The sequence below is a fragment of the Streptomyces lycii genome (assembly GCF_009735685.1).
In the GTDB taxonomy this organism is placed as follows: Bacteria; Actinomycetota; Actinomycetes; order Streptomycetales; family Streptomycetaceae; genus Streptomyces; species Streptomyces lycii.
Map to the genome: position 1 here is coordinate 1 of NZ_WHPN01000354.1, position 57,426 is coordinate 57,426.

At 73.6% G+C, this 57,426-nt stretch carries 46 protein-coding genes, 1 tRNA gene and 3 pseudogenes (1 of these 50 only partly in view); 29 read left to right on the forward strand and 21 right to left on the reverse strand.

Features of this window, described 5'->3' with window-relative positions; all coding sequences use genetic code 11:
• A partial coding sequence (locus tag GCU69_RS23455; protein WP_156207098.1) for a sensor histidine kinase occupies positions 1-1,391 on the forward strand: 1,391 nt, incomplete at its 5' end.
• 511 nt (positions 1,392-1,902) lie between these two features.
• Here GCU69_RS23455 and GCU69_RS23460 read toward each other — a convergent pair.
• Positions 1,903-3,735: a bifunctional metallophosphatase/5'-nucleotidase gene (locus GCU69_RS23460; RefSeq protein ID WP_156207099.1), complete on the reverse strand. Its 1,833-nt coding sequence runs from the start codon at positions 3,733-3,735 to the stop codon at positions 1,903-1,905.
• A 132-nt stretch (positions 3,736-3,867) separates the two neighbouring features.
• Between GCU69_RS23460 and mshD the strand changes: the two genes are divergently transcribed.
• The gene (gene mshD / locus GCU69_RS23465; protein ID WP_156207100.1) at positions 3,868-4,794 is read left to right on the forward strand and encodes a mycothiol synthase; all 927 of its coding nucleotides are present in this window, start codon (positions 3,868-3,870) and stop codon (positions 4,792-4,794) included.
• Positions 4,795-4,822: 28 nt separating this feature from the next.
• On the opposite strand, the gene GCU69_RS23470 is transcribed toward mshD, so the two are convergent.
• On the reverse strand, positions 4,823-8,239 hold the full coding sequence (locus tag GCU69_RS23470) for an NACHT domain-containing protein (protein WP_156207101.1): 3,417 nt from the start codon (positions 8,237-8,239) through the stop codon (positions 4,823-4,825).
• Positions 8,240-8,740: 501 nt separating this feature from the next.
• On the opposite strand from GCU69_RS23470, the gene GCU69_RS23475 reads away from it, so the two are divergent.
• Positions 8,741-9,550 carry an SAM-dependent methyltransferase gene (locus GCU69_RS23475; RefSeq protein WP_098753107.1) on the forward strand — a complete coding sequence of 270 codons (810 nt, stop codon included), beginning with the start codon at positions 8,741-8,743 and terminating at the stop codon, positions 9,548-9,550.
• 513 nt (positions 9,551-10,063) lie between these two features.
• Here GCU69_RS23475 and GCU69_RS23480 read toward each other — a convergent pair.
• Together GCU69_RS23480 and GCU69_RS23485 are read right to left on the reverse strand one after the other, a co-directional pair.
• Positions 10,064-11,185, reverse strand: coding sequence for a CHAD domain-containing protein (locus GCU69_RS23480; protein ID WP_235978659.1), 1,122 nt, complete (start codon positions 11,183-11,185; stop codon positions 10,064-10,066).
• 172 nt (positions 11,186-11,357) lie between these two features.
• Positions 11,358-13,700 (reverse strand): RNA degradosome polyphosphate kinase, encoded by a 2,343-nt coding sequence (locus GCU69_RS23485; RefSeq protein WP_235978660.1) that lies wholly within the window; start codon positions 13,698-13,700, stop codon positions 11,358-11,360.
• 685 nt (positions 13,701-14,385) lie between these two features.
• On the opposite strand from GCU69_RS23485, the gene mshA reads away from it, so the two are divergent.
• Together mshA and GCU69_RS23495 are read left to right on the forward strand one after the other, a co-directional pair.
• Positions 14,386-15,666, forward strand: a complete 1,281-nt coding sequence (mshA, locus tag GCU69_RS23490) for a D-inositol-3-phosphate glycosyltransferase (RefSeq protein ID WP_098753109.1) — start codon at positions 14,386-14,388, stop codon at positions 15,664-15,666.
• Positions 15,659-16,180 (forward strand): type III secretion system chaperone family protein, encoded by a 522-nt coding sequence (locus GCU69_RS23495; RefSeq protein ID WP_098753110.1) that lies wholly within the window; start codon positions 15,659-15,661, stop codon positions 16,178-16,180. The genes mshA and GCU69_RS23495 overlap by 8 nt, the downstream gene beginning before the upstream one ends.
• Before the next feature lie 148 nt (positions 16,181-16,328).
• Here the strand turns inward: GCU69_RS23495 and GCU69_RS23500 are convergent, their stop codons facing one another.
• On the reverse strand, positions 16,329-17,798 hold the full coding sequence (locus tag GCU69_RS23500) for an MFS transporter (protein ID WP_156207102.1): 1,470 nt from the start codon (positions 17,796-17,798) through the stop codon (positions 16,329-16,331).
• A 290-nt stretch (positions 17,799-18,088) separates the two neighbouring features.
• Between GCU69_RS23500 and GCU69_RS23505 the strand changes: the two genes are divergently transcribed.
• The gene (locus GCU69_RS23505) at positions 18,089-18,847 is read left to right on the forward strand and encodes a phosphoglyceromutase (RefSeq protein WP_098755132.1); all 759 of its coding nucleotides are present in this window, start codon (positions 18,089-18,091) and stop codon (positions 18,845-18,847) included.
• A 1,003-nt stretch (positions 18,848-19,850) separates the two neighbouring features.
• On the opposite strand, the gene GCU69_RS32785 is transcribed toward GCU69_RS23505, so the two are convergent.
• The gene (locus tag GCU69_RS32785; protein WP_170315917.1) at positions 19,851-20,003 is read right to left on the reverse strand and encodes a hypothetical protein; all 153 of its coding nucleotides are present in this window, start codon (positions 20,001-20,003) and stop codon (positions 19,851-19,853) included.
• Between the two features lie 294 nt (positions 20,004-20,297).
• The gene (phoU, locus tag GCU69_RS23510; protein WP_098755133.1) at positions 20,298-20,975 is read right to left on the reverse strand and encodes a phosphate signaling complex protein PhoU; all 678 of its coding nucleotides are present in this window, start codon (positions 20,973-20,975) and stop codon (positions 20,298-20,300) included.
• Positions 20,976-21,180: 205 nt separating this feature from the next.
• Here phoU and GCU69_RS23515 point away from each other — a divergent pair, with 205 nt between their 5' ends.
• Entirely contained in the window at positions 21,181-22,467 is a 1,287-nt protein-coding gene (locus GCU69_RS23515) for a sensor histidine kinase (RefSeq protein ID WP_098755134.1), read from the forward strand.
• Positions 22,468-22,531: 64 nt separating this feature from the next.
• Complete coding sequence (locus GCU69_RS23520; RefSeq protein WP_098755135.1) at positions 22,532-23,212, forward strand: response regulator transcription factor; 681 nt, start codon at positions 22,532-22,534, stop codon at positions 23,210-23,212.
• A gap of 146 nt (positions 23,213-23,358) precedes the next feature.
• Here the strand turns inward: GCU69_RS23520 and GCU69_RS23525 are convergent, their stop codons facing one another.
• The gene (locus tag GCU69_RS23525; protein ID WP_098755136.1) at positions 23,359-24,063 is read right to left on the reverse strand and encodes a copper chaperone PCu(A)C; all 705 of its coding nucleotides are present in this window, start codon (positions 24,061-24,063) and stop codon (positions 23,359-23,361) included.
• An 818-nt stretch (positions 24,064-24,881) separates the two neighbouring features.
• Between GCU69_RS23525 and GCU69_RS23535 the strand changes: the two genes are divergently transcribed.
• The 11 genes and pseudogenes from GCU69_RS23535 (at position 24,882) to GCU69_RS23585 (ending at position 39,197) form a co-directional block, all read left to right on the forward strand.
• Positions 24,882-25,364 carry a CarD family transcriptional regulator gene (locus GCU69_RS23535; protein WP_003953493.1) on the forward strand — a complete coding sequence of 161 codons (483 nt, stop codon included), beginning with the start codon at positions 24,882-24,884 and terminating at the stop codon, positions 25,362-25,364.
• Between the two features lie 326 nt (positions 25,365-25,690).
• Positions 25,691-26,467: a 2-C-methyl-D-erythritol 4-phosphate cytidylyltransferase gene (gene ispD / locus GCU69_RS23540; RefSeq protein ID WP_098755138.1), complete on the forward strand. Its 777-nt coding sequence runs from the start codon at positions 25,691-25,693 to the stop codon at positions 26,465-26,467.
• Positions 26,457-26,984: a 2-C-methyl-D-erythritol 2,4-cyclodiphosphate synthase gene (ispF, locus tag GCU69_RS23545; RefSeq protein ID WP_098755139.1), complete on the forward strand. Its 528-nt coding sequence runs from the start codon at positions 26,457-26,459 to the stop codon at positions 26,982-26,984. Before ispD ends, ispF begins: the two co-directional genes overlap by 11 nt.
• Before the next feature lie 230 nt (positions 26,985-27,214).
• Positions 27,215-27,802: pseudogene (locus tag GCU69_RS23550) on the forward strand (GNAT family N-acetyltransferase); the annotation flags it as partial.
• Between the two features lie 189 nt (positions 27,803-27,991).
• Positions 27,992-29,515, forward strand: a complete 1,524-nt coding sequence (locus tag GCU69_RS23555) for an ABC transporter substrate-binding protein (RefSeq protein ID WP_098755141.1) — start codon at positions 27,992-27,994, stop codon at positions 29,513-29,515.
• Positions 29,516-30,127: 612 nt separating this feature from the next.
• Positions 30,128-32,071, forward strand: coding sequence for an ABC transporter permease subunit (locus GCU69_RS23560; protein WP_156207118.1), 1,944 nt, complete (start codon positions 30,128-30,130; stop codon positions 32,069-32,071).
• Between the two features lie 614 nt (positions 32,072-32,685).
• Positions 32,686-34,125: pseudogene (locus GCU69_RS34010) on the forward strand (MFS transporter); the annotation flags it as partial.
• 87 nt (positions 34,126-34,212) lie between these two features.
• A complete protein-coding gene (locus GCU69_RS23570) occupies positions 34,213-34,617 on the forward strand; it encodes a PPOX class F420-dependent oxidoreductase (RefSeq protein WP_156207119.1) in 405 nt (134 codons plus the stop codon).
• A gap of 220 nt (positions 34,618-34,837) precedes the next feature.
• Positions 34,838-36,235, forward strand: coding sequence for a cysteine--tRNA ligase (gene cysS, locus GCU69_RS23575; RefSeq protein ID WP_098753112.1), 1,398 nt, complete (start codon positions 34,838-34,840; stop codon positions 36,233-36,235).
• A gap of 134 nt (positions 36,236-36,369) precedes the next feature.
• The gene (gene rlmB / locus GCU69_RS23580) at positions 36,370-37,317 is read left to right on the forward strand and encodes a 23S rRNA (guanosine(2251)-2'-O)-methyltransferase RlmB (protein WP_156207103.1); all 948 of its coding nucleotides are present in this window, start codon (positions 36,370-36,372) and stop codon (positions 37,315-37,317) included.
• A 143-nt stretch (positions 37,318-37,460) separates the two neighbouring features.
• Entirely contained in the window at positions 37,461-39,197 is a 1,737-nt protein-coding gene (locus GCU69_RS23585; RefSeq protein WP_156207104.1) for a DoxX family protein, read from the forward strand.
• 502 nt (positions 39,198-39,699) lie between these two features.
• Here GCU69_RS23585 and GCU69_RS23590 read toward each other — a convergent pair.
• The 4 genes from GCU69_RS23590 to GCU69_RS23605 form a co-directional block, all read right to left on the reverse strand.
• On the reverse strand, positions 39,700-40,440 hold the full coding sequence (locus GCU69_RS23590) for a nucleotidyltransferase family protein (protein ID WP_176604634.1): 741 nt from the start codon (positions 40,438-40,440) through the stop codon (positions 39,700-39,702).
• A 78-nt stretch (positions 40,441-40,518) separates the two neighbouring features.
• Positions 40,519-40,935, reverse strand: a complete 417-nt coding sequence (locus GCU69_RS23595; protein ID WP_098753116.1) for a hypothetical protein — start codon at positions 40,933-40,935, stop codon at positions 40,519-40,521.
• A 111-nt stretch (positions 40,936-41,046) separates the two neighbouring features.
• Positions 41,047-41,220 carry a hypothetical protein gene (locus GCU69_RS33075; protein WP_176604635.1) on the reverse strand — a complete coding sequence of 58 codons (174 nt, stop codon included), beginning with the start codon at positions 41,218-41,220 and terminating at the stop codon, positions 41,047-41,049.
• Positions 41,221-41,305: 85 nt separating this feature from the next.
• A complete protein-coding gene (locus GCU69_RS23605) occupies positions 41,306-42,442 on the reverse strand; it encodes an ABC transporter ATP-binding protein (protein WP_098753117.1) in 1,137 nt (378 codons plus the stop codon).
• A 198-nt stretch (positions 42,443-42,640) separates the two neighbouring features.
• Here GCU69_RS23605 and GCU69_RS23610 point away from each other — a divergent pair.
• Positions 42,641-42,713 (forward strand) — tRNA-Thr (locus tag GCU69_RS23610).
• A gap of 103 nt (positions 42,714-42,816) precedes the next feature.
• On the opposite strand, the gene GCU69_RS23615 is transcribed toward GCU69_RS23610, so the two are convergent.
• The 3 genes from GCU69_RS23615 to GCU69_RS23625 form a co-directional block, all read right to left on the reverse strand.
• Positions 42,817-42,981, reverse strand: a complete 165-nt coding sequence (locus GCU69_RS23615) for a hypothetical protein (protein WP_156207107.1) — start codon at positions 42,979-42,981, stop codon at positions 42,817-42,819.
• Positions 42,982-43,022: 41 nt separating this feature from the next.
• Positions 43,023-43,532, reverse strand: a complete 510-nt coding sequence (locus tag GCU69_RS23620) for a glycine-rich domain-containing protein (protein ID WP_156207108.1) — start codon at positions 43,530-43,532, stop codon at positions 43,023-43,025.
• A gap of 356 nt (positions 43,533-43,888) precedes the next feature.
• Positions 43,889-44,335 carry an ATP-binding protein gene (locus GCU69_RS23625; protein WP_156207109.1) on the reverse strand — a complete coding sequence of 149 codons (447 nt, stop codon included), beginning with the start codon at positions 44,333-44,335 and terminating at the stop codon, positions 43,889-43,891.
• A gap of 235 nt (positions 44,336-44,570) precedes the next feature.
• On the opposite strand from GCU69_RS23625, the gene GCU69_RS23630 reads away from it, so the two are divergent.
• From GCU69_RS23630 to GCU69_RS23640, 3 genes and pseudogenes are all read left to right on the forward strand, one after another.
• Entirely contained in the window at positions 44,571-45,857 is a 1,287-nt protein-coding gene (locus tag GCU69_RS23630; protein ID WP_408055841.1) for an XRE family transcriptional regulator, read from the forward strand.
• Positions 45,854-46,381: pseudogene (locus GCU69_RS23635) on the forward strand (N-acetyltransferase family protein); the annotation flags it as partial. The gene GCU69_RS23630 and the pseudogene GCU69_RS23635, both read left to right, overlap by 4 nt.
• 688 nt (positions 46,382-47,069) lie before the next feature.
• The gene (locus GCU69_RS23640) at positions 47,070-47,276 is read left to right on the forward strand and encodes a hypothetical protein (RefSeq protein ID WP_156207111.1); all 207 of its coding nucleotides are present in this window, start codon (positions 47,070-47,072) and stop codon (positions 47,274-47,276) included.
• 75 nt (positions 47,277-47,351) lie between these two features.
• Here the strand turns inward: GCU69_RS23640 and GCU69_RS23645 are convergent, their stop codons facing one another.
• Positions 47,352-47,867, reverse strand: coding sequence for a hypothetical protein (locus tag GCU69_RS23645; RefSeq protein WP_156207112.1), 516 nt, complete (start codon positions 47,865-47,867; stop codon positions 47,352-47,354).
• A gap of 716 nt (positions 47,868-48,583) precedes the next feature.
• Positions 48,584-49,075, reverse strand: coding sequence for a hypothetical protein (locus GCU69_RS23650; RefSeq protein WP_098753459.1), 492 nt, complete (start codon positions 49,073-49,075; stop codon positions 48,584-48,586).
• A gap of 371 nt (positions 49,076-49,446) precedes the next feature.
• On the opposite strand from GCU69_RS23650, the gene GCU69_RS23655 reads away from it, so the two are divergent.
• Entirely contained in the window at positions 49,447-49,839 is a 393-nt protein-coding gene (locus tag GCU69_RS23655; protein WP_098753460.1) for a MerR family transcriptional regulator, read from the forward strand.
• A gap of 2 nt (positions 49,840-49,841) precedes the next feature.
• Positions 49,842-50,174 carry a thioredoxin family protein gene (locus GCU69_RS23660; protein WP_098753461.1) on the forward strand — a complete coding sequence of 111 codons (333 nt, stop codon included), beginning with the start codon at positions 49,842-49,844 and terminating at the stop codon, positions 50,172-50,174.
• A 186-nt stretch (positions 50,175-50,360) separates the two neighbouring features.
• On the opposite strand, the gene GCU69_RS23665 is transcribed toward GCU69_RS23660, so the two are convergent.
• Together GCU69_RS23665 and GCU69_RS23670 are read right to left on the reverse strand one after the other, a co-directional pair.
• Entirely contained in the window at positions 50,361-50,654 is a 294-nt protein-coding gene (locus GCU69_RS23665) for a DUF3817 domain-containing protein (RefSeq protein WP_098753462.1), read from the reverse strand.
• Between the two features lie 4 nt (positions 50,655-50,658).
• Positions 50,659-51,333, reverse strand: coding sequence for a hypothetical protein (locus tag GCU69_RS23670; RefSeq protein WP_156207113.1), 675 nt, complete (start codon positions 51,331-51,333; stop codon positions 50,659-50,661).
• A 91-nt stretch (positions 51,334-51,424) separates the two neighbouring features.
• Between GCU69_RS23670 and GCU69_RS23675 the strand changes: the two genes are divergently transcribed.
• The 4 genes from GCU69_RS23675 to GCU69_RS23690 all read left to right on the forward strand — a co-directional run bounded on the left by GCU69_RS23675 (position 51,425) and on the right by GCU69_RS23690 (position 54,972).
• Positions 51,425-51,766: a PadR family transcriptional regulator gene (locus tag GCU69_RS23675; protein ID WP_176604636.1), complete on the forward strand. Its 342-nt coding sequence runs from the start codon at positions 51,425-51,427 to the stop codon at positions 51,764-51,766.
• Positions 51,763-52,656, forward strand: coding sequence for a permease prefix domain 1-containing protein (locus GCU69_RS23680; RefSeq protein WP_218037970.1), 894 nt, complete (start codon positions 51,763-51,765; stop codon positions 52,654-52,656). Before GCU69_RS23675 ends, GCU69_RS23680 begins: the two co-directional genes overlap by 4 nt.
• Before the next feature lie 344 nt (positions 52,657-53,000).
• A complete protein-coding gene (locus tag GCU69_RS23685; protein ID WP_235978661.1) occupies positions 53,001-53,813 on the forward strand; it encodes an intradiol ring-cleavage dioxygenase in 813 nt (270 codons plus the stop codon).
• Between the two features lie 634 nt (positions 53,814-54,447).
• Positions 54,448-54,972 (forward strand): GNAT family N-acetyltransferase, encoded by a 525-nt coding sequence (locus GCU69_RS23690; protein WP_098755466.1) that lies wholly within the window; start codon positions 54,448-54,450, stop codon positions 54,970-54,972.
• A 293-nt stretch (positions 54,973-55,265) separates the two neighbouring features.
• On the opposite strand, the gene GCU69_RS23695 is transcribed toward GCU69_RS23690, so the two are convergent.
• Both GCU69_RS23695 and GCU69_RS23700 read right to left on the reverse strand, forming a co-directional pair.
• Positions 55,266-56,246 carry a zinc-binding dehydrogenase gene (locus GCU69_RS23695; RefSeq protein ID WP_098755468.1) on the reverse strand — a complete coding sequence of 327 codons (981 nt, stop codon included), beginning with the start codon at positions 56,244-56,246 and terminating at the stop codon, positions 55,266-55,268.
• Between the two features lie 146 nt (positions 56,247-56,392).
• A protein-coding gene (locus tag GCU69_RS23700) for an NAD(P)-binding protein (RefSeq protein WP_156207115.1) crosses the window boundary here: on the reverse strand, positions 56,393-57,426 show its 3' portion. 121 nt of this gene lie beyond the right edge of the window; the window shows 1,034 of its 1,155 coding nt (coding positions 122-1,155); its start codon lies beyond the right edge, outside the window; it ends in the stop codon at positions 56,393-56,395.

The window sequence follows — 57,426 nt, forward strand, 5'->3', positions numbered from 1 at the left end:
TGCGCACCCGGCTCACCCTGCTGACCGCCGTCGCGGTGGCCGTGGCCGTCGCCGTGTCGGCCTTCGCCTGCTGGTTCCTGACCCGGGACCAGCTGCGGGACGAGCTGGACAACACCCTGCGCACCATCAGCATCCCGCCCGGCTACGTCACCGGCACGATCCGCAACTGCCGTGCGGGCGACCCGACGACCGACGAGGACGTGCTGCCCGGGATCGCCAGCGGCCAGGTCGTCGGTGCGGACGGCAGGCGCTGCGTCGCGCCCAACTCGCAGCCCGTGAAGGTACGGGAGGCCGACACCGAGGTGGCCTCCGGCGCCGCCGACGAGGTGCTGCGGGACGGCGTCACGGACAGCGGCGAGCCCGTACGGGTGCTGACCAAGCGGGTCGCCGAGGGCCCGGACATCCCCGGTTACGCGGTCTCCGTCTCCCGCCCGCTGAGCGAGATCGACGGCGCGCTGGACACGCTCGCGCTGCTGCTCGCGGCGGTCGCCGGGGTCGGTGTGCTCGGCGCCGCCACGGCCGGGCTCTGGATCGCCCGGACCGGTCTGCGGCCGGTGGACCGGCTGACGGGAGCCGTCGAACACGTGGCGCGCACGGAGGACCTGGCGATCCGTATCCCGGTGGAGGGGGAGGACGAGATCGCCCGGCTGTCGCGCTCGTTCAACGCGATGACGGCCGGGCTCGCCTCCTCCCGCGACCGGCAGCAGCAGCTGATCGCGGACGCGGGGCACGAGCTGCGGACGCCGCTGACCTCGCTCCGGACGAACCTGGATCTGCTGGTGCGGAGCGAGGAGACCGGCCGGGTGATCCCCGAGGCGGACCGGCGGGAGCTGCTGGCGTCCGTACAGGCGCAGATCGCGGAGCTGGCGGCGCTCATCGGCGACCTCCAGGAGCTGTCCCGGCCGGACGCGGCGGCTGGCGGCGGGCCGCTGGAGGTCGTCGGGCTGCACGAGGTGGCGGAGCGGGCGGCGGCCCGGGCGCGGCTGCGCGGGTCGGGGCTGACGATCAGCACCCGGCTGGACCCCTGGTACGTGCGCGGCGAACGGGCGGCGCTGGAGCGCGCGGTGGTGAACCTGCTGGACAACGCGGTGAAGTTCAGCCCGCCCGGGGGTGAGGTCGAGGTGCTGCTGTCCGGCGGGGAGCTGGCGGTGCGGGACCACGGGCCCGGGGTGCCGGCCGAGGAACTGCCGCACGTGTTCGACCGTTTCTGGCGGTCGTCCTCGGCGCGCGGGCTGCCGGGCTCGGGGCTCGGGCTGTCCATCGTCGACCGCACGGTGCGGCGCGGCGGCGGGACGGTGCACCTGCGGGCCGCGGAGGGCGGCGGCACGGTGGCGGTGGTGCGGCTGCCGGGCGCGCCGAACCCGCCGCCGGGCACGGCGGCCGAGGGCTGACGACGCAAGCTGCGGTCCGGGGTCCGGGGTCCGGGGTTCGGCGGGACCCGGGTCCGGCGTCCGGGCGGGACCGGCTCCTGCCGGACTCGAACACCCGGGCGAGGCCCCGTACGGGCCCTGAGCCCGACCGGGTCCGACCCGGTTCAGCACCCGGCCCGGCACGTGAGCCCGGGCCCGGCGGCACCTCGCCCTGCCCCCTCGACCCTGCCCCCTCGACACTGCCCCCTTGACCGCGGTCCTTGGCCCCGTCCCGGTCCTGCGGCGTCCCGGTCCTGCGGCGGCCCGGACGTGCGGCGTCCCGGACGTGCGGCGTCCCGGACGTGCGGCGTCCCGGACGTGCGGCGTCCCGGCAGGGATCGTTCCCGCCGGGCCGCCGCACATCCGGTTGTGCTGTTCCGCCGTTCAGCCGTTCAGCCGAGTGGCCGGTCTCACGACCGCCGGGCCCCCACGAGTGCCGATCCACGAGCGTCGATCCACGAGCGGCTCCACGGTCGTGGTCGGGCCGGCCGGCTCACTCCACGACCGTGATCCGGTCGGCGGCCGGCGGTGCCAGCGGCGCGTCCTCGGTCGCGTGCTCCGCGAGGTACGCCTCGAAGGCCTCCAGGTCCGAGCCGCCGACGAGCTTGTCACCGCCCTCCTTGAACACCGCGAAGCCGTCACCGCCGCCCGACAGGAACTCGTTCATCGCGACGCGGTAGCTGCGCTGCGGGTCGATCGGCTCGCCGTTCAGCCGCACCGAGTCCGTCACGATCCGGTCGGCGCCCGACTTGGTGAGGTCGAGCGTGTAGGTGAGGCCCTCGGACACCTGGAGGATCTTCGGGGATGCCTCGTTCGAGCCGCTGACCTGCTGCTGGAGCGCCGTGATCAGCTGCTCGCCGGTCAGGTCGACCGCCGTCATCATGTTGGTGAACGGCTGCACGGTGAACGCCTCGCCGTACGTCACGACGCCGTCGCCCTCACCGCCGGACGCCGCGTGGGTGAGGTCGGCGCGGATGCCGCCCGGGTTCATCAGCGCGATCTCCGCGCCGCCCTTGTCCTCGGGGGCCATCGCCGCCAGCTGGGCGTCGCTGATGACGTCGCCGAGCGGGGACTCGTACGTTCCGGCGCCGCGGCCGGGGATGTCGGCGGTGATGTGACCGATGGGCCGGTTGGCGATCGGGGCCGCCAGCTCGTTCCACCGCTCGACGAGCGAGGTCATGTCGGCGGCCTTGGGCTGGTCGCGCCGCACGACGTGGTTGGCCGACTCGACACCGGTGCGGACGATGTCCTTGGTGCGGCGGTCGTAGGTGAGCGTCGTGTCGGTGTAGAGCCGCCCGAAGGACGAGGCGGAGGTGACCGTGCGCGGATTGCCCGCCGGGTCCGGGATGGTGCAGGCGTACGCCTGGTGGGTGTGGCCGGTGACCAGCGCGTCGACCCTGGGGGTGATGTTCCGGGCGATCTCCGCGATCGGGCCGGAGACGCCGTCACCGGGGCCGGGGCTGTCGCAGTCGTAGTTGTACGCCTTGCTCGCGGGCTCGCCGCCCTCGTGGATCAGCGCGACGACGGACTTGACGCCCTTGCGCTCCAGCTCCTCGGCGTACTTGTTGACCGTCTCGGCCTCGTCGTGGAACTCAAGGCCCTTGATGCCCTCGGCGGACACGATGTTCGCGGTGCCCTCCAGGGTCACCCCGATGAAGCCGATCCTGACGCCCTTGCGCTCCCAGATCGTGTACGGCGCGAGGACCGGTTCGCCGGTCTTCTCGTCCGTCACGTTGGCCGCGAGATACGGGAAGTCGGCTCCCTCGAAGACCCTTCCCTCCTCGGCGCAGCCGTCCTCCGGGTGGCAGCCGCCCTCCTGGAGGCGCTGGAGTTCGGTGCGGCCCTCGTCGAACTCGTGGTTGCCGACACCGCTGACGTCGAGGCCCAGCTTGTTCATCGCCTCGATCGTCGGCTCGTCGTGGAACAGCCCGGACAGCAGCGGGCTGGCGCCGACCATGTCACCGGCCGCGGCGGTGACGCTCCAGGGGTTGCCCTTCCGGGCCTCGCGCAGCGACGTCGCCAGATACTCGACGCCGCCCGCGTCGATCTCCTCGGTGGTGCCGTCCGCGTGCTCGTGGGTCACCCGGCCGGAGGAGCCCGACGGGGGCTCCAGATTGCCGTGGAAGTCGTTGAAGGAGAGCAACTGCACGTCGACCGTGCGGCCGTGGCCCCCTCCTTGGGCGGCGCCCGTTCCGTGCGCGCCCGGCCGGCCGCTGTCGGCACCGGCCGGCACGGCGGCGGACAGCATCCCGGCCGCGGCGGCCAGCACCACCGTTCCGGTGGAGAGTCGGCGCGCGAGGCGGCGCCTTCGGGAGGAGACCGACATCGAGATTCCCCTTCATGGACCCGTCAACAGCTGCTCGGCAGCCTACGGTCAACGCGCGTAGCGTGTCAGGGCCTCCCGGGTAACGAGCAGGTTGCGGCGGAGTGCGCCGGCCGGCGTCGTAGGCTCGGCCCCATGAGTGACGTGGTGAACGGCGTGGGCACGGACCGCAGCATCGAGATCGTGGACGAGGTGTCCGCCGAGGTGTTGCCGCTGGTGACCGAACTGCTCGACGCGGCGGCCCGCACGGACGGGCAGCAGGCCGTGTCCGAACAGGGCCGGCTCCAGTTGCGCGGCGGCGCGCGGGAGGGCGTACGGCACCTGCTGCTGCGCGCGGCGGGCGGCACGCTCGCCGGATACGCCCAACTGGAGGACACCGACCCGGTGGAGGCGCCGGCCGCCGAACTGGTCGTGCATCCGGCGCACCGAACCCAGGGCCACGGCCGGGCGCTCGGCCGCGCCCTGCTCGACGCGTCCGGACACCGGCTGCGGCTCTGGGCGCACGGCGGGCACGCGGCCGCCCGGCACCTCGCGCGGACCCTCGGGCTCAACCTCTTCCGCGAACTGCGCCAGATGCGGATGCCGCTGACCGGCCTCACGCTGCCGGAACCGGCCCTCCCGGACGGTGTCACCGTGCGCACGTTCCGTCCCGGCGAGGACGACGCGGCCTGGCTCGCCGCCAACGCCGCCGCCTTCGCCCACCACCCCGAGCAGGGCGCTCTCACCCAGCGCGACCTGGACGACCGCAAGGCGGAGCCCTGGTTCGACCCGGAGGGCTTCTTCCTCGCCGAGCGCGACGGCCGGGTCGTCGGCTTCCACTGGACGAAGATCCACGCCTCCGAGGGCCTCGGCGAGGTCTACGTCGTCGGGGTCGCCCCGGACGCGCAGGGCGGCGGTCTCGGCAAGGCCCTGACCACGACGGGCCTGCGCCACCTCGCCGCCAAGGGCGTGCCGGACGCGATGCTGTACGTCGACGCGGACAACACGGCGGCCGTCAGCGTCTACGAACGGCTGGGCTTCACGACGTACGAGGTGGACCTGATGTACCGGACGGAGAGCTGAGCCCGGGCCCTCGGGGCACGGGGCCGGTTCAGGAGTCCGCCGGGCCGGGCGGCGTGGCGGACTCCGGGGCGGGCGGCGGCGGCTCGGCGCGCACGGACGTGCGGAAGCGGTCCCGGAGGATGTGCTGCGCGCGGTGGCGCAGCGTGGGCGGCGCCATTCCCATCGCGCGGGGTGTGACCCATTCGACGGCATCGAGGCCCTGGCCGTAGACCTCGTGGCCGATGCCCGCTTCGTGGGCTTCCACCCAGATGGCCAGTCCCTCGTCCGCGTTCCGGCTGCGCACTTCCCCGGCCAGTTCGCGGAGCGCGGATGAGATCTCGTCCAGGTGGGCGACCGGAGGTCTTGCGATCAGCGCAGCCAGTGCCGCCGAGGCCGCCGGCAGGAGCAGATCCGGGCGGGACCCGTCCTTCACCATCCACAGCAGGTCCGCGACCAGTTCGGCAGGCAGCCCGGCCGCGTCGGAGGGCAGCAGGTCGAACACCAGGGTCAGCATCCGCCGGCGGGTCGCCGGGTCCGGCACTGTCATGAGGTGGGCGAAACAGCACGCGTAAGCGCGCGTCAGTTCCGCGTCGGAGCCCCCGAGCCGGAGTTCTCCGCCGCGTCCGAGCCGGCTGGTGAACCACAGGTCGAGCACGGCGTGGGCTGCCGAGGTCGCCGGGGCGCCGGGCCTCGTGGCGAAGGTGGTCAGCGCAGGACCGATCCAGTCGAGGACCGGATCCAGCGCATGGCTCAGGACCGCGTTGTCCGTGCCTCCCGAGACATCCAGCTTGTGCCGGATCTGCTGCCAGTACGGGCGGGACCAGTGGACGAGTCCACCGCCGGCCGGCTCGGAAATCTCGTAATGCCAGTAGAGATCGACCGGTTCCGGCTGCCACGGTGGCGGCTCCGTCTCCACCCGGAGCGCGATCGCCAGCTGCCTGTGACCGTCCTCGTCCCGCTCCCGGTGCATGCTCATCAGCAGCGCGAAGTCCGCCCACTGCTCCTGGTCCAGGGCCGACCGCCACAGCAGCGCCTGCCGGTGCCATTCACCCGCCGGGTCGGGCGAGCCGGGGAACAGCTCGTCCGCCGTGGTGGTGCCGGTGAGGCACAGCGCGAGCAGCACCAGATTGGCGGAGTAGAGGCCGTGCCGGGAGGCGGTGGCGAGCCGTACGGGCTGGTAGCCGGCGTAGTCGTGAGCGGTGCGTTCGCTCTTCTCCGCCAGGACCTTCGGCAGCAGCCGCGCCAGCCGCGCCCGTTCGTCCGGGCCGAGGCGTTCCGTACGGGCCCGGAGGAAGCGCGGCACCTGGCGGGCGGAGAGCGGCGCGAAGGACAGCAGGGCGTACAGCAGTTCGTCGTCGACGAGGGCCGGTCCGACGGTCAGCGCCGATCGGTGGCCGGGCAGCGCGCACAGCACCTGCACGGCCAGCCGGGCCACCAGGTACTCGCCGAAGGTGGCGTGCAGGAACTCGTACGTCGTGAGCGTCCGGTCGTCGCGCACCGCCTGCGCCCGCTGGACGAAGAAGAACCGCCCGAGTGTCCGCTGCGCGTGGCCGAGCGGCGCGCGGAAGCCCGCGCCGCCGGCCGTGGGGCTGCCGAGCAGGGCGGCGAGATCCGCGTCGAGCTCCGTCTCGGTCACCCACTGGCGGCGCCTGTTGTGGATGGCGAAGGCGACGAGGGAGAGCCGTTGCAGCTCCTCCTCGACCCGGTGGGCGGCCTCGCCGTCACCGGGGTACGCCTCCCCGGCCTTGTCGATCTCGCGGGCGGCGAAGGACGCCAGCAGTTCCTCGTACAGCGCGGCCTCGTCCAGCGGGGTGCCGTCCGAGGGTCGGCTGCCACCCTGCTGGAGTGCGTTCCGCCCGGAGTCGTACAGGGCGAGCATCATCAGCAGCAGCGGCTGGGCGGCGAGCGCGGGATGGCGGGCGACGACCTCGGGTGGCAGGGGGCGCAGCCCGTGCGCGGCGAAGTAGGGACCGTTCGTGTCGTTCCAGACGGCCAGCCACTGCTCGGTCTGTTCCGCCCGGAACGGCTCCAGGCGCAGAGCGACCGTGCGCTCCGGGCAGCGCGCCCGGTCGGCGACGGCCGTGCGGCTGGTGACCAGGGCGAGCACGGGGCGGCCCTGTTCGGCCTCGCGCTGCTGGAAACGGGCGACCTGCACCAGGTAGTCGGTCTGGTTCACGCCGGTCGCCTGCAACAGCTCGTCGAAGCCGTCGAGCAGGACGACGGGGACGGCGCCGCCCGCGGACCGCACCAGCTCCGGCCAGGTCGCACGCTCGCCGGTCGCGGCACGGACGGCGTGCTCGATCTGCTCCTGTACGTCGCTCTCGGCGGGCGCCTCGCGCAACACCACGCGCACCGGCAGATACCCGGCGGCGGGCAGCCGGGCGGCGAGCACCTTGGTCAGCGCGGACTTGCCCGCGCCGGGCTGGCCCAGCACGAGCAGGGGGGCCGCGGCCAGCCCGTCGGAGGTGAGGGCCCCGGCGAGATAGCCGGCGAGGTCCGTACGGAGCGGGGCGTCCTCCCACCAGCTCTCGTCGCCCGGACCGCCCCCGCCGTCGACCGCCCGCACCCGGAATCCGGGCTCCAGGTAGATGTCGCCCAGGGTGGGCACGCACACGCCGTCGGCGGAGGTGCGGGTCTCCAGGGCGGGGCGGGCGAGGGCGGCCCGGTGGGCGGTGGCCAGAGCGGCGGCGACGTCCGCCGGGGCGGACCGGGCGGCCAGCCCCTCCAGCAGGGTCTCGACACCGGACAGCGCCCTCCCGAGGACCGCCCGGGTGGCCTGGTGCTCGGTCTGCCAGGACCAGATGGCGAACTCGGGGGCCTGCCCGCACAGCTCGGCGTACAACTCCTCGTACCGCTCCACGGCCGCCCTGGGGACTTCCGCTCCCATGCCGTCTGCGGCGGCCCGGCGGGCCGTGTCGTCCAACCCGTCCCAGACCGACAGGCCCTCGACGAACGACAGCAGCCGTCTCGACAGGTGCGCGTACCAGTGGCCGAGCGAGGTGGCCATCTCCTCGTACGGCCGGTGGGGAGCGGGCCGCGGTGGCGCCACCGCGGCCAGTGCCTCGGCGAAGGCCCGGGAGGAGCCCTCTGCCGGTCCGCCCCGTCCCGCCAGCGTGATCTGCTCGTCCCGGGTCAGCCGCACCTCGTGCAACCCGAACGGCAGCCGCGCCCGCTCCAGCGCCTCGAAGTACGCCACCACCACGATCACCGTGTGCGCCGCCGCCAGGCGCTCGGTGCGCTCCGCGCGCCCGCAGGACCCCAGACGCTCGCGCAGCCCCGTCAGCAGGTCCCGCCCGAGCCCCAGGATGCGGCCCCTGGCGCCCAGTACGTTGAGCACGTCGTCGCTGACACCGCCGGTGGCGGTCTTCAGCACACCGCCGAGGGCCCGGTCCAGCGCGGCCAGCGCGGGCGGATCCCCGCCCAGCAGCACCACGGCGTCCTTGAACGCCAGCGCACCACGACTCATCGGCCCCCCAGCCTCGCGCCGCCCATCCATGGCCCCGCGGCCTTGTACGGAACCACGATGGCATGCCGCTTCCGGCTCCCGCCGGGAAACGGTGGCAGGGCCGCGCGCGACGGGGCGCCGCGATCGCGGGGAACGGGAAGCGGGGGCGGCGGAGCCGCCCGGCATCGCCACCGCCCACGAGCCCGGCGCCCCGCTCCGCCCCGCCCCGCCCCGCTCCGCCCTGCTCCGTCCTGCTCCGCTCCGCCCTGCTCCGTCCTGCTCCGCTCCGCCCTGCTCCGTCCTGCTCCGCTCCGCCCTGCTCCGCTCCGCCCTGCTCCGCCCTGCTCCGCCCTGCTCCGCTCCGTACAGCTCAACGGGCGTGTGCGGCCCGGGCCGACCCGGGGAAACGTCCCCGGGCATGGAGCGCCGGACCACGGTCCCGGGGCGGCCGCGGGCCGGGCCCGCCCCGGCGCGGCGGGAGCGAGCGGGATCGCGGGCCGCGATCCCGCTTAGGCTCGGGACATGCCCCGCCGTGCCGCCTCCGCCCCCCGCCCCGTCGGTGCGGTGACCCGTGGGACCACCAACCCGAACCGGCTGCGCCGGATGGACCGCTGGATCGCCGACGCCCACGCGGCGGCCCTGCGCCGCGCCCCCGGGCCGCCCGTCGCCGTCGACCTGGGCTACGGCGCCGCGCCCTGGACCGCCGTGGAACTGCTCCAGCGGCTGCGCACCGTCCGCGCGGACACCCGGGTCGTCGGCGTCGAGATCGATCCGGCCCGGGTCGGGGCGGCACGCCCGTACGAGCGCGACGGGCTGGTCTTCGTGCACGGCGGCTTCGAGGTGCCGCTGCCCGGCGCCGCGCGCCCGCTGCTGATCCGGGCCGCCAACGTGCTGCGGCAGTACGACGAGACCGAGGTCCGTGCCGCCTGGGAGCGGCTGTGTGCGCGGCTCGCGCCGGGCGGGCTGCTCGTCGAGGGCACCTGTGACGAGATCGGCCGCCGTCACGTCTGGGTCGCGCTCGGCCCCGAGGGTCCGCGCACGGTCACCTTCGCCACCCGGCTCGGCTCCCTCGGTACCCCGTCCGACCTCGCCGAACGGCTGCCGAAGGCGCTCATCCACCGCAATGTCCCCGGCGAGCCCGTGCACGCGTTCCTGCGCGACTTCGACCGCGCGTGGGCGGCGGCCGCCCCGTACGCCGCCTTCGGTGCCCGCCAGCGCTGGATCCGCTCGGTGCGTGCCCTGGCCGCCGACTGGCCGCTCACGGACGGCCCCCGCCGCTGGCGCCAGGGCGAGGTCACGCTCCGCTGGGACGCGTTGGCACCACGGGGCTGATCCACGCGGTTGATCCGCGGTTGGTCCGCGGTTGGTCCGCGGTTGGTCCGCGACGCGGTCGAGTCGCTCGGTCGAGGCGCGCGGTGAGTCGCGAACGCCTGTTCCAGCACGCCGACTCCGGTACGGCTGGTGCCGTACGGCTGATCCGGGGCGGCTGTCACGCGTACGGCAGTCCGGCGCGGGGCTGATGCCGCACGGCTGGTCCCGCGCCGCCGATTCGCGCACGGCTGTTCCCGCGCGGCTGACTCGCGTACGGCCGTCTCGCGCGGGGGCTGGTGGCGCGCGGCTGATCCGGGGCGGCTGTCACGCGTACGGCTTTCCCGCGCCGGGCTGTTCCCGCACGGCTGTCCCGCGCCGCCGATTCCCGCGCGGCCGGCTCGCGCGCGGTCGGGCGGTGGTCACCTCCGCGGCGCGTCTCCCTCGGGCGCGGCCCTCCGCTCCCGGGATCCCGGGCCCGGCAGGGGATCGTCCCGGCCGGTGACGTGCCCCCGGCCGGTGGCCGGCCGGGACCGCTCACACCCCGCCCGGTGACCAGCGCTGCCAGAGGCGGCCGAAGGCGTAACGGGCCGCCTCCACGTCGTGGCGCTGGTCGGCGTGGAGCACGCCGAGGGCGTACGCGGTGGCCGGCGCGATGCGCGGGGTGCGCGCCGCCGTTGCCGCCGCCGCCGCGGCCTCCGCCGCGTCCCGGTGCCGCTTCAGCGCCTGGGCCGCGCCGAACAGCCGTACGGCCGGGGAGGGTTCCTCCGGGTTGTGCGAGGGGGCGTGCGCCGAGGCGTGCGCTTCCGGTCCGCTGTCGTCCCGCGGCGCCTGGTCCAGCACCTCCTGCGCGTACCGGCGCAGCCGGACCAGCAGCCGGACCTGTTCCCACGGGGCGTCCTGCCGCTCGGAGGCGTGCGAGGCCCCCGCCGGATCGTTCGCGGCCAGTCCGTAGCCGAGCGCGTCGGCGTTGTACGGATGCCCGGCCCGGCCCAGCGGCAGGGCCCCGACGGCCTCCACGAGCCGCCGGTGCGCCTGCTCGACCAGCGGCAGCAGCGCCTCCTGTGCCGGACGCCCGGCGGCGGGGGAGAGCGGCACCTCGGACGCCAGCAGCGCGATCTCGTCGGCGACGGCGTGGAAGCGGGAGGAGCCGAGTGCCTGGAGGGCGGCGGTGTGCGCGCGGGTCCGCGCCAGCGTCAACTGCCGCTCCAGCAGCGCCCCGGCGCGCGCCGCGCCCACCGTCGGCGTGTGCTTGCCGGCCAAGTCGCCGGACTCCGCGGCCGGGCCCGGTTCCGTACCGCCCGACAGCCGGTGCAGCGCGCCGCGCAGCCGCTCCAGGCGGGCCGAGCAGACGTGTTCACCGGAGAGCACCCCGGTCAGCCAGGTCAGCTCGGTGCGCAGCGTGTCCGCCCGCTCGGCGTCCGTCAGCGAGCGGTACGTGTGCAGGGCGGCAGCGATCCGCCGGGCCGCGTGCCGCATCTGCCGGGCCGCCTCGACGGCATCGTCCGCGTCCGAACCGCTCTCCCGGTGCAGCCGCAGGCTGCGCAGGAACGCGGTGGCCTGCGCGTGCAGATGCCCGGAGAGCACGTCGCCGGCGGTCGCACCGGGCCGCGCTCCGCCGCCGGGCTCGACGACCAGCAGCGTGGCGGGCACGGGCACGTCGAGCCGCGTGCGGCCGCCGCCCGGCGGTCCGGCGGCCGGGTCGGGCGCAGGACCGGCTCCGCCGTTCGCCCGGCCCGTGAGGGGAGTCGCGAGCGGGCCCCCGGTGCCGGTCACCGGGCCCCCCGGGCCGGGGACGTGCCGCCGGCCGTCCGGGAAGCCACCCGCAGGGTCATGGTGTCGCTGGGCCACGCCGGCGCCTCCGGGCGTCGATGAGCATCTCCTGTACGTTCCGCAGCGGCTGCCCTTCCGCATCCACCGCGTGCCGCGTCCAGTTGCCGTCCGGGCCGAGGTGCCAGGAAGCCGTGGTGTCGGACAACCCCGTCTCCAGCAGCCGGTTCAGGGACGCGATGTGCGCCGGGTCGACGACCCGTACGAGGGCCTCGATCCGCCGGTCGAGATTGCGGTGCATCATGTCGGCGCTGCCGAGCCACACCTCGGGCTCGCCGCCGCCTGCGAAGGCGAAGACCCGGGAGTGCTCCAGGAAGCGGCCGAGGACGCTGCGCACCCGGATGTTCTCGGACAGTCCGGCGACGCCCGGCCGCACCGCGCAGATGCCGCGCACCCACACGTCGACGGGCACGCCCGCCCGCGCCGCACGGTAGAGGGCGTCGATGACGACCTCGTCGACCATCGAGTTGACCTTGATCCGGATGTGTGCGGGCCTGCCCGCCCGGTGGTTCTCGGCCTCCCGCTTGATCCGCTGGACCAGGCCGTCGCGGAGCGACCGGGGGGCGACGAGCAGCCGCCGGTAGGTCTCCCGGCGGGAGTAGCCGGACAGCCGGTTGAAGAGGTCGGAGAGGTCCGCGCCGACCTGCGGGTCGGCGGTGAGCAGCCCCAGGTCCTCGTACAGCCGGGCGGTCTTGGGGTGGTAGTTGCCGGTGCCGACGTGCGCGTAGCGGCGCAGCGTCTCGCCCTCCTGGCGGACCACCAGCGACAGCTTGCAGTGCGTCTTGAGGCCGACGAGGCCGTAGACGACATGGCAGCCGGCCTCCTCCAGCTTCCGCGCCCACTTGATGTTGGCCTGCTCGTCGAAGCGGGCCTTGATCTCCACGAGGACCAGCACCTGCTTGCCGGACTCGGCGGCGTCGATCAGGGCGTTGACGATCGGCGAGTCGCCGGACGTCCGGTACAGCGTCTGCTTGATCGCGAGCACGTCCGGGTCGTCGGCGGCCTGCTCCAGGAACGCCTGCACGGAGGTGGAGAACGAGTCGTACGGGTGGTGCAGCAGTACGTCCCGCTCGCGCAGCGCCGCGAAGATGTCCGGCGCGGTCGCCGACTCGACCTCGGCCAGCCGGCGGTTGGTCCGCGCCACGAACTTCGGGTACTTCAGCTCCGGCCGGTCCAGCGACGCGATGCCGAACAGCCCGGTCAGGTCCAGCGGACCGGGCAGCGGGTGCACCTCGGCCTCGGTGATCTTCAGCTCGCGCACCAGCCGGTCCAGCACCTCGGGGGCGATGGACTCCTCGACCTCCAGCCGCACCGGCGGCCCGAAGCGGCGCCGCATCAGCTCCTTCTCCAGCGCCTTGAGGAGGTTCTCGGCGTCGTCCTCCTCGACCTCCAGATCCTCGTTGCGGGTGACCCGGAACATGTGGTGCGACAGCACCTCCATGCCGGGGAACAGCTCCTCCAGATGCGCCGCGATGACGTCCTCCAGCGGCACGTACCGCTGCGGCGACGCCTCCAGGAAGCGGGAGAGCAGCGGCGGAACCTTGACCCGGGCGAAGTGCTCGTGCCCGCTGACCGGATTCCGCACGACGACGGCGAGGTTCAGGGACAGGCCGGAGATGTACGGGAACGGGTGCGCCGGGTCGACGGCGAGCGGCGTCAGCACCGGGAAGATCTGCTGCCGGAACAGGGTGAACAGCCGGGACTGCTCCTTCTCGGTCAGCTCCGGCCAGCGGATCAGGTGGATGCCCGCGTCACCCAGGTCCGGCAGCACGTCCTGCTGGAAGCAGGCGGCGTGCCGGGCCATCAGCTCCCGCGACCGGTTCCAGATGAGGTCCAGCACCTCGCGCGGCTGGAGGCCGGACGCGGAGCGGGTCGCGACACCGGTCGCTATCCGGCGCTTGAGGCCCGCGACGCGCACCATGAAGAACTCGTCCAGATTGCTCGCGAAGATCGCGAGGAAGTTCGCCCGCTCCAGCAGCGGCGTCGACGGGTCCTCGGCCAGCTCCAGCACCCGTTCGTTGAACGCCAGCCAGCTGCGCTCCCGGTCCAGGAACCGGCCCTGCGGCAGCTCGCCGGCCGACTCGTCGTCCTCCTCGTACGCGTCCGGGTCCGCGTCCAGGTCCGGGTCGAGGTCGGAGACCGCGGCGGCCACGGTGCTCGGGCGGTGCGCCGCGATCGAGCCGACGGTGGGCTGCGTGCCCGCCGCGCCGTCCTCGGCGGGGATGCCGTTCGGGCTCGCGGGCTGTGCGGCGGAAGGCGCCGGTGTCGCCGAAGCGGCCGATGTGGCCGGTGCGGCCGGCGTGGAGGTGGAGGGGACCGATTCCGGAGCGGTGGAGTCGTTCATGTCCTCATTGTTCCGCGCCGCGATCCCGGGCGCCGCACGGCGGGCGGACACGCCTCCGGGCTCACCGGCAGGCGCGCCCGGGGGCGGCGTGGCGGCGGGCCGGACGGCGCGGAGCCGATCGCGGGGGGCCGGCGGGACAGCGGGCTGCATTCAGTGATGCTCGCAAGCAAGTTTGAATGGCCGGTGAAGGGAACATGGCGGCCGGGCAAGCGGGTTCCTTCGCCGGGGTGGCCGGACGGAGCCGCACGGACCGGCCGCGGGGGTCCTGCCGTCCCGGCCGGGCACCGGCCCGGGGAGGCCGGCGCGGGAGCCGGGCCGGCGAGGCACCCGTGGAGAGCACCCCTGAGGCGAGCCCGGGAGCAGCGCCGCCGACGACAGCCGGGAGGCGGGCCCGGGAGCAGCGCCGCCGACGACAACCGGGGAGGCGGGCCCGGGGCAAAGCCCGCACCACCGTACTCCCGGGCGGCCGTACTCCCGGCCCGCCCCGGAGCCGTACCGGCGGCGCCGGAGGCCGCCTCCGGACGACGGCCGTCCGGTGGAAGAAAACCGCCGCCCCGCCGGTTACAGCGGTGAAGGGGCCCACCGCCCCATGTGGAGGAGGTCTGCACCGGTGAGCCATCACGTGTCCTGGCGGAACGGCCCCGTACCCGAACAGCGCTCCCGCGGCGGGGGCGCGCCGGGGAGAATGCGCCGGGCCCGGCGGCCGCGCCGCGTGGCCATGCTCAGCGTGCACACCTCCCCGCTCCACCAGCCCGGCACGGGCGACGCGGGCGGCATGAACGTCTACATCGTCGAGCTGGCGAGGAAGCTCGCCTCCATCGACATCGAGGTGGAGATCTTCACCCGCGCGACCACCGCCGACCTGCCGCCCGTCGTGGAGCTGGCCCCCGGCGTGCTGGTCCGGCACGTCGACGCGGGTCCGTACGAGGGACTGGCCAAGGAGGAGCTGCCCGCGCAGCTGTGCGCCTTCACCCACGGCGTGATGACCGCCTGGGCGGGCAACCGGCCCGGACACTACGACCTCGTCCACTCGCACTACTGGCTCTCCGGCCACGTCGGCTGGTTGGCGGCCGAGCGCTGGGGCGTGCCGCTCGTGCACGCCATGCACACCATGGCGAAGGTCAAGAACGCCGCCCTCGCCCTCGGCGACACCCCCGAGCCCGCCGCCCGCGTCATCGGCGAGACGCAGATCGTCGGCGCCGCCGACCGGCTGATCGCGAACACCGAGGGCGAGGCGGGCGAGCTGATACGGCACTACGGCGCCGACCCGGACGCCGTGGAGGTCGTACACCCCGGTGTGGACCTGGACCGCTTCCACCCCGGCGACGGCCGTGCCGCCGCCCGCGCCCGGCTCGGGCTGCCGCAGGACGCGCTGATCCCTCTCTTCGCGGGCCGGATACAGCCGCTGAAGGCGCCCGACATCCTGCTGTACGCGGTGGCCGCGCTGCTCACGGAGCGGCCGCGGCTGCGCTCGCGGCTCGTCGTGCCCGTCGTCGGCGGCCCCAGCGGCAGCGGTCTCGCGAAGCCGGAGCGGCTGCAGAAGCTGGCGGCCCGGCTCGGCATCAACGATGTCGTACGGTTCCGGCCGCCGGTCGCCCAGGACCGGCTCGCGGACTGGTACCGGGCGGCGTCCGTGCTGGTCATGCCGTCGTACAGCGAGTCGTTCGGGCTGGTCGCGGTCGAGGCGCAGGCCTGCGGGACCCCGGTCGTCGCGGCCTCCGTCGGCGGGCTGCCGGTGGCGGTGCGGGACGGCGGCAGCGGCTTCCTGGTCGACGGGCACGACCCGGCGGACTACGCGCGGGCGCTCGGCCGCTTCGCGGACCACCCCGAGCTGACGGAACGCATGGGCGCGGCGGCGGCCCGGCACGCGGCGTCGTTCGGCTGGGACGCCACGGCGCACGCCACGGCCGACGTCTACACGGCCGCCGCCCGGGAGCTGCGTCACCTACGATCACACCATGGCTGACCTGGACGTGACCGGAACCGTCACCCGCGCCCTGGACGACGCCGGGCTCGAATGGGAGAGCCCGGCCGAGGGCACCTTCGTCGTCAAGCTGCCCGGCACCCGCAAGCTGTCCACCACCTGCTCGCTGGTGGTCGGCAGGCACTCCCTGTCGGTCAACGCCTTCGTCGTCCGCCACCCGGACGAGAACGAGGCCGCCGTGCACCGCTGGCTGCTGGAGCGCAACACCCGGCTCTACGGCGTGAGCTACGCGATCGACCGGCTCGGCGACATCTACCTGGTCGGCAAGCTGCCGCTGGCCGCCGTCACCCCCGACGAGCTGGACCGGCTGCTCGGCACGGTCCTGGAGAACGCGGACGGCAGCTTCAACACGCTGCTGGAGATGGGCTTCGCCTCGGCCATCCGCAAGGAGTACGAGTGGCGCACCGCGCGCGGTGAGTCCACCCGCAACCTGGACGCCTTCGCGCACCTCACCGGCCGGGACCAGGACGGGCCGGGCGCCGCACCGGCGGACTGAGCACCCCGGTACCGGCGGACTGAGCCGCCGCACCGGCAGGCTCCCGTGGACCGGCCTCCGCGTTCCGGCAGACTTCCGCGCCCCGGCGTCCGCCTTCCGGCCGACTTCAGCGGACCGAGCCCCGGCCCCGGGCCCGGCCGGCCCGGTTTCAGGCGGGCGTACGGTCGGCCGTCTCCGGCGGATCGGCGTTACCACCCGGCCGCCCCGGGACCCCTGCCGGTCCCGCCGGTTCCTCGGCGCCTGCCGTTCCCACCGGTCCTGCACTCCCTGCCGGTCCCGCCGGCCCCGCGCGCCCCGCCGGTCCCGTCGATCCCCCAACCCCCGCCGGTCCCGCGGGTCCGGCAGCCCTCGCCGGTCCGGCCGGTCCGGCCGGTCCCGCGCTCTCCCGTTCGAGCAGCGCCGGCCGGCCGGACGGCAGCCGCCGTGACAGCAGCCAGTACCCGGCCGCCGCCACGCTGCCGATCACCGCGCTGGACGCCCAGAGCGTGTCGGCGCCCGCACGGTCGATGACGTAGCCGCCGAGCAGCGGCGCGACCAGTGCCGCCGCGGACCAGGACAGGGTGAACACGCCCTGGTAGCGGCCGCGGCCGTGGACGGGGGAGAGGCGCACCACCAGGCCCATCTGGGTGGGCGAGTTGACGATCTCGCCGAGCGTCCAGACGGCCAGGGCCAGGACGTACAGCGCGAGCGAGTCCGCGAACGCCGTCAGCCCGAAGCCGTAGCCGACGAGCAGTGAGGACACCACGAGCAGCCGGGCCGGGTCGCGGTGCTCGATGAACCGGGTCACCGGGAGTTGCAGCAGCAGGATCAGCACCCCGTTGGCGGAGATCACCAGGCCGAAGTCGGCGGCCGAGAAACCCTCCGCGCCCATCGCGACGGGCAGGGCCACGTACGCCTGCTGGAAGAGCGTGGCGATCAGGAAACTCAGCCCCACCACGGCCATGAAGAGCCGGTCGCGCAGCACCGGGCCCAGCCCGGGACCCGGTTTCGGCCCCGTGCCGGCGCCGGGCTGCGGGGTCTGCTCCGGGCGGGACTCCGGCAGCTTGAGGTAGACGACGACCGCGCAGGCGAGCGTCATCGCGGCCTCGCCGAGGAACAGCGTGAGATAGCCGTGCGCGGCGATGAGGCCCGCGGCGGCGGAGGAGATCGCGAAGCCCAGGTTGATCGCCCAGTAGTTGAGGGAGAAGGCCCGCACCCGGTCCTCCGGGGCGACGATGTCGGCCATCATCGCCTGCACGGCAGGCCGGGACGCGTTGCTGGTCACGCCGACGAGGCAGGCCACGGCCGCGATGGCCAGCGGGTGCTGCACGAAGCCCAGCAGCGCCACCGACACGGCCGTCGACAGCTGCGAGTACAGCAGCGTCGGCCGCCGGCCGAACCGGTCGGTCAGCACGCCCGCGACAACCGCCGCCACCGCGCCGCCGAGCCCGTGCAGGGCGGCGACCAGGCCCGCGTACGACGCCGAATAGCCGCGGTCGACGGTCAGGTACATGGCCAGGAAGGTCGCGACGAACGCGCCGAGGCGGTTCACGAGGGTCGCGGTCCACAGCCACCAGAAGGCGCGCGGCAGCCCGGACACGCTCTCCGTCACGGCTCGCCGGACACCGGACGGTGACATGTCGTGCTCCCCCGTTCGCCGGCAGGCTTGTCAGTAGCAGAATCGTTGACGGAACTTACCGAGGCCGTGTGCCGCGCCGCCAGCGAATATCCGGCGCCGGTGCGCGACCCCGGGCCCCGGCCCCCAGGCGCCCCCCGGTGCCCGCGATCCCGGGACCCGGCCCCGCCCCCGGCCTCGGGCGCCCGGCCCCCGGCCCCCGGTGCCCGGTGCCCGGTCCACGGCGCCCGGGGGCCGATCCACGGTGCGGACACGTCGCGCGGCGGCCCGCGGCGTTCGATTAGGCTCGGGGCATGGCCGACGCACCGTACAAGCTGATCCTCCTCCGCCACGGCGAGAGCGAGTGGAACGCGAAGAACCTCTTCACCGGTTGGGTGGACGTCAACCTCACCGAGAAGGGCGAGAAGGAGGCGCAGCGCGGCGGCGAGCTGATGACTGCCGCCGGCCTGCTCCCCGACATCGTGCACACCTCCGTGCAGAAGCGCGCGATCCGCACCGCGCAGATCGCCCTGGAGGCCGCCGACCGCCTCTGGATCCCGGTCACCCGCTCCTGGCGGCTGAACGAGCGGCACTACGGCGCGCTCCAGGGCAAGGACAAGGCGCAGATCCGCGAGGAGTTCGGCGAGGAGCAGTTCATGCTCTGGCGCCGCTCCTACGACACCCCGCCGCCGGTCCTCGAGGACGGCGCCGAGTGGTCGCAGAGCGACGACCCGCGCTACTCGATGATCCCGAGCGAGCTGCGCCCGCGCACCGAGTGCCTCAAGGACGTCGTCATCCGCATGCTGCCGTACTGGTACGACAGCATCGTGCCGGACCTGCTCACCGGCCGTACGGTGCTGATCGCCGCGCACGGCAACAGTCTGCGCGCGCTGGTCAAGCACCTCGACAAGGTCTCGGACGCCGACATCGCGGGCCTCAACATCCCGACCGGCATCCCGCTGTCCTACGAGCTCGACGCCGACTTCCGCCCGCGCAACCCGGGCGGCACCTACCTCGACCCGGAGGCCGCCAAGGCCGCCATCGAGGCGGTCAAGAGCCAGGGCAAGAAGTAGTAAGGCCCCACGAAGAAGCCCCCTACCAGCAGTTCCGCTGCCGATAGGGGGCTCTCTCGCACCCGTGGGCCGTCGCTGGGCCCCCGGCTACGCCGGTCGCGCGGCCGGAGCGGTCGTCTTGGGAGGAGAGGACCGGGCTGGGGCGGTCGGCTCCATGACTTCGGGCAGCCACCATGGGGCGAGACTCTGAGACCGGGGCCCACATCGGGCTTTGGCGGGCAGGCTGGGAGCTGCCCGAGTCGCGGCAGGCTTACGGGCCCCGGATCCCTCGCCCCATGGCGGTTCCAGCCCAATGTCACTCCACCGACCTGTATCGGCCGGCGCGCGCCGGCCTTCACGCATCGGAAGTCGAACGCGAGCATTGGGCTCCGTTCTCCGGCGGGAGACGGACCGGCCTCTGGAGGAGACGTGAACCGCGAGTTCACCAAGATCGGTGTCGGTTTTCTGGGACTCTCGGCCTGGGCGGGCCTTCACGACACGACATCGGTGGCTTCGGTGGTGATCGGCTCCCTCTGCCTCGCAACACTCGTCACCATATTCGCTTGCTACTTCACTCTCCGCATTCGGCGAGAGGTCCGGGCTGTCAAGGAAGACAACAGAGAAGCACGGGCCCGTCGAGCAGCAGGTAGGCGCGAGTGACGGATGGGTCCTGACCAAGTCTGCCGGCGGCGCGGGAGCGCGCACAGGCCCCGGCCGGTACGTCCGGCCGGGGCCTGCTGCGCACGTGCGCCGGTGAAAAAGGCCGGGTCAGGGGCGGCGGCCCGGGCTGGGCCGGGGCCGGAACGTCGGCGGGGTGGACGCGTACGGTGCGACGGGCGCCGCCGGAGCGGGGAGGCGGGCGGCGCGGCACCGGATGCGGGCGGCGCGGCACGGGACGCGGGCGGCGGCCCGGACGAGCGGTGCGCGCCCGTGCCGCCCCGTAACCCCCGGGAGGCCGTGCCGCGCGGGCGGCGTGCCCGACCAGTTCGCGTCCGTCACAGAGCCGGCGGGCCGTCGCCGTGCGTCAGCCGCAGGCTCCGCCGCAGCTGCACGAGCCGCCGCTCTGGCAGCCGCAGCCGCAGCCGGAGCCACAGCCGCAGGCTCCCAGGGCGGGCACGGGGGTCTCGGTGATCTGCGGGTCACGGACGGTCGGGGACGGGTTCGGAGAGTCGGCCATGAATCCTCCTCGGCGGCGCTGGCGCCGGCCCGGCAGCGTGCCTGCCGGGCGGCCTGGCTCACGACCACTGGACCCCGGCAGGCTCGGGAGCGTCAACGGCGCGTTGGCGCATGCGCCCCGTCCACGCCCGGCGCAGGCTCCCACGCCTGCCCTTTGCCCCCGGTCGCCCCGGTCGTCCCGGCTGTCCACCGCCGGGACGCCTGCCCGGCCCCCCCAACGCACCTGCCGGGGCGCCCGTTCAGGCGCCCCGGCAGGACCGGACGGGCCGGACAGCGTTGGCCCGGGCCCCGTCGCTCAGGCCCCCTCGACCGAGGTCTCCGGCCCGATCTCGTCCGCGTGCTCCCCGGTGACCAGGTAGACGACCCGCTTGGCGACCGACACGGCGTGGTCCGCGAACCGCTCGTAGTAGCGGCCGAGCAGCGTGACGTCCACGGCCGTCTCGATGCCGTGCTTCCAGCGGTCGTCCATCAGGTGCTGGAAGAGGCTGCGGTGGTAGAGGTCCATCGCGTCGTCGTCCTGCTCCAGCTGGAGCGCGAGGTCCACGTCCTTGGTGATGATCACTTCGGCGGCCTTGGCCATCAGCCGCTGCGCCAGCTGACCCATCTCCAGAATCGTGGAGTGCAGGTCGCGCGGCACGGCGGTCTCCGGGAAGCGGAGCCGCGCCAGCTTCGCGACGTGCTGCGCCAGGTCGCCGGAGCGCTCCAGGTCGGCGCTCATCCGCAGACTGGTGACGACGATGCGCAGATCGGTGGCGACCGGCTGCTGGCGGGCCAGCAGGGCGATCGCGCGGGCCTCCAGCTCGTGCTGGAGTTCGTCGACCTTCTCGTCCGAGGCGATCACGCTCTCGGCGAGCTTGAGATCGGCGTCGAGGATCGCCGTCGTGGCCCGGCCGATCGCGGAGCCGACAAGCCGGGCCATCTCGACCAGGCTGTCGCCGATCGAATCCAGCTCCTCGTGGTATGCGTCCCGCATCGCTTTCCTTCCATCGAATCCTGGCCATTCGGCCGGGGGGCCAAGGCTGCCGTCCCCCACGGTGCCACGCTCCGGGGCGTACGAGTCGAGTTCCGGCATCCGGAGTGAACCGGCGCGGTCGCCAGGGTGAACTCTCGGCAACGAGTGTTCGAGACGGCACTCGGATGGCTGTGGGCGTGTCTCGTCACCCGCTTAATCTGGACTCATGGACGTGAACGCGGCAGTCGCCGCAACGGCAGCGATCGCCGGCGTGTGCACCGGTGTCATCGCGATGCTCGCGTTCCGCTGGAGCGAGCGGGAGCAGGCCCGGCCGAGCCGCAGCTCCCTGCACACCGACGCCGTGCTGCCGCCCGGCGTGGACACCGTGCTCTCCGTCCTGCGCTCCTCCGCCGTCGTCCTCGACGAGGCCGACAGCGTGGTCAAGGCCAGCTCCGCGGCGTACGCCCTCGGGCTCGTCCGGGGCGGCAAGCTCGCCGTCGACCCCATGCTCCAGATGGCCCGGGAGACCCGCCGCGACGGCGAGATACGACAGGTGGAGCTGGACCTGGCCCGCCGCGGCAGCGCCCGCGGCGGCGACGCGCTGGCCGTCTCCGCCCGGGTCGCCCCGCTGGGCTCCCGGCTGGTGCTGCTGCTCGTCGAGGACCTCACCGAGGCGCGCCGCACGGAAGCGGTCCGGCGGGATTTCGTGGCGAACGTGAGCCATGAGCTGAAGACGCCCGTCGGCGCCCTGTCACTGCTCTCCGAAGCCGTGATGGACGCCTCCGACGACCCGGAGGCGGTCACCCGTTTCGCCGGCCGCATGCAGGCCGAGGCGACCCGGCTGACCAGCCTCGTCCAGGAGCTGATCGACCTCTCCCGGGTGCAGAACGACGACCCGCTGGAGGACGCCGAGCCCGTACGGGTCGACGAACTGGTCGCCGAGGCGATAGACCGCTGCGGGCACCAGGCCGGTACGAAGCAGATCACCATGGCGGCCGGCGGCACCGCCGGACTGTACATCTGGGGCAACCGCGGCCAGCTCGCCGCGGCCCTCGGCAACCTCGTCGAGAACGCCGTCAACTACAGCCCGGCCCGCACCCGGGTCGGGATCGCCGGCCGCCGCGTGGCGGGCTCCGGCGGCGACATGATCGAGATAGCCGTCACCGACCAGGGCATCGGCATCTCCGAGAAGGACCGGGAGCGGATCTTCGAACGCTTCTACCGCGTCGACCCGGCGCGCTCCCGCGCCACCGGCGGGACCGGCCTCGGTCTCGCCATCGTCAAGCATGTGGCCGCCTCGCACGGCGGGGAGGTCACCGTGTGGAGCGCCGAGGGTCAGGGCTCCACCTTCACCCTGCGGCTCCCGGAAGCGGGCAGCCGCGGCGACCGGGGCGTCGCGGACGGCGACGACGACCCGCCCCTTGCCGAACCGGACGACCTCGACGAAGAGGACCGCCCGTACCACCCCGCGACCCGGAGCCCGCTCTCGGCGGCCCGGGAGGCCAGGCCGTGACCCGGTCAGAGATCTGTCCGAGCCGCACCACCCCGTGTTCACGTTCCAGACCGGAGGTCCACCCGTGACCCGTGTGCTCGTCGTCGAGGATGAGGATTCGTTCAGCGACGCCCTGTCGTACATGCTCCGCAAGGAGGGGTTCGAGGTCGCCATCGCGACCACCGGCCCCGACGGGCTGGACGAGTTCGAGCGCAACGGCGCCGACCTCGTCCTGCTCGACCTGATGCTGCCGGGTCTGCCCGGCACGGAGGTCTGCCGCCAGCTCCGCGGCCGCTCCAACGTCCCGGTCATCATGGTGACCGCCAAGGACAGCGAGATCGACAAGGTCGTCGGTCTGGAGATAGGAGCCGACGACTACGTCACCAAGCCGTTCTCCTCGCGGGAGCTGGTCGCCCGCATCCGCGCCGTGCTGCGCCGCCGCGGCGAGCCGGAGGAGGTCGTACCGGCGGCGCTGGAGGCCGGTCCGGTACGGATGGACGTCGACCGGCACGTGGTGACGGTCGCCGGCGGCAAGGTGGACCTTCCGCTCAAGGAGTTCGACCTGCTGGAGATGCTGCTGCGCAACGCCGGCCGGGTCCTCACCCGGATGCAGCTCATCGACCGCGTCTGGGGCGCGGACTACGTGGGGGACACCAAGACCCTCGACGTGCACGTCAAGCGGCTGCGCGCCAAGATCGAGCCGGACCCGGGCGCACCGCGCTATCTGGTCACGGTCCGCGGCCTGGGCTACAAGTTCGAGCCGTAAAGAGCCGTAAAGAGCCGTAAGGGAGCGCAAAAGACCGTAAAGAGCGCCGCGGGAGCGGCGGGCGGCGCCGGCGGCGGGAAACGGGCGGAGGCCCCGGGGCAGGGACCCCGGGGCCTCCGCCCGTGTGCGTACGGCTCGCGTGCGGCTCAGTGGCCGGCGTGGTCCTCGGCGGCCTCGTCCGTGCCGGCGCCCGCCCCGGCGCCGTTCGCGGCGTCCTCCTGGGCGCTCCCGTCCCCGCCCGGCTCGCTCTGCCCGGTCTCGCCCGCGGCCGGGCTCTCGCCGTCCGCCGGGGCGGTCGGCGAACCGGACTCCGTCTCCGACGGCGTGCCGGAGGCGGGCTCGCTCGGTTCCGAGCTGGGCCCGAAGCTCTTGTACGGGCCCTCGGAGGGCACCACGAGGGCCTCGATCCGTACGTCGCCGGTCTCGCTCAGCTTGAAGACGAGCGGCTGCACGGCACCGGGCTCGACGTCCTGCCGGAGCTGGACGGACGCGTTGCCCTCGCCGCCGAGGAGCACCGAGCCGCCCGCGGGCACGGTGATCGGCCCGGAGCCCTTGGCGGGGGAGAGTTCCGCCTCGCCGCCGGATCCGGGGACGGCCACGGACTCGATGGTCTGGTCCCGGTCGCCGTTGTTGAAGACCTTGGCCGAGACGACGGAGGAGCCCTCGCCGCCCTCCGGCTGGGTGATCACGTTCGCGTTCTGGATCCTGATGTCCTCGACGGTGACCGCGGCGTTGTCGGGCCGGACCTGGTTCGTGGCGGCATCGTTCCCCGCCCCGCAGGCGGAGAGCGGGACGATCGAGATCGCGGTGACGGCGGCGGCGAGGGCGCCGCGTCGAAGGCTGCTGCTCACGGCGGCGGCATCTCCTAGGACGAGCTACGGCGGCCGAACGATTCGCCCGGTCGCGGGTGGACTGCGGAGGCGGCCGCGGGGCCGCCCAGGGGTGTCAGCGCCGCAAGGTTACCCAGCCGCCGCCCGGCAGCCGCACCCGACCCGCCTCCCGGCGCTCTCGGGGAGCCTCGCGGGCGTACGGGAGGCCGTGTCCGGGTGGGCGCGCCGCGCCGGTGGCGACGCGCGCTTTGCGGCCCGGGACGTGCCCGGGACGTGCCCGGGGCGCAGCGGGGCCGTTTCCGGGGTGCGCGCCCGCGCCGCGCCGGGGAGGGCGCGCGCTCCGTGGCACGGGGCGCGCCGGAGCCCGTGCACGGGGCCGTACTCGGCGGCTCGCCCGGGCGGTCCCGCCGCCGTACCGAAAAGGTGCCCGCCGGCATCGGTGGAGTTTTCGGCGCGGGAATGCGTGCGGGTCGTGAATTCGATCAGTTCCGGGCTTCGGCGCGCCCGCCGGCTCCTTCCGGTGATCTCCGGTGATCAATTCCGGAAATCTGTCCGGGACAACCCGGCAGGGCCGAACGGAGCAGCGGAAGTCCACCACTGTGATTCCGACAAAAGGGACATTAGGTCACTCGACAGGGTGGAGAAACTGCCGTGACGGGCGTGTTTCCAGGTGCCCGAAGAGCCGCTCCCACCTGCGAATACCCGCATTCCGGCGGCTCTCGAAGCACGTTCCGGGCGCTGTTGTCAAGCCCCGAGATATGCTCTGACCTGCGGAAACGCCATTCAGAACCGCCCGTTCTCGTGTTACCCTGGATAGCCACGGAAGGGGTACCTGTCACATGACGTTCAAGGTTGGCGACACCGTGGTCTATCCCCATCACGGGGCCGCGCTGATCGAGGCCATCGAAACTCGCCAGATCAAAGGCGTGGACAAGACCTACTTGGTACTGAAGGTCGCCCAGGGCGATCTGACGGTTCGCGTGCCGGCGGACAATGCGGAGTTCGTCGGTGTGCGCGATGTGGTCGGCCAGGACGGGCTGGACCGGGTCTTCGAGGTGCTGCGTGCACCCTATGCCGAAGAGCCGACCAACTGGTCCCGACGCTACAAGGCAAATCTCGAGAAGCTCGCATCCGGTGATGTGATCAAGGTGGCGGAGGTCGTGCGCGACCTGTGGCGCCGGGAGCGCGAGCGCGGACTGTCCGCCGGAGAGAAGCGCATGCTCGCCAAGGCCCGCCAGATCCTGGTGAGTGAGCTGGCTCTCGCGGAGAACACCAACGAGGACAAGGCCGAGGCTCTGCTCGACGAGGTTCTCGCGTCCTGATCCGCCGGTCAGCAGCCGGTTGAAGCAGAAGATGCAATGCCGCGGTGCCCGAGTGACGCACAATTGTCGCCGGGCGCTGCGGCATGTCTGGAGCCAACAGCGTCCCGCAAAGCCCTGCCGGTACATTCCCGACGTACGCGGCGATCACCGGTGGCGGTCTGCCGCCCCCGGCGGTTGGCGTGCCGGGCCCGGGCAGCACTCTTCCGGCTGACGCTGGAAGACACCCCCGGACCGGTTGTCACGGAAGGGACCGGTCGGGGCGTCGCGCCCGGCACGCTGTGGCCATACCCATGTCGGCCGAGGAAGCAAACCTGAACGCTCTATCGATGTCCTCTTCAACTTCCCCCTCTCCCGCGCCGGACTCGTCGGCGACAACCACCCGCACCGCGGCCGTGATTCCCGCGGCCGGCCGCGGGATCCGCCTGGGCCCCGGCGCCCCGAAGGCGCTGCGCGCCCTGGGCGGCACCCCCATGCTGGTCCACGCCGTGCGCGCGATGGCCCGCTCCCGCGCCGTGTCGCTGGTCGTCGTGGTGGCGCCGCCCGACGGGGCTCCCCAGGTCCGCACCCTGCTGGACGACCACGCGCTGCCCGACGGCACCGAGGTGCTGGTCGTGCCCGGGGGCGACACCCGGCAGGACTCCGTACGCCTCGGCCTGGCCGCGCTGCCCGGTGACGTCGCCTCCGTCCTGGTGCACGACGCGGCCCGCCCGCTGGTCCCGATAGACACCGTGGACGCCGTCGCCGCCGCGGTCCGCGGCGGCGCGCCCGCCGTGGTACCGGCCCTCCCGGTCACGGACACCGTCAAGGAGGTCGACCCGCGCACCGGCGGCGCACCCGAACCCGTGGTGGGCACCCCCGTACGGGCCCGGCTGCGTGCCGTGCAGACCCCGCAGGGCTTCGACCGGGCGACGCTCGCCGAGGCGCACCGGAAGTTCGCCGCCGAGGGTGACGGCGCGACGGACGACGCGGGCATGGTGGAGCGCCTGGGCCTGCCCGTGGTCGTCGTGCCCGGGCACGAGGAGGCCTTCAAGGTCACCCGTCCCCTCGACCTCGTCCTCGCCGAGGCCGTACTCGCCCGCAGGAGGGCCACCGATGGCTTCTGAGCACCCCCCGGCGGCCGCCGGGAATCCCGGCGGGGGCCTCCGGCTGCCGCTGGTCGGCATCGGCACCGACGTGCACGCGTTCGAGGAGGGGCGCGAGCTGTGGTGCGCCGGGCTGCTCTGGGAGGACGCCGGATTCGGCCTCGCCGGGCACTCCGACGGCGATGTCGCCGCGCACGCAGCCTGCGACGCGCTCTTCTCCGCTGCGGGCGCCGGTGACCTGGGCGCCCACTTCGGCACCGGACGGCCCGAGTGGTCCGGAGCGTCCGGTGTGACGCTGCTGGCAGAGGCGGCCCGGATCGTCCGTGCCGCCGGTTTCGACATCGGGAACGTCGCGATCCAGGTGATCGGCGTCCGGCCGAAGATCGGCAAGCGGCGCGAGGAGGGCCGGAAGGTGCTGTCGGCCGCGATCGGCGCGCCGGTGTCCCTCTCCGGCACCACCACCGACGGCCTCGGTCTCACCGGCCGGGCGGAGGGCCTCGCCGCGGTGGCCACGGCGCTGGTGGTGCCCCGGGCGTAACGCGTAGCGCCGGGGGCGGGCCCAGCCCGAAGGTGGCGCCGGGCGTGAGGCCGGGCGTGGCCTGGAGGTGGCGCCGGGCGTGAGGCCGGGCGCGGCGCCGGGCCGTGGTGCGGGGTGGTCACGGATGCCGGGGCCGGTGCGGTTCCGCGCCCACCCCGGCCTCTTGTTGCACATGGATTGCACGTACGCTGGCACCGCGAAAGTCTGGGACGCGTACGTGGAGGCGATCGATGTCCGTCACCGTCGAGGAGGCCGCCGCGCCCCGCGCGGTGGCGCCGGGCCATGTCCTGCGCCCCGCCGGTCCGCGGGACGTCGGCGGGGCCCGCGCCGTCATGCTGGACACCGTTTACCGCGACCTCCGGTCGGGCTATGTGCCGCGCTGGCACGCCGACATCATCGACATCGAGGGCAGCTATCTCCGGCCGCCCCGGCACACCCTGCTCGTGGTCGAGCGGGACGGCGAGATCGTGGCCACCGGCGCGGTGCGCGACCGCGGCCCGCAGCACCCGCCGAACCCGCGCGAGGTCGCCGACCGCTTCCCGTCCGGCACGACCGCGCAGCTCTGCCGGATCTACGTACGGCCCGAGCACCGGCGGCACGGGCTCGCGCGGGCGCTGGTGCGGGAGTTGACCCGTTTCGCGGCCCGGGCCGGTGGTTACCGCTCGCTCTATCTGCACACGGATCCGGCCGTTCCGGGCGCGGAGCCGTTCTGGCGGTCGCTCGCGGTGGAGGTCTGCGACGAGCGGCGGCTGCCGGGCGGCGGCCAGGGGATCGTGCACTTCGAGCTGCCGTTCCCCGGCCGGTCCGGCATCGGCGGGGACGGGGCCGCGGGCCCGGCCGGAGCGCCCCTCACCGGCCCGGACGCCGCGCGGGCCGCCGCCCGTGACGCCACGGGAGCAGTCGGTCCGGATGCCGGTCCGGATACCGGCCGGGATGCGGGGCCCGCTGCCGGGGCCGGCCGGACGGTGGGACTCAAGTGACAATCGTTTTCATATAGGCTCGCCGTCATGTCCTCGATACGTCCCCGCAGGCGCGCCGCAGCGGCCGCCGCCTGCGCACTGCTCCTGCCCGTGCTCTCCGGCTGCTTCAGCGGCCCGACCGGCGGGGCCGCCGACGGCGGTTCCGGCGACCGGCGGCTGCGGGTCGCCATGGCCTTCCCGCCCGCCCAGGCCATGTCGCCGTACGGGGACGACGCCGTGCTCCTCAGCAGGCTCGCCGTCGTGGAGAGCCTGACCGCGCTGGACGAGAACGGCACCGCCGAACCCGCGCTCGCCACCTCCTGGAAGCGGAACGGCGACTCGGGCTGGACGTTCGAGCTGCGCGACGCGGACTTCCAGGACGGCGAACCCGTCACCGCGGAGGCCGTCGCCCGCTCCCTCACGGCCGCTGCCGAGGCACCCACGGCGCCGCGCGTCCTCAGCGACACCGACATCGAGGCGACCGCCCGGGACGAGAACACCGTCGAGATCACCACGGACGGCTTCGACCCGCTGTTGCCGCAGCGGCTCGCCAGCCCGTCCCTGGCGATCCTGTCGGAGGCCGCGTACGGGAAGAAGGGCAAGGCCGATCCGGCGGGCCACGCCACCGGGCCGTACACCCTGCGCGAACTCGACGGCACGGCGACCGCGACCCTGGAGCGCCACGACGGCTACTGGGGGAAGAAGGCCCAGGCACCGGGTGTCGACGTGCGGTTCGTCGCGGACGGCACCGCGCGCGCCAACGCGCTGCGCGCGGGCGAGACCGACGTCGCCGAGGCCGTTCCCGTCGCACAGGCCGCCGTGCTCGACGAGAAGCTCGTCCACGAGGTGCCCACCGCGCGCACCAACAGCCTCTATCTGAACACCGCGAAGGGCGTGTTCGCCGACGCGGGCATGCGCGCCGCCGCCCGCACCGCCGTCGACGGCCAGGCCCTGGTCGACGGCGTGTACGAGGGCAGGGCGGACCCCGCGCGGGGGCTGCTCGGTCCCGCCCTGCCCTGGGCGGCGGAGCGGCGCGTCGAACCGGAGGGCCGTGCCGCGCCCGCGAAGCGGGCCGAGGTGCGCAGGGCGGACGAGATCGTCCTCGCCACCTACACCAACCGGGCCGAACTCGCCGAGGTCGCCGGCACCCTGCAACAGCAGCTGGAACGCGCCGGGTTCACGGTGCGGCAGGTCGTGCGCGACTACGCGCAGATGGAGGCCGACGCGCTCGACGGCGCGTACGACGCCTTCATCCTGCCGCGCAACACCCTGCTCGACACCGGGGACCCGGTCTCGTACCTCGGCAGCGACTTCACCTGCGACGGCAGCTTCAACATCTCGCAGCTGTGCGACAAGGCCGTCGACCGGGCCGTCGCGGAGGCGGCGGGCATCGCCGGCACCGAGCGCAGGCAGCAGGCCGAGATGCGAGCCGAGGCGGAGATCCTGGGCCGGGACGCGGTGGTGCCGCTGCTGCACGAACGGTTCGTCCAGGGGGTGGCGGAGGACGTCGAGGGGGTCTCCCTCGACCCGATGGAACGCACCCTGATCACGGCCGAGACCCGAGTGGGCTGACCGGTGCCCGCACCACACACCGAACCGGGGCGGAGGGGACCGGTCCCGGGAACGGCGGTGCCGGTTCCGGGACCGGCCGGAACGCCGGACCGGGGGACTGCCGGGGCGGCTTCGGGAGCGGCCGGGCCGGCCTGTGGAGCCGCGGTGCCGGACCCGGTGCCGGCCGGCGCGGCTCCCGAGTCCGCCGCTGCGGGCTCCGGGCCGGTCGTGGACGCCGGGTCCCGGGCGGATTCCGGCGCGGAAGCCCCGCACCCGGCCGGCGGGCCCCGGGGCGGGACGGAGGAACCCGCCGGGGCCGGTCCTCCCAGGGGTGGGAGCCGGACGAAGCAGCGGCCTACGGAGCAGCCGAGCGAGAAGCAGCCGAGTGCTGAGCAGCCGAGTGCGGAGCAGCGGCCCACGAAGCACCCGTGTACGAAGCACCCGTGTACGAAGCACCCGTGTACGAAGCACCCGTGTACGAAGCAGCCGAGTGCGAAGGGGCCGCGTGCGAAGGGGCCGCGTACCGAGGGGCGGCCTCCCGGGGAACCGCCTGCCGAGGGGAGGCGCGTCGAGGGCTCGCGTGCCGAAGGGCCGCGTACCGAAGGGCCGCGTACCGAAGGGCGCGTGGCCGCCGTGTTCGGGCCGGCCGCCGCCGCGTTCGCCGCGGCCGCCGGTTTCCTCGCGCTCGTCGGGCTGCTGCCCTGGCTGACCCGCACGGACCCGGCGCTCACCATCCTGCGCGCCCGGTACGCCGACCGGCCGCCCACCCCGGACGTGCTGGCCGCCATCCGCGCCGATACCGGTCTCGACGGCGGGCCCGGTCCGGTCCTCGGCGGCTGGCTGAGCGGCCTGGCCCGGGGCGACCTCGGCACCTCCTGGGTGTCCGGGGAACCCGTACTGCCCACCGTCTCGGCCGCCCTCGGCGTCTCGCTGACCCTGATGGCGGGCGCCCTGCTCGTCGCCCTCGCCCTGGCCGCCGCGCTGGCCGCCCGCACCCTGCGGCTCGGTGCCCGGCGCGAGCTGCGACGGGCCCGTGCGGGCGCGGCGGCCGCGGTGCTCGCCGCGCTGCCGGAATTCGTGTTCGCGGCCGTGCTCGCCACGGTCTTCGCCGTGCAGCTGGGCTGGTTCCCGCCGCTGGGCTGGACCGGCCCGGTCTCCGTGGTGCTGCCCGCGCTCGCCATGGGCCTCCCCGCGGGCGCGCTGCTGGGGCGGCTCCTCGACGACGCGCTGCCCGCGGCCCTCGCCGAGCCGTGGGCGCGTACCGCGGCGGCGTACAACATCCCGCCCCGGCGCGTCGCCCGGCACGCGCTCCGCCGCTGTCTGCCCGCGCTCCTTCCGCAACTCGGGCTGGTCGCCGTCGGCCTCACCGGCGGGGCGGTCGCGGTCGAGAAGCTGTTCGCGGTCCCCGGGCTCGGCGGCACCGCGCTGACCGCCGCCCTCGCGCTGGACCTCCCCGTCCTCCAGGCCTGCGTGCTGGCACTGGTGCTGCTGGGGCTCGCCGCGGCGGGTGCCGTACGGGCCGGCCGCCGGGCCCTGCTCGGCGCGGCGCTCACCGATCGCGCACTGCCCGCGCTGCGCCGCCCCCGGCTGCCCGCCGGACCGGGGCTGCGGATCACCGCGTACGCGCTCGGCGCCCTTCTCGCGGCCGGTGTGATCGCCGGGTTGCTGCGGGACCCGCTGTACGTCGACACCGCCGCCCGGCTCGCGGACCCCTCCTGGGCCCATCCGCTGGGCACGGACGCCCTCGGCCGGGACGTTCTGGCGCGGCTGGGGCACGGCGCCGGGCGCACCGTGCTGACGGCGGTCGTCCTGGCCGTGGTCACGCTGGCCGCGGGGTTGCTCGCGGGGCTGCTGCCGCGGCTGACGGGCGGGCTCACGGCGGTCGCCAACGCCGTTCCGCCCGTTGTCGCCGGGCTCCTCGTCGCCTCGGTCGCGGGACCGGGCGCGGCGGGCGCGGCCCTCGCCGTCGCGGCCACCGGCTGGGCGCCGCTCGCGGCGCACACCGCGGCGCTGTACGAACAGGAACGCGCCGCCACCCATCTCGCCGGAGCCACCGCCCTCGGCGCGGGGACCCGGCACCGGCTGCGCCGCCATCTGCTGCCCGGCGTGCTGCCCCCGGTGATCCGGCACGCGGCCGTGCGCGTCCCGGCCCTGGCGCTGGCCCTCGCCTCGCTCGGCTTCCTCGGCCTGGGCGCACCGCCGCCCGCCGCTGACTGGGGACGGATGCTCGCCGAGAACATGCCGTACGCGGAACGCGCCCCCTGGGCCGTGCTCGCGCCCTCGGCGGCGCTGGTCCTGCTGGGGGTGCTCGCGGTCGTGCTGACGGCGCTCGCCGACGGCGCTTCCGCCGTCGGCGGGGAAGCCGCCGACGGTGCCCCGGCCGGGCCCCGGCGCGGCGGACCGCTGAACCGCGGCGGTCTGCTCGGGCGCGGCGGTCATCCGCTGAGGAGCCGCGGTCTGCTCGGGCGTGGCGGTCTGCTCGGGCGCGGCGGTCTGCTCGGCCGCGGCGCTGCGTCCCTGCGTGGTGGTCCGCTCCGGAGCCCCGGGCCGGCTCGGGCGGAGGGGGCGGGCCGGTGACAGGGGACCGGGTGGCGGAAGCGGGAGGGCCCATGGGCGGCGGCAGCCCGGACGGAGAGCGGCGACCGGCGAACGAGCCCCGCCCGGACACCGGCTCCCGCCCCGGGGACACACGGCACGGCGAGTGCGGACGGGAGGAAGGCCGGTCGGAGGGAACGCGAGACGGCGGCGAGTGCGGGCGCCGGGATGGACGGTCCGGGGACTCTCCGCGTGGGGGCGTCCGGCCCGGCGGCGTCCGGCCCGGGGACGCGCCGCCGGGCGACTCGTCATCCGGGAGCGCGCGGTCCGGGGACGCGCCGCCGGGCGACTCGTCATCCGGGAGCGCGCCGTCCGGGAGCGCGCCGTCCGGGAGCGCGCCGTCCGGGAACGCGCCGTCCGGGAACGCGCCGTCCGGGGACTCTCCGCCCGGCGACTCGTCATCCGAGAATTCGCCGCCAGGCGACTCGCTGTCCGGCGAATCCTCATCCGAGAAATCGCCACCCGGCGACGCGCCGTCCGGGAATCCGCCGTCCGGGAATCCGCCGTCCGGGCAGGTCCGGCCCCGGAGCGCCCGGCACCGGCCCCCACCCCGGCCGCGGCCCCCGCGCCCGAGCCGGTGGCGGTCGCTCGGCGACATCCGCGAACTGCCGCCGTTGCTGCGGCTGCTGGTGGGCACCCAACTCGCGTTCAACATCGGGTTCTACGCCGTCCTGCCGTACCTCGCCCAGCACCTCGGCGGCACGCTGGCCCTGTCCGGCTGGCTCGTCGGACTGGTGCTCGGCCTGCGGACGTTCAGCCAGCAGGGGCTGTTCGTCGTCGGCGGCATGCTGAGCGACCGGTACGGCACGCGCCCCGTGGTCCTCACCGGCTGCGTGCTCCGGGTCGCCGGTTTCGGCTGGCTCGGGTTCGCCGGGAGCGTGACGACGGTGGTCGGGTCCGTGCTGCTCATCGGGTTCGCCGCCGCGCTGTTCTCGCCCGCCGTGGAGGCCGAGACCGCCCGCCGCGCCGTACGGCACGAGGCGGCGACCGGCACGCCGCGGGCCCAGGTGCTGGCGGTGTTCTCGGCGGCGGGGCAGGCCGGGGCGTTCCTCGGCCCGCTGCTCGGTTCGCTGCTGCTGCTCGTGGATTTCCGTACGGCCTGCCTCGCGGGCGCGGGGGTCTTCGTCCTGGTGTTCGCCGGGCACTGGCGACTGCTGCCGTACGACCGCCCCGTCCCGCGCCCCGCCGTCCCGCGCCCCGCCCCGCCGGGGCCCCGTGGCACGGCCCCCGGGACACCCGCCGCGGAACCCGGCACACCCCGTACGGAACCCGGCACACCCACAGCGGGACCCCGCGCATCCCGCGTCGCGGAACCCGGCACACCCGCCGCAGAACCCGGCGCACCCCGTACGGAACCCGGCACACCGTGCGGGGAATCCCACGCACCCCGCAGGGAATCCCCCGCACCCCGCAGAAAGTCCCGCGCGGAGCCCCGTGCCCTCCACGGCGCGCGCGCCGTTCTCCGGAACCGGCCCTTCCTGCTGCTCTGCTGCCTCTACAGCTGCTATCTCCTCGGCTACAACCAGCTCTATCTGGCCCTCCCCGCCGAGGTCACCCGCGCCACCGGCTCGCAGGCGGCGCTCGGCTGGCTGTTCGCGCTGTCGTCCCTGCTCGTCGTGCTCCTGCAACTGCCGCTGACCCGGTGGTCGACCCGCCGGCTGAGCCCGCGTGCCTGTCTGGCCGGCGGGCTGCTGCTGTTGGCCGCCGGGTTCGCCGCGGTCGCCGCCGCCGCTCCGCTGCGGCTCACCGGGCTTCCCGGACTGGTACCGGCCGCGCTGTTCGTCCTCCTGCTGGCGCTCGGCCAGATGCTGCTGGTGCCGGCGGCCAGGGCGCTCGTACCGGATCTCGCGGAGGACCGGCACCTGGGGCTTCACACCGGCGCGCTGTCCTCGGTGTCCGGCCTGGCCGTCCTGGTCGGCAGCTCCGTCTCGGGCTCGCTGCTGGACCGCGGCGGCGCCCTGCTGTGGTCGGTCCTGGCCGCGGTGCCGCTGCTGGGGGCCGCGGCGGTACCGCTGCTGCGCACGCCCTCGCCCGGCGGTGGGAATGCGACGGCCGCACGGGACGCTGAGAGCCTTCGACGAGCACCCGCACCACCCAGCGCACATCCGACCGGAAGGACGCACGTGTCAGCCGCACTCTCCGACCAGCTCAAGCAGGTCATCGACGGCCCCGTCTTCGCCACCGTGGCCACCATCCAGCCCGACGGCAGCCCGCAGCTCTCCGTGGTGTGGGTCAAGCGCGACGGCGACGACGTGCTGATGTCCACCACCCTCGGCCGGCAGAAGGCGAAGAACCTGGGCCGCGACCCGCGTGTCACCGTGTGCGTCAACCCGGCCGACGACCCGTACGTCTACGCGGAGATCCGCGGCGAGGCGACGATGACCACCGAGGGCGGCCAGGAACTGATCGACGAGCTGGCGCACAAGTACACCGGCCGGACGTACGCCGAGTTCAACCCGCAGGGCGTGACGGACGAGGAGCGGGTCGTCGTCCGGATCACCCCGCGCAAGATCACCGGCAGGCTCTGACCGGAGGGGAACGGCGGCACGGGCCCGCCGGGACCACCCCGCGCCGGCCCGTACCGCCGCCGCCCTCCGCGCCGCACCCGCCGGAATCCGAGCGGCAACCTGCGCCGGAACCCGAGCGGCAACCTGCGCCGGAGCACGGGCGGGACCCGCGCCGGAACCGTTCCGGCGCGGAACGGCGGCCCTGGCCCGGCGGCGCGGGAAAACTCAGTACCCTTGTCGGGTGACTATTCGGCTGTACGACACCAGCGCCCGGCAGATCCGTGACTTCACCCCGATCACGCCGGGGCGCGTCTCGATCTACCTCTGTGGCGCCACCGTGCAGGCCGCACCCCATATCGGGCACATCCGCTCCGGGCTGAACTTCGACATCATGCGCCGCTGGTTCGAGTACCGCGGCTACGACGTGACGTTCATCCGCAATGTCACCGACATCGACGACAAGATCATCGCGAAGGAGGCGGAGACCGGCGAGCCGTGGTGGTCCATCGGCTACCGCAACGAGTGCGCGTTCAACACCGCATACGACGCCCTCGGCTGCCTCCGCCCGACCTACGAGCCGCGCGCCACCGGCCATGTCCCCGAGATGATCGAGATGATGCGCGAGCTGATCGACCGGGGCCACGCCTACGCCGCCGACGGCAACGTCTACTTCGACGTCCGCAGCTTCGAGGGCTATCTCGCGCTCTCCAACCAGGAGCTGGACAACCTCCTCCAGCCCGCCGGCGAGGGCGAGACCGGCAAGCGCGACCCGCGCGACTTCGCCATGTGGAAGGCCGTGAAGCCCGGTGAGCCCAGCTGGGAGACGCCGTGGGGCCGCGGCCGCCCCGGCTGGCACCTGGAGTGCTCCGCCATGGCCCACAAGTACCTGGGCTCCGCGTTCGACATCCACGGCGGCGGCGTCGACCTGGTCTTCCCGCACCACGAGAACGAGATCGCCCAGGCCAAGGCCTTCGGCGACGCCTTCGCCGCGTACTGGGCGCACAACGCCTGGGTCACCATGAGCGGCGAGAAGATGAGCAAGTCGCTCGGCAATTCCGTGCTCGTCTCCGAGATGGTCAAGCGCTGGCGCCCCGTCGTGCTGCGCTACTACCTCGGCACCCCGCACTACCGCTCCACCATCGAGTACGCCGAGGACGCGCTGCGCGAGGCCGAGTCCGCGTACGGACGCATCGAGGGCTTCGCGCAGCGAGCCGTCGAGCTGGCCGGCCCGGTCGAGCCCGCCGCCGAGGTGCCGCCCGCGTTCGCCGCGGCCATGGACGACGACCTGGGCGTGCCGCAGGCGCTCGCCGTGGTGCACACCGCGGTACGGCAGGGGAACGCCGCGCTGACCGCCGACGACAAGGACGCGGTGGCCGCCCGGCTCGCCGAGATCCGTGCGATGCTCGGGGTGCTGGGCCTCGACCCGCTGGACGCGCGGTGGACGGCCGGCGGCGACGCGGGCGACGAGCTGCACGGTGTGGTGGACTCCCTGGTCGGACTGGTGCTGGAGCAGCGGCAGGCCGCCCGGGCCCGCAAGGACTACGCGACCGCGGACGCCATCCGGGACCGGCTCCAGCAGTCCGGGCTGGCGATCGAGGACACCCCGGCCGGTCCGCGCTGGAGCCTCGGCGGGCACTGAGGCGGACAGGCCCCGGCGGCCCGGCCCTCCGCCGCCGGGCGCGCGGCACTCCGTACGCCCGGCACACTTGTCATACGTACGTACGAACCGAGCAGGCAGTCGCCAGGACGGCCGAGGAAAGAATCAGGTGACCCATGGCCGGCAACAGCCAGCGCAGGAACCGCCGTACCGCCAACAAGAAGGGCATGCAGGTCGGCAGCGGCGGCCAGCGGCGCCGCGGCCTGGAGGGCAAGGGCCCGACCCCGCCCGCCTCGGCTCGCAAGGGCCACGTCAAGAACCGCATCGCCAACGCCAAGGCCCGGCAGCAGAACCGGCCCGCGCCGCGCCGCGGCGGCCCCAAGGGTCCCAGTGAGCTGGTCGTCGGCCGGAACTCGGTGGTCGAGGCGCTGCGCGGGCGAGTGCCCGCCAAGACCCTGTACGTGCAGCAGTACATCGACACCGACGAGCGGGTCCGCGAGACGATCCAGCTCGCCACCGACAGCGGCATGAACCTCATGGAGGCGCCGCGCCCCGAACTCGACCGGATGACGAACGGCCTCAACCACCAGGGCGTCGTCCTCCAGGTCCCGCCGTACGACTACGCGCACCCGGACGACCTGATCGCCGCCGCGCAGGACGCCGGTGAGGACCCGCTGATCGTCGTCCTCGACGGTGTCACCGACCCGCGCAACCTCGGCGCGATCGTCCGCTCGGTCTCCGCCTTCGGCGGCCACGGCGTCGTCGTCCCGGAGCGCCGTGCCGCGGGCATGACCGCCGGAGCCTGGAAGACCTCGGCGGGCACCGCGGCCCGTACGCCGGTCGCGCGGGCCGCGAACATGACACGGGTGCTGGAGTCGTACCAGAAGGCCGGGCTCATGGTCGTCGGCCTGGCCGGGGACGGCGACACCGAACTCGGCGCCGTGGAAGCCCTGGACGGCCCGGTCGTCATCGTCATCGGCAGCGAGGGCAAGGGCCTGTCCCGGCTCGTCGGCGAGACCTGTGACATCGTGGCCCGGATCCCGATGCCCGGCGGCGCGGAGTCGCTCAACGCGGGTGTCGCCGCGGGCGTCGTGCTGTACGAGACGGCGCGCCGCCGGGGCTGACCGCCCACGCACGGCCGGCGGGCGGTGCCCGCCGGCCCGGCGCCGCCCCGACGTGCGGGAATCGCCGGCCGACCGGATCTTGACGGGCCTCGGACAGATCGGTGCTCCCGAAGCAGTGTCCTAACCGCTCGTCACTCGGTTAGATGAGCGTGGACACCAGAACACCCCGTCCGTCCGGGGGAAGCTCGCCGGGTTTCGACGACGGCCCCGCGTGGAGCACGGTGAAGGTGCCGTGCGACCCGGCCCAGGTCGTCGTGAACCACGCCAGCTTCCGGGTACAGCTCGCCGCGCCGGGAGGCGCCCGCCGTGCCGGGGTGCGGCCGCCGCGCTTCACCCGGGTCACCACCGCGGCCGTCCCGGCGTCCGCGTCCGCGTCGCCCGCACCGGCGGCCGCCGCCGCATCCGGCGGACGGCGCCGGGCCCCCGTGGTGTGGAGCGGCCACACGCAGCCCGGGGACCCCGCCGCGGGCAGCCTCCTCCAGGCCGTACGGGCCAACGGCGGCCATGTGCCGTACCCGCCCGACGAGGCCGCCGGGACGCAGCTGCTGCCGCGCTTCCCCGCCGACGAGACCCGGCCCACCGTCGTCGGCCAGCGGGGACCGGTGCCGGAGGGCGCGCTGCTCGGCGGCATCCGCCCGGCCCGTGGCGCGTACGACGACGATCCGGGCGAGCCGACGCAGCCCACCCCGATCGTCGGGCACGGCCGAGACGGGGACGAGGACACCGGGGAGTTCGACCCCTTCGGCCACCTCTTCGCCGCCGGGAACTCCGCCGGGAACTCCGCCGGGGCGGCCCGCGCGGAGGACGGCGAGCAGCGCGCCCGCCGCCAGGGCAACGACGCCGTGCGGCACGCGTACTACCCGGGCCGCCGGATGAACCTCGGGGTGGTGCTGCTGCCGCTCCGCGTCTTCCTCGGCTTCATCTCCGTCTACGCGGGAATGGGCAAGCTCTGCGACCCGGTCTACTTCGACGGCACGGCGCGCGGCTCGATGGTCACCTGGCTGCGCTCCCTGGAGCCCTGGGGCGCCGCCGCGCCGCTGCACGACTTCGCGCTGACGCACCCGGTCGGCTCGGGGCTGACGGTCGCGTTCCTGCAGATCGTGGTCGGCGTCCTCACCGTCTGCGGCCTGTGGCAGCGGCTCGCGGCGTCGATCGGGGCGCTGCTGTCGGCGGCACTGCTGATGACCGTCAGCTGGCGCTCGATGGCGGTCTACGACACCCCGGACATCATCTACCTGGCCGCCTGGAGCCCGCTGATCATCGCGGGCGCCCCGGTCTACTCGCTGGACGGCCGGCTCGCGAGCGAGGCCTGGCGGCGGCTCGGCCCGCGGGTCTCGATCGGTGACCTGCGGCGCCGGGTGCTGCGGCGGGGCCTGGTCATGGCCACGGTCGTCGTGGGCCTCGCCCTGATCACGGGCGCGGTGCTCGGCGGCGCCGTCCGGTCCTCCGGCACGACGGCCGTGCCCGGCGGCCCCTCCGACATGCCTCGCAACAACCTGCCCGGTTCCCCGCTGCCGACCCGCTCCGGGGCGGCAGCCGGGACGGACGGCGGCGGCAGGGCCTCGGCGGGCCCGGGCGACGGCAGCCGGTCCGCCGATCCGTCGTCGTCGGCCTCGGACAGCGAGGGCGCGGCGAGCCGGGGGCCGGAGGGCGCTGCGCAGCAGCCGACGCAGGGAGCGACCGCGGGCCAGGCCCCGCCGCAGCAGACGGCCCCGCCCGAGCCTCCGCCGAGCCGTACGGCCGGACCGACGTCGACCGGTGGATCCGGCGACTCGACCGGGGGCGGTTCCTCCTCGGGAGGCGGCGGATCGGGCGGGTCGGGCGGCTCGGACGGCGGTGGTTCGTCCTCGGGCGGCGCCCTGGGCGGCCTCCTCGGCTGAACCGGAGCGGCAACGGCCCGCCGCCCGCCTCTGCCCATGGACCGCGCCTGTGCTGCGCGGTGCATGGGCAGAGGCGTGTCCGCGGGAGGGTGTGCCGGTGCCGCGTACCGCGCAGGTGTTGCGTATCGAGCTGGTGCCGCGTATCCGCGCTGATGTTGCGTACCGCGCCGGTGCCGCGTATCGCGGCAGGTGTCACGTACTGCGCTGGTGCCGTGTACCGCGAAGGTGTCGTGTACCGAGCAGGTGTCGTGTATCGGGCAGCTGTCGCGTATCGATCATGTGGCGGGGCCGGTCCGGCGCGCGGAGCCGACGTCCGGGGCGCGGAGCCGACGTCCGGGGCCGGTCCGGTGGACGGAGCCCCGGTTCGGTGGGCGCGGGCCGGCCCGGCCGCGGGACGGCCCGGCGCGGGCCGGCCCCGTGCCAGGCGGCCCGGCACGGGGCCCGCGCTAGGTGTATTGACCTGAAGCGTTGTTCACGCGGTTGATCGGTGGGTGGCCGCGGGTCAGTCCCGGGCGGCGGCACCTGCGGCTTCCGCGGCGGCGAGTTCGGCGGCGGCCTCCGTGAGGTCCTTGGCGGTGTCGATGGCCCGCCAGTACGCCCCCTGCGGCAGCGGGAAGCCCGCCAGCCTGCGTTCGCGGGCGAGCCGGGGGAAGGTGGTGCGCTCGTGATCGCCGCGCTCCGGCAGCAGTTCGGTGAAGGCGGCGGAGAAGACGTACACGCCCGCGTTGATGAGGAAGGGTGACGGGGGCGCCTCGATGAAGTCCAGGACGTGCCCGAACTCGTCGGTCTCCACAGCTCCCCAGGGCACCCGGGGCCGGGCCAGGGCGAGGGTGGCCTCGGCGGCGCGCTCGTCGTGGAAGGCGGCCATGTCGCGGAGCGAGAAGCGGGTCCAGACGTCGCCGTTGGTGGCGTACCAGGGGAGTTCCGGGCGGGGGAGGGACGCCGCGGCGTAACGCAGTCCGCCGCCGCGGCCCAGCGGCTCCTCCTCGACGACGGTGGTGACCCGCAGCGGGAACCCGTCGGCGGAGTCGGCCAGCCAGTCCTGGAGGACCTCGGCCAGATGCCCGCAGGAGACGACGGCGTCGGTGACGCCTTCGGCGGCGAGCCAGGCGAGCTGGTGGCCGATGATCGGGACGCCCGTGCCGGGGATCTCGACCATCGGCTTGGGCCGGTCGTCCGTGTACGGACGGAGTCGCGAACCCTGGCCGCCGGCCAGGACGACGGCCTGGGTGGGGAATGTCATGGACCGCACCCTATGCGGAGCGCGGCCCGGGGACGTACGGGAACGGTGTCACCGTCAGTCGGTCCGATCTGATCGGCGTCAGTCGGTCTGCCCGGCCACCCCGGAGGCGAACGAGGTGTCGCAGACGGGGCGGGAGAATTTCTGCGCGCCCTGCGGACCGTACTTGGCGACGGCGGCGCGGCCGAGGGCGCGCGCGATGGTCGCGCAGTGCCGGGCGATGGAGGGGCGGCGGTCGCTCTCCTGCTGGAGGCGGGTGAGGGCGACACCCGGGTCCTTCTCCTGGAGCTCGGCGACGAGCTGATCGCGCAGGACCTCGTGGACGGCGCGCGGCACGGAGCGGGTGGAGGCCTGCTTGGAGGAGGCGGCAGCCAGCACCGAGCCGGAGTCGGAGTTCGACCACGAGACGCGGGTGACGGCGAGCGTCCCGGAGAGGACGAGCACGACGGGGAGAACGAGGGCGAGGGTACGGCCGATGCGGCGGGCTGCGGTGTTCACGCACGCGATGCTAGCGAGGCGTAGTGATTTGGCGACATTCGGTCACTCGGCCGTGTGACACGTTGCCAGAAGCTGTCGGTGGCGTGTTGACGTAAGTGCTCGAAAAGACCGTTATGGGCCGTTCTTGGTGGTGCCGGTGCCGGTGGCGGTGGCGGTGGCGGTGCGGGTGGCGGTGGCGGTGGCGGTGCGGGTGGCGGTGGCGGCAGTCGCGGTGGCGTTGGCAGTCGTGGTGGCGATCGCGGTCGCGGTGCCTCGGCGTAACGGCGGCTCGGCGGCTCGGTGCAACGGCGGCGGCGCCGCACCCCCGTGGTCCCGGGGATGCGGCGCCGCCGTACGGTGCGTGCGCGCTGTGGGCGCTGTGGGCGCTGCCTCAGTCGGCGAGACGCTCGCCGGTGGAGGTGGAGAAGACGTGGATCTCGTCCGGGCGCGGCACGACGTGCAGCGCGGAGCCCTTGTCCGGCACCTGGCGGCCGTTGACGCGGACGACGAGGTCCTTCGTCTGGCCGCCGACCTCGGCGGAGCCGTAGACGTAGCCGTCGGCGCCGAGCTCCTCGACGACGTTGACGGCGACCGCGAGACCGGCCGGGGCGTCTTCGCTCTCCTTGGTGAGCGACTTGGCGGCGTCGCCGTTCTGCTCGACCACGTCGAAGTGCTCCGGGCGGACACCGACGGTGACCGTGCTGTCGCCCTTGTCCGCGGCGGCGCTGAGGGCCTCGCGGGAGACCGGGACGACGCTGTTGCCGAACTTCACGCCGCCGTCGGTGATCGGGACCTCGACGAGGTTCATCGCGGGCGAGCCGATGAAGCCGGCGACGAAGAGGTTCGCCGGGCGGTCGTACATGTGGCGCGGGGAGTCGACCTGCTGGAGCAGACCGTCCTTGAGGACCGCGACCCGGTCACCCATGGTCATGGCCTCGACCTGGTCGTGCGTGACGTACACGGTGGTGATGCCGAGGCGGCGCTGCAGCCCGGCGATCTGCGTACGGGTCGAGACACGGAGCTTGGCGTCGAGGTTCGACAGCGGCTCGTCCATGAGGAAGACCTGCGGCTCACGCACGATGGCGCGGCCCATCGCGACACGCTGCCGCTGACCACCGGAGAGCGCCTTCGGCTTGCGGTCCAGGTAGTCGGTGAGGTCGAGGATCTTCGCGGCCTCTTCGACCTTCTTGCGGATCTCCGCCTTGTTGACGCCGGCGATCTTGAGCGCGAAGCCCATGTTGTCGGCGACCGTCATGTGCGGGTACAGCGCGTAGTTCTGGAACACCATGGCGATGTCCCGGTCCTTCGGCGGGAGGTGCGTGACGTCCCGGTCACCGATGCGGATCGTGCCGCTGTTGACGTCCTCGAGACCCGCGAGCATCCGCAGGGAGGTGGACTTGCCGCAACCGGAGGGGCCGACCAGGACGAGGAACTCGCCGTCCTCGATCTCGATGTTGAGCTTGTCGACCGCGGGCTTGGTGGAGCCGGGGTAGACGCGCGTCGCGCTGTCGAACGTGACCGTAGCCATGGCGATTGATCCCTTCACCGGCAGGAACGTGCCGGACGATCCGAGTAAAGGAGTGATGTGGTCCACACGACTGTGGGCCGTGCGGTGAACCTATACGGCCGACCTGCGCTTTGTCAGTAGCGAAAGGGTCTCGAATCGCGTGGCCGGTCGATCCGGCCGCTGTGTACAGTGGAGCAGCCTCCGCGCGCAGCGCGCGGCGCCGACTTAGCTCAGCTGGTAGAGCACCGCTCTTGTAAAGCGAAGGTCGTCGGTTCGAACCCGACAGTCGGCTCTCATCCTGACCAGCGGAAACGCCCCGGACGTGTGATCGTCCGGGGCGTGTGACGGCTACGGCTGACATCAACGGGGACGGCGCAGCTCTGTCCGCCTGCCGGTCAGGTGGTCGGCTTCCCGGCCGGGTCCGGGCCCGGGGCCGGGTAGAGGAACCCCCGGACCGTCACCCGGGGGGCCATGGTGCCGAGAGTCCGCCGGTCCGCTTCCGCCTGCGCCCGGCGCAGCGCCTCGGCCATGCGCCGGTACTTCGGGTCCGTCCACTCCATCGTCGCCTCCTTGCCGGGCAGAGTACGTGCCGCGGGAGCCGTCAGGCGGTGAGGTCCACGGACGGCAGGCACTGGGGCTGCGGTGACGGCTCGATGGGTCCGCAGTTCGGTGAGTGCTGGCACTCGGCAGCCACCGCTGCCGCCTGCGCGTCGGGTCGGCCCCACAGTTCGTGGTCGACGCGGTAGCCGCACCGTTCGATCAGGCCGGTGGTGCGGGTGATGACGTCCGGGTCGTACCGCTGCGGGTCGGGCCGTTCGGGGAAGTGGTGGACGAATCCGCCCAGTCGGCGGCACAGACCGCCGTACAGGGCGGTGTGCAGGATCAAAGCGTGCCATCCCTCGTCGACCACGCGGGACGGCGCGATGCGCGCGGTCGGGTGACATGCGGCGGTCGCGACGAAGGCGAGGGCCTGATCGACGACGCGTTCGGCCATGTCCCGCGTCATGCCCGGGTTGTTCTGCGTGACCGTGGCGACGACGCCGGTGTGTTCGCTGTGGCTGAGGAGATCGCGGGTGGAGAGAGGTTCCAGACGGGGCACGGGTGTGGCCATGATGTTCCTTCCGGTGAGTGATGTTGCCGGGACCCGCTCCGGCCGGCCGACCTTCCAGGGGAAACCGACCGGAGCGGGGGTTCACAGGTGGGCGGGTTGTCCCTCGGGCTCCGTGCGGGGCGGGCGGGCGTGCGTTGCCGGGTGGTTCGGGACGGCAGCTCCGGTGGCTTGGCAGTCCGGCGCACAGCCCCAGAGCTGGAAAGGCAGTCCCTGGTGGCTCACCTCGCCCAGTCTTCGGCCGCTCGCTCCCAGCGGGCGGGCGCAGAGAGCGCAGTCCATGGCCATCTGCTGGCGGGGCCGGAGACGTGCGAGGTCCGGGAGGGGCGGGTACGCCGGGTGCGGGGCGGCGGGAGCGTTCATGCGCCGTTCTCGATGTGGAGTTCGGCCCAGAGTTCTTTGCTCCGTGGGCGTCTGTGTGAGCCGTGCAGGTCGTAGCCCCAGCGGTCGGCGACCGCGTCGATGAGGAGCAGGCCGCGGCCCGACTCGTCGTTCTCGTCGGCGCGGCCGACGGTCGGCAGGCGCGAGGGCTCCCAGTCCAGGACGCCGACGCGTACCCGTGTCACGCTCGGCCGTCCGACGGTCAGGCGGATCTCGCCGCACGAGGTGTGCTTGGCGGCGTTCGAGATCAGCTCGGTGACGATCAGCAGGGCGCGATCGGTGAGGTCGTCGAGGCCCCACACACCGAGAACGTTCCGGACGAGACGGCGGCCGGTCTCGGCCGTGGACGGCTCACACGGAAGGGTCTGGCTGTAGGCGGGGCGGCCGGTGGACGTGGCTAGAACTGACTTGCTGAGAGTCGTCATGGGAGTGGTGCCTTTGTGTGGTCTCGGTGCCCGGCCCGCCCTGCGCAAGACCTCATGGACGGAAGGGGCCGTCAACAGCCGCCCACACGGGAGGGAATGGGCGACCAGCACCCAGAAAACCGCTCCCGGTCTTTCGCTGGTTAGGGCGATCCCGCAGCCATCCGCGGGAACGGGTAGGGCGATTTGACCGGCTGTTTACCTGACGCGAGAGTGAGCGTGGCGCTACGGTGCGTAGGTGAACGCCGCGCGCAACACCACCCTTGAGGTGTGGATGGCCGAACACGGCTACAGCTCCAACAGCCTTGCGGACGCTGTGAACGGTGCCCTGCAACGGCTTACCGGACGGCCGGGAGGCCTCGACGGTTCATCGGTCCGGGCCTGGAAAGCGGGCCGGGTCACATGGCCCAAGTCGGCCACCCGCAAGGCCCTTGAGGACATCGCCGACCTCCCTGCCTCCGCCTTAGGGTTCGTGCCACGGGGCCGGAATCCGTCCACCCAGGCCCCACCGCACCAGGAGGAGCCCGACATGAAACGCCGTACCCTCGTCGGCGGTATCGCGGCGGCTGCCGCCACAGCAGCAGCCGCCCCTGGCGCCGCGGGATTACGCCGCATCGGCATGAGCGACGTCGGCCGGCTGCAGAAGCGCTTCGCTGAGATCATCGCCAGCGACCACCGCCACGGCGGGCAACTCGGCATCGAACAGAAGGCCGCAGCGCTCGCCGACGAAGCGCTGAACCTCCAGAACGCGGGCAGCGCCACCCAGCGCGTACGCAGCAACCTCTACGCCTCCGCAGCGGCATTCCGCTCCTCCGCCCTGTGGGCCGCCATCGACGGACGTCGCTACGACGACGCCAAGAAGCACATGCGGGAGGCCCAGGCACTCGCGGAAATGTCCGGCGACCAGACCATCAAGTTCCGCATCTGGAGCCACGCCGGAACGATGTACCGGCACATGGGCCGCCCTGCCGACGCACTCGCCGCCAACGACGTCGCCCGCAACCTGCACCTCACCCGCCGCGACCCCCTGTTCGCATCCCTCGGCCTGGCCCGCCAGGGAGCCATCCACGGCACCGCACAGGACCGAACCTCCACGCGACGCGCCTTCGACCAGGCCCAGGACGCCATGCTGCGCGCCGATCCGGCCGAACACCGGCCGGTGTGGATGCTCGCCTTCTACGACCAGTGCGAGCTGGACTCCCTGGCCCTGTCGGCATATCTGGCACTCGGTGACCACCCGACCGCCGAATACCACGCCCACCGCTGCCTGTCCGCACTCCGCCCGCACATGGTCCGCTCCCGAGCCATCGCCACCACCCGGCTCGCCCACGCCCAGCTCGCCCAGGGCGCGGCCGACACCGCCACGGCCACCGCGATGACGGTTACCGCCACCGCCGCCACCCAACACGCCCGGGTGGCACGCATGCTGCAAGAGTTCGGCGCAGCCCTGCGTGCCACGGCGCAGGGCAGCAGCACCGTGCAAACCTGGACCGAACACTCCGCCACCTGGAAGATGGCCGCATGACCACGGCCCCCACCGTCGAACTGCGCACCTTCACCACGCTCGACACCGCCCGCGGCGATCTCCTCGACGTGTACGCCGACGTACGGGCGCCGCTGCTCCACCTGCCGAACTACGCGATCACCGCCTTCGGCGAACGCCTGGACCGGCACAGCACCGAACCGGGATTCACAGCAGTCCTCGCCTACGCGGACGGACACCCGGTCGGCTACGCCTACGGCAACACCATCGAGCACGGCGACCGGTACTGGCAGCGCACCACCCCGACGCCGGCGGAGAAATACACCGAGCACCCAGCCGTGGCCCTCAAGGAAATCGGCGTACGGCCGACCTGGCGCAAAACCGGCACTGCCCGCCGCATCCACGACACACTCCTCGCCACCCGCGACGAGCCGTACATCACGCTCATGGTCAACCCAGCCGCCGGCAACGGAAAAGTCCACGCGCTCTACACCTCATGGGGCTACGAGGACATCGGCCACAGCCAGCCGTCACCGGCCTCGCCGGTCCTCACCGTGATGATCCGCGCAGGTGACCGAACGATTCGACCCGTGCCTGCAGGGGAACGAGGCCGTCGCCCCACCTCGGGCGATGGCGGGGCATCTGCCGCTGTCCCAGCCAGTGCACCCCGCGCCTGACTCGGCGATCGAACCAGTCCGGAGCTTGGACCTTCCTCAAGGGGTGTCAACCATCACCCGGGCCCGAACTGTGAACCAACCATCAGCTGGGACTGAACTGTCAAGCATCACCCGGGACCGGACACACCGCAGCGGCTGGCTGAGTAAAAACCTTCTCTACGGGTTCAAGGCCCGCGCACGGCGCGGGCGCGCGCCGCCTCTGCGGCGCGGCCTGCCTCCTGTCTTCGCCCCGGCTGGCCGCGCCCGGCGGCGCGCCGGCGACTGCGGCCATGAAGGTGGGAAGACACCCTCTGTGGCTGGGGCGGTCGGCTCCACGGCTTTAGGCACCTCCCCGGTCCGGGGCCCGCGTCGAGCAAGACCAGGGGGCCACTCGGTCACATTGCGGGCAGGGGTCAAGCCTGCCCGAGTAGCCAGCAAGCGTACGGCCCCCTGATCATGCTCGACCCCAGACCGGGCAGGCCACCGCCCAAACCCGCTCCACCGACCTTGGTCAGATGGCTGCTGAGGCAGTTCGGCGGGTATCGCGATTGCTATGAACTCTGACCGAGCGGAAGAACTACTCCGTCTCAGGAACGGTTTGGACGCCGAGATCCGGGATGTGGATTACAGCTCTGCTCATGAGGCCGCTCAGAACGTTTGCTCTGGCGTGTACGAACAGATTCCCGTCGACCTGCATGATCTCGTGCACGATGCGGTCATGGCTGGCTACGCGTATGCGCTGCGGGACTTAACAGCAGGGAAGCTAGACGATCGTGTTCGTGAGCGATCAGACTGGCTCGACTAGCGTTCGGGCGGTCCTGTGCTGTGGAAGTGGGACCAGCGGTGCCCAGTGTCACACCTTGTTCGCCACGTCCCTCTTCTACCCGTCTGCGGACGTGGCTAGGGCTTTCTGTGCTTCCTTCAGGTAGCGGTCCAGTGCCACCCTGATGTCGTGGGTGTAGTCGTTTCCGAAGCCGATCGGGCGGCCGTCGTCGTGGGTGTCTCCCCCGCTTGCATTCCAATTATAGGCATCCTGATACAGGGCGTTGAAAGCCTCTACGGTCTCGTCGGCAGTCTTGCTGACCACCTCGGGGCCTGCCAGATTAACCTCTGCGAGGACGCGTTGTAGCGCGGGCAAATGTTGCTCAAGCGCGTGCTCAATGCGTCCAGCATCAGCCTCATGAGATTCTTCTTCTTGCAGGTCAATAAGTACATGCAAGGTCTTCCGGCAGGTCTGCAGGAAGTCTCTGTAAGTTCGTTTACGGGGCTCGCGGAGCTGAAGTTGGGCCTCTGATTTCGTCTGTCGCTTGGCTTGCAGGTATGTGATCCAAGTTCCGCCCAGCGACACAGCTCCAGCTATTCCGCCCGCGAGCACAGCCGAAGTCCCAGCATCCACAATGCTCCTCCCTCAGGCCCACTCGTTACTTAGGGCATATCAGCATTCAAGACGTCTGTATCGGCGAGATGGTTGTAGCTGCTGTAGCGCGATGCAGGTCCGCAAGGTAGTGCGCGAAGGGCGCGTACGTGCTCTGCGAGCGCTCCTGCGTCCCCCTCGTGCTCCCTTCTCAGGCCCGCAGCAATAGGCGATCGTGGACGACGCGAGACGAGGCGGCTCAGGGGAGGGCTCATCGTGGCGCGTACACAGTCGAAGTGCGGAGCGTGGACGGAGAAGGGCACCCGGTGTCAAAACCTCGCGATGGTTGGCGCGTCACGCTGCTACCGCCATCGTGGCGATTGGTCGTCGTACACCATCGAGAGGCGTAAGGCGAAGGCGCGCAAGCGCCGTAAGAAGTGACGCCGGGCACCGCTGCGGCTGACATCACCAGATGACATCAACGCCCTCGAACAGCAGCGGAACGGGTCAGCCCTACGAGGACCAGTAGTCGTCGAGGGCACGAGAGCCGAGCAGGTCGTACAGTCCGGTGATCGAACTTGTAAAGCGAAGGTTGTCGGTGCGAACCCGACAGTCGCGAACGCCGAATGCCGAACGCCCGAACGATCAAGCGTCCGGGGCATTCGGCGTTCGTGGGTCGGAGTGATGGGGTGGCCGGTCTCCGGCGTGGCCGTAGGGCCGGGGCCGGCGGTCGTAGCGCTGTGCGGGGTCCGGGGGCGTCACCACGCGGGGGGTCGTACGCGGAAGTTCTCGCCGCCGTAGAGGGATTCGTACCGGATCTCGATTTCCAGCCGCCGGGTGATCAGTTCCCAGAAGTCGCCGTGCACGGTCCCGTCGAACTCCTCGTCGATGTGCAGCAGGTAGACGGACTGGCCTGCCAGGACCACGTCGCCGGGGCGGAGTGAGTACGACATGGGCCGCACCGGCAGGGGATCCTTGACGCGGTGCTGGACGGGACGGTTCCAGTGGCCGATGTCCTGCCCGTCCAGTCGTACCGTTGTGCGGGTCACGACGGCCGGTCCGAGCCCCGCGTTGGTGACCTGGAGGCCGACCTTGCGTTCCTCCCATCCCCTGACGCGCCGCATCACCAGCAAGGGCCTCACCGATTGCCGGTTGTGCAGCCGGGTGGACCTCGTCTGGGTGTAGCTGACCCACAGCGAACCGAGTGCTATGGCTGTGGCCGCGGCGGCCGTGATCGTGTCTGCGTTCACCGTCTGCCCCCGTGCGATGGCCTGATCGTGATCGGTACTTCCCCGTGGCGCGACCGTTCCAGTCCGTTCGGTCCCAGTCCGTTTGGTTTCGGTCCGGTTCGGCGTTGCCTGGTTCGGCGTTGCCCGGGTCACCCTCGCCCGGTTCGGCCCTCGCCCCGTTCGGTTCGTCCCGGGCGGCCGCGGCGTCGGGGCCCTTCCCCGTCCGGTTCGTCGGCGTCTTCGCGTTCGCCGGGTCCCGCCGCGCGGCTGTGCCTGGGGAGACCGGGCGGCCCCGAGGGCGGGCGGTCGGGCGGTCGGGCGGTTGGGCGGGGTCCGCCGCACTCGGGCTGTTCGTTGCCTTGACGTCGGGGTCAAGGAATACCGTCCCCCTCATGCGCATCGGCGAACTGGCGGAGCGGGCCGGGGTCAGCACCCGGACCCTGCGGTACTACGAGTCCCGGGGGCTGCTGCCCACCAGGCGTGCGGGGAACGGTTACCGGGTCTACGGCGACGACGATCTGCGGCTCGTGGAGCAGATCCGTACGTTGCAGGACTTCGGGTTCGGGCTGGAGGAGACCCGGCCCTTCGTGGAGTGCCTGCGGGCCGGGCATCCGGCCGGGGACTCCTGTCCCGCCTCGCTCGACGTCTACCGGCGGAAGCTCGCCGAACTCGACGTGCTCATCGGTGAGCTGCGGTCCGTACGCGAGCAGGTGGGTGCGCAGTTGGTCAGGGCGGAGGCCGAATTGCGAGGCGGGCCCGAGCCGCGGTGCGAGCTGGGAGGGTGACGATGATCAGAGCCGCGGGTGTGGACGAGGTCACGGACGCGGGCTTCGACGGCGACGTGCTGCGCGCGGAGGGGCCGGTGCTGGTTGAGTTCACCGCCGCCTGGTGCCCGCCGTGCCACCAGTTGGCGCCGGTGCTGAGCGCCGTGGCAGCGGAGGTGGGGGACCGGCTCAAGGTCGTACAGCTGGACGTGGACAGCAACCCCGTGACGACGAACGCGTACGGGGTGCTGTCGATGCCCACGATGCTCCTCTTCCGCGACGGTGAGCCGGTGAAGTCGATGGTCGGAACCCGGCCGAAGCGGCGGCTGCTCCAGGAGTTGGAGGATGTGTTGTAGTCCTTGTCGGCAGTGGGCTGGCGTCCCTTGCAGTGGGCGGGCGTCCCTAGCAGCGGTCTGGGGTCTGTGGTCTGTGGTCTGTGGTCTGTGGCCTGCGGTCTGGGGTCTGGGGTTTGCGGGCTTGGGCAGCGCTGCGGTGCGGTGCTCGCGACGGGGGCTGTGGTGCTCCCGACGGGGCCGCGGTCCTCACGAGGGGTCCGCGGTCCTCACGGCCGGTCCTGCGGGCGGGGCGCTCCGGTCGTGACGCAGCCGGCGTACGGCCAGCAGGCCGCCGATCCCCGGGACCGCCGCGCGCCACCGGGCGCCCGTTCCCCGGGTGTCCGGGATCTGCCACACGGCCACGACGGTGACCAGGTAGGCGGTGCCGTGGAGGGGGCCGACGAGCGAGGCGACCGCCTCGGTGTGTGTGGTCAGCAGGTTGAGCAGCAGGATCGTGAGGGAGACCGCTTCGGCGGCGGCCGCGAATCGCAGGGTGCGCACCGGATCACGCTCCCGTGGTCGAGCCGGGGCGGACGATCATGAGGACGACGACGACCGCCCACAGGATGTTGAACACCCCGGTGAGCATGGTCAGCCGGGCCGCCGTACGCCGCGACGTGTCGTGCCGCCCCCCGTCGTGCCGCCCCCCGTCGTGATCGGCTCCGCCTCCCGGCGCTGTGCGTCGGCCTTCCGCCGGTACGAGTGGACCTTCCGCCGGTACGAGTCGGCTTTCCGTTGATACGAGCAGGCGCTGCTGGGCCGGCAGGATGGCCAGTGCCAGGACGGCCGCGGCCACGGCGGTCAGCGCGAGCGACACCAGCAGCCAGGCGTCGGTGAGCACGCCGAGTTCGGCGCCGGTGGCGATGCCGAACACCGGTACGGCGACACCGGCCACGGCGTATCCGCGGCAGATCCGGTGCAGCAGCGCGGCGACAACGGCCGCCCGCGCCCCGGACTCGCCGCCGCCGGATCCCGCAACGCCGGACTCGCCGCCGCCGGGCCCCGCGGCACCGGACTCGCCGCCGCCGGGCCGGTCGTCGGCGCTCTTCCTGCCGCCCGGGCCGTCCCCGCCCGGTGCCGCCTGTCGTGCGTAGCGCGGAAACATCGACGCGGCCACGGTGATCGGACCGATCACCAGGATCGCCGCGAGCACGTGGATCGACAGCAGCAGCTTGGTCACTGGGTCCTCCCGGACCGATGAGGCGCATGAGCAATATATTGGCTGCCAATGCATAGCATGCCTACCGGTGATTTAGGTAGGCTGCCTACTCATGAAGGCAGACGCTGTACGAGGGCATCTGGACGGCCTGCTGCTCGCCGTGCTCGAACAGGGGCCGCTGCACGGCTACGCGATCATCGCCGCCGTCCAGCAGCGCAGCGGCGGCGCGCTCGACCTGCGAACGGGCACGATCTATCCGGCGTTGAACAGGCTGGAGCGGCTCGGCCTGCTCCGCAGCAGCTGGGAGTCCGTCGGTGAGCGGCGACGGCGCTGCTACGAACTGACCGACGCGGGCCGGGCCGGGCTGGCCGGCGAGCGGGCGGCGTGGCGCGAGTTCACCGCGGCGATCGGTTCCGTACTGGATCCCGCCCCCACGACCCGGCCGGCGACATGAAGGCCCGGGACGCGGTGTCCGCCGGCGCGAAGCTGAACGGCGCGAAGGTGCACGACGGGAAGGTGCACGACGGGAAGGTGAGCGACGGGACGGTGAGAGGCTCGGCGTCCGGCGACGCGGCGCCGGGTGGAGTGCCGGCGGGTGGAGTACCGCTGGGCGGCGGGCCGCCGGGTGGAGTGCCGGCGGGGGACGCCGCGGCTGTCGCCGGGCCGGCCGATCCCGTCGAGGAGTACACCGCCGCCCTGGCGGACGCCCTGCACGGCCCGGCCCGGGCCAAGGCCCGGATGGTCCAGGAGATCCGCGGCGGCCTGGAGGACACCGTGGCGGCGTACGTCCACGCGGGCGTGCCCGGTCCGCGGGCCGCCCGGGAGGCCGTACGGGAGTTCGGCAGCCCCGACGAGCTGGTGCCGAGCTGTCAGCGGGAGTTGACCATCGCCCAGGCCCGGCACACCGCACGGGTCGTCGTCCTCGCCGTCCCGTTGCTGATCGCCTGCTGGTGGATGGCCGGCCGGGCCGGCTCCGGCCAGGACTGGCTGGTGCCGCGAGCGGCGCACGGGCTGGCCGTGCAGCTCGCCGCGGTCGCCGGTGCCGCCGCGCTGGTGGCCGCGACCACGCCCGCGGTCACGGGTGTCCTCGCCCGACGGCTGCCCGTGCCGCAGCGGTTGCCCCTCGCGGTCGCCTGGGCGGGCACGACCGTCAGCGTGGCCATGGCCGTCACCACGCTCGCCCTGGCCGTCGCCTCGATGCTCGCCGCCAACTGGCCCCTCACTCTGCTCGCCGGTTCGCTCGCCGCCGTCTCGCACGCCGTCGTGGCGAGTTCGGCCCGCGCCTGCCGCCGGTGTGCCCGGCTCACGGTTACGGGCGCGGCTCTTCCGGCGGTGAACGGCTGAGACGCGGGCGCGTGCGGCAGGGTTCGGCCGTGCCTGGCGTGGCTGTCCGGTTCCCGGTTGCGGGGTGGGCTCTTCCGGCGGGGTGCGGCTGATGTGGGGTCGGGCCGGACGGCGACGTTCGGTTCGGCTCGACCCTGCCGTGGCTGTCCGGTTCGCGGTTGCGGGGGCTTTTCGGCGGGGTGCGGCTGACGTGAGAGGTGGGCCGGACGGCGCTGCGGCGCCGGGCGACGCTGCCGCGCCGCACCGGACATATCCCGGCGTCGGCGGGCGAACCGGCGCGTTCCGAGGGCGTGTTGGCCTCCGCGTTTACACGATTCACGGGAATCCGTTCTAGGTTCATGCCCATGACACCCATCTCCTCGCAGGGGCCGCGCTCCCACGGCCCGAAGCACAAGGCCCCGAGCCCCGTCAGCCGCCGTCGCGTCCTCCTCGGCGGAGCCGCCGTCGCCGCCGCGGGCGGACTCGGTGTGGCGGGGATGGCCTCCGCCGGGGGTGCCGGTTCCGCGACGGGGACGGCCACCGCCGGTACCGGTGGTGCGCGGGCGGTGTGTTCCCTGCTCGCCCAGGCCACCGAGGGCCCGTACGCCCTGCCCGGCGCGCTCGTCCGCTCCGACATCGCCGAGGACAAGCCGGGCTTCCCGCTCCGCTTCCTCCTCACCGTCGTCGACCAGAACGCCGGCTGCGCGCCGCTCGCGGACGCCCTCGTCGAGCTGTGGCACTGCGACCACCTCGGCGAGTACTCCGGTTTCGTCGGCGGCAACGGCCACGAGGAGGCGGACAACGGCACGTTCTGCCGCGGCGCGGGGATGACGGACGAGAACGGCCAGGTCGAGCTGACGACCATCTGGCCCGGGCACTACCGGGGGCGCGCCGTCCACGTCCATCTGCGGGTGCACACGGACGTCACGCTCACCGAGGACTCGTACACCGGCGGCGAACTCGTCCACACCGGGCAGCTGTTCTTCGACCCGCAGATCAACGCGCAGGTCCAGGCGGCCGCTCCGTACACGGAGAACACCACGCCCGAGACGGACCTCGACGAGGACAGCGTGTACGACGGCGGAGGCGCGGCCTCCGGTCTCGTCACGCTGTTCGCGCTGGGGGAATCCGTGACGGACGGATACGCGGCGACGCTGACGCTGGGCGTGGACGCCTGAGGACCCGGCCGCCCGAGGGGGGACGCCTGAGGCCCGGACGCCTGAGGGGGGGGCGATGCCTGAGGGCGTGGATACCTGAGGGCGTGGACGCCTGAGGAGGGGGACGCCTGAGGAGGGGGACGCCCGAGGAGGGGGACGCCCGAGGAGGTGGCGCCCGAGAGCCTGGAGGCCCGAAAGCGTGGTTGTCCGAGCGGCACGAGGCGCCGGTGGGTCTCGTGCGTGCCGGCCCTCTCGTGCCGCTTTCCTCAGCCCGGCCGCCCCGCCGCCCCGCCGCCCCACCGCCCGGCCGCCCGGCCGCCCCGCCGCCCGGCCAACTCGGTACGGGTCTTCTCGGTGCGGTCTTCTCGGCGCGGGGGTCACCGGGGCCCGTCCGAACCGGGCCTGTCGGAACCGGGCCTGGGCCTGTCCGAACCGGGCCCGTCCGAACCGGGCGTCTCGGGGGCCGGGCTCCTCGCGACCGGACTCCCTACGACCGGACTCCTCGGCGCCGGGCCCCACCGGGCCCGTCGAGGCCGTCCGAGCGAGGGAGCGCCCCCCGGCGCCGGTTGGGGGCGTTCGGCGCGCTCCTGCGGGGCCGCCGTCCGCGATGTGACCGGGCGGGCGGCGGCCGCGCGCCCGGTCGTAATCTGGCGGCATGATCCGTACCGCCACGGCCGACGACGTCCCGGCCATCGCCGCCATGATCCGCGAACTCGCCGAGTACGAGAAGGCCGGCCACGAGGTCGAGGCCACCGAGGAACATCTGCACCGGGCGCTGTTCGGCGACAACCCGGCCGTCTTCGCGCACATGGCCGAGACGGACGGTGTGGTCGAGGGCTTCGCGCTGTGGTTCCTCAACTTCTCCACCTGGCAGGGCGTGCACGGGATCTACCTGGAGGACCTGTACGTACGGCCGGGGGCGCGCGGCCGGGGACACGGCAGGGCGCTGCTCGCCGAACTCGCCCGGATCTGCGACGAGCGCGGCTACGGGCGGCTGGACTGGTCGGTGCTCGACTGGAACGCCCCGTCCATCGCCTTCTACCGCGCGCTCGGCGCCGCGCCCATGGACGAGTGGACGGGCTTCCGGCTGACCGGCGAGCCGCTGCGGCAACTGGGCGGAAGCGCCACCGGAACGGCCGGTTCGGCCGCCGGGGACCTTGCCTACGGCCGACGTGCGTGACGATCGACATGCGTGACGATCGTCGTGTGTGACGGCTGATCGGAGTCCGGCTGACGGGAGTCCGGCTGACGGGGCCAGGCTTACGGTGCGCTGACCGAGGCCCAGCTGACCGAGGCCCGGCCGACCGGGATGCTGCCGACCCCGGCCCGGCCCGACACGGGCGCTGCCGACCCCGGGTCCTGCCCGACCCCGCCCCGCGCGACCCGCGCCCAGCCCCCGGCACCCCCGCCCCGGCACCCCCGCCCCGGCACCCCGCCCCAACCCCGGCACCCGCCCGTCCCGCCCCCTGCCCACTACGGCACCAGTACGACCTTGCCCCGGGTCACCCGGCCCTCCAGGGCCCGGTGTGCCGCCGCGGCCTCCGTCAGCGGGAACGCCTGCACGGCCGGGACGAGCCGGCCGGTGGCCGCCGCCTCCAGGGCCGCGGTCTCCAGCGGACGCAGGCCGCCGGGCCGGTTCAGCAGCCGGGGGCCGATGGCGGGCAGGGACGTCACACCGCGTTCGGCCAGTTCCTCGTCCGTGGGGTACAGCGGGCTGTCGGGCTGCCATCCGTAGACGATCTGGCGTCCGCCCGGCGCGAGCAACTCGAAGGCGCCCCGGCCCGGTTCGCCGCCGACCCCGGCGAGTACGAGGGTGACGGCCCGGCCGCCGAGGGCCTCGCGGACCCGTTCCCGCCAGCCGCCGACGGTGTAGTCGACGGCGATGTGGGCGCCGTTGGTGAGCACGGCGTCCGTCTTGGCCGGGCCGCCCGCGAGACCGATCACGGTCGCGCCGAGCCGCCGTGCCTCCTGGACGAGGAGGGTGCCGAGTCCGCCCGCCGCACCGGTGATCGCGACCACGTCGTCGGGGGTGATCGCGGCGGTCTCCAGGATGCCCATGGCGGTACGGCCGGTGCCGATCATCGCGACGGCCTGTTCCGGGGTCAGGCCGTCCGGCAGCGGGTGCAGGGACTCGGCGCTCGCCAGTGCCTTTTCGGCGTAGCCGCCGGACGCCGGGCCGAGATGGACGACGACGCGGCGGCCGGCCCAGGACGCGTCGGCCTCCGTACCGACGGCCTCCACGGTGCCGGCGACCTCGCGGCCGGGCGTCATCGGCAGCTCGGGCAGCGGGAACGGGCCGCCGTGGGCGCCGGCGCGGATGGCGGTGTCGAGGAGGTGAACCCCGGCCGCCGCGACGGCGACACGCACCTGACCCGGGCCGGGCTCGGGGTCGGGGACCTTCTCCGGGATCAGGTTCTCGGCCGGGCCGAAGGCGTACTGGCGGATCGCGAGCATGGTGGTTCCCCCTGGTTCGGTGGCGGGTGGGCGGATGCCGTGCCCCCGACTCTCCAACGTCAAGTGCGCTTGAGGTCAACTGCTCGTGGGGCCGCGCACCGCACGGCCCCCGCCACCCCCACCACCCCCGTCACCCCCGCCACCCCTCACAAGCCCGTCGCGCGCACCGCCAGCGTCGCCGCCTTCAGCGCGCTCGTGAACGCGACCTCGCTCAGCACCCCCGGTGCCGCCACCTGGTCGCCCGCCAGATACACCCCGTCGCCCCGGTCCACCGCGGGCCGGTCGCGCCATGTGGTGCCCGGCGGATCGACGGCCCCGGTGCGTCCCGCCGCCAGCGCGTCCCGCCGCCACACGGTCCGCTCCCGCCAGCCCGGGAAGCCGAGGTCCAGCAGGTGTTCGCCACGGGCGACACCCTCCGCGCGCCCGGCGTCCGGGGTCACCGGCAGCTGCCCCTGGACCAGTTCCACACCGGCCGGGGCCAGCGCCGGGTCCTGGGCCGTGAAGCGTTCGAGCCAGCCCGGGGCGTCCAGGTCGGACACGATGAACGCGTCACCGCGCCGCCGCCGCACCGCCAGGTCGATCAGTGCCGTACGCCCGGACTCCCAGCGCAGCGCCGGATCGTCGCCCAGCAGCCGGCGGGCGGCGTCGAGCGACGTGGCGACGATCACCGGCCCGTCGTCGACGGGCAGCGCGCCGACGCGCGCCCCGGTCTCCACGCGTACGCCCAACTCGCGTGCGAAGGCTGCCATCCGCCCGATCATCCGGCCCCAGCCGCCCGCCGGGTAGTGCGCCTCCGGCGGCATCCGGGTGGCGCGGCGCAGCCGTTCCTGCACGAAAGCGGCGGACAGGGCCCCGGGATCGTGATGGAAGATCGCGACCGCGGCGTAGTGCGCGGCGGCGCGGGCGGTGTCCGGACCGGCCAGGGACGTCGCCCAGTCGTGGAACGTGCGGTCCGCGGGCGCGTCCGTGCGGCCCCGCAGCCGCAGCAGCCCGGCCGGCGGGACCCGGCGCAGCCGGCCGCCGCGGTGGAAACGGAAACCGGCGAGCGCCCCGAGGGGGATGCGGGCGAGCGGGCCGATGAGGTCGCGGCGGGCGAGCCAGGGCCAGTGCGGACCTCCGTTGTAGAGGGCGTGCGGGCCCTCGTTGGTGCGGTACGGGCCGTCGGCGGTGCGCGCCCGGC

Excerpts from the sequence above, each read along its gene's own strand:
- GCU69_RS23535 (WP_003953493.1), top strand. The coding sequence starts at position 24,882 with ATGACGTTCAAGGTTGGCGACACCGTGGTCTATCCCCATCACGGGGCC.
- GCU69_RS23620 (WP_156207108.1), bottom strand. The coding sequence starts at position 43,532 with ATGGCCACACCCGTGCCCCGTCTGGAACCTCTCTCCACCCGCGATCTC.
- mshD (WP_156207100.1), top strand. The coding sequence starts at position 3,868 with ATGAGTGACGTGGTGAACGGCGTGGGCACGGACCGCAGCATCGAGATC.
- rlmB (WP_156207103.1), top strand. The coding sequence starts at position 36,370 with ATGGCCGGCAACAGCCAGCGCAGGAACCGCCGTACCGCCAACAAGAAG.
- GCU69_RS23495 (WP_098753110.1), top strand. The coding sequence starts at position 15,659 with ATGGCTGACCTGGACGTGACCGGAACCGTCACCCGCGCCCTGGACGAC.
- GCU69_RS23695 (WP_098755468.1), bottom strand. The coding sequence starts at position 56,246 with ATGCTCGCGATCCGCCAGTACGCCTTCGGCCCGGCCGAGAACCTGATC.
- GCU69_RS23475 (WP_098753107.1), top strand. The coding sequence starts at position 8,741 with ATGCCCCGCCGTGCCGCCTCCGCCCCCCGCCCCGTCGGTGCGGTGACC.
- GCU69_RS23470 (WP_156207101.1), bottom strand. The coding sequence starts at position 8,239 with ATGAGTCGTGGTGCGCTGGCGTTCAAGGACGCCGTGGTGCTGCTGGGC.
- GCU69_RS23625 (WP_156207109.1), bottom strand. The coding sequence starts at position 44,335 with ATGACGACTCTCAGCAAGTCAGTTCTAGCCACGTCCACCGGCCGCCCC.
- GCU69_RS23655 (WP_098753460.1), top strand. The coding sequence starts at position 49,447 with ATGCGCATCGGCGAACTGGCGGAGCGGGCCGGGGTCAGCACCCGGACC.
- GCU69_RS23605 (WP_098753117.1), bottom strand. The coding sequence starts at position 42,442 with ATGGCTACGGTCACGTTCGACAGCGCGACGCGCGTCTACCCCGGCTCC.
- phoU (WP_098755133.1), bottom strand. The coding sequence starts at position 20,975 with ATGCGGGACGCATACCACGAGGAGCTGGATTCGATCGGCGACAGCCTG.
- GCU69_RS23515 (WP_098755134.1), top strand. The coding sequence starts at position 21,181 with ATGGACGTGAACGCGGCAGTCGCCGCAACGGCAGCGATCGCCGGCGTG.
- ispF (WP_098755139.1), top strand. The coding sequence starts at position 26,457 with ATGGCTTCTGAGCACCCCCCGGCGGCCGCCGGGAATCCCGGCGGGGGC.
- GCU69_RS32785 (WP_170315917.1), bottom strand. The coding sequence starts at position 20,003 with ATGGCCGACTCTCCGAACCCGTCCCCGACCGTCCGTGACCCGCAGATC.
- GCU69_RS23590 (WP_176604634.1), bottom strand. The coding sequence starts at position 40,440 with ATGACATTCCCCACCCAGGCCGTCGTCCTGGCCGGCGGCCAGGGTTCG.
- GCU69_RS23460 (WP_156207099.1), bottom strand. The coding sequence starts at position 3,735 with ATGTCGGTCTCCTCCCGAAGGCGCCGCCTCGCGCGCCGACTCTCCACC.
- GCU69_RS23555 (WP_098755141.1), top strand. The coding sequence starts at position 27,992 with ATGTCCTCGATACGTCCCCGCAGGCGCGCCGCAGCGGCCGCCGCCTGC.
- mshA (WP_098753109.1), top strand. The coding sequence starts at position 14,386 with ATGCGCCGGGCCCGGCGGCCGCGCCGCGTGGCCATGCTCAGCGTGCAC.
- GCU69_RS23675 (WP_176604636.1), top strand. The coding sequence starts at position 51,425 with ATGAAGGCAGACGCTGTACGAGGGCATCTGGACGGCCTGCTGCTCGCC.
- GCU69_RS23690 (WP_098755466.1), top strand. The coding sequence starts at position 54,448 with ATGATCCGTACCGCCACGGCCGACGACGTCCCGGCCATCGCCGCCATG.
- GCU69_RS23680 (WP_218037970.1), top strand. The coding sequence starts at position 51,763 with ATGAAGGCCCGGGACGCGGTGTCCGCCGGCGCGAAGCTGAACGGCGCG.
- GCU69_RS23615 (WP_156207107.1), bottom strand. The coding sequence starts at position 42,981 with ATGGAGTGGACGGACCCGAAGTACCGGCGCATGGCCGAGGCGCTGCGC.
- GCU69_RS23685 (WP_235978661.1), top strand. The coding sequence starts at position 53,001 with ATGACACCCATCTCCTCGCAGGGGCCGCGCTCCCACGGCCCGAAGCAC.
- GCU69_RS23505 (WP_098755132.1), top strand. The coding sequence starts at position 18,089 with ATGGCCGACGCACCGTACAAGCTGATCCTCCTCCGCCACGGCGAGAGC.
- GCU69_RS23500 (WP_156207102.1), bottom strand. The coding sequence starts at position 17,798 with ATGTCACCGTCCGGTGTCCGGCGAGCCGTGACGGAGAGCGTGTCCGGG.
- GCU69_RS23485 (WP_235978660.1), bottom strand. The coding sequence starts at position 13,700 with ATGAACGACTCCACCGCTCCGGAATCGGTCCCCTCCACCTCCACGCCG.
- GCU69_RS23585 (WP_156207104.1), top strand. The coding sequence starts at position 37,461 with ATGAGCGTGGACACCAGAACACCCCGTCCGTCCGGGGGAAGCTCGCCG.
- ispD (WP_098755138.1), top strand. The coding sequence starts at position 25,691 with ATGTCCTCTTCAACTTCCCCCTCTCCCGCGCCGGACTCGTCGGCGACA.
- GCU69_RS23660 (WP_098753461.1), top strand. The coding sequence starts at position 49,842 with ATGATCAGAGCCGCGGGTGTGGACGAGGTCACGGACGCGGGCTTCGAC.